The 53,674-nt window shown below is 71.1% G+C and carries 61 protein-coding genes and 6 pseudogenes (1 of these 67 cut by a window edge); 32 read left to right on the forward strand and 35 right to left on the reverse strand.

Annotation, left to right across the window (positions count from 1 at the left end):
• Positions 1-39: 39 nt before the first annotated feature.
• Positions 40-333: a hypothetical protein gene (locus ACFPIJ_RS50600; RefSeq protein WP_380126656.1), complete on the reverse strand. Its 294-nt coding sequence runs from the start codon at positions 331-333 to the stop codon at positions 40-42.
• 50 nt (positions 334-383) lie between these two features.
• Here ACFPIJ_RS50600 and ACFPIJ_RS50605 point away from each other — a divergent pair, with 50 nt between their 5' ends.
• Complete coding sequence (locus tag ACFPIJ_RS50605) at positions 384-1,088, forward strand: hypothetical protein (protein WP_380126657.1); 705 nt, start codon at positions 384-386, stop codon at positions 1,086-1,088.
• A gap of 77 nt (positions 1,089-1,165) precedes the next feature.
• Here ACFPIJ_RS50605 and ACFPIJ_RS50610 read toward each other — a convergent pair.
• A pseudogene (locus ACFPIJ_RS50610) lies at positions 1,166-1,237 on the reverse strand (DUF296 domain-containing protein); the annotation flags it as partial.
• A 32-nt stretch (positions 1,238-1,269) separates the two neighbouring features.
• Here ACFPIJ_RS50610 and ACFPIJ_RS50615 point away from each other — a divergent pair.
• The 4 genes and pseudogenes from ACFPIJ_RS50615 to ACFPIJ_RS50630 form a co-directional block, all read left to right on the forward strand.
• Positions 1,270-1,896 (forward strand): annotated as a pseudogene (locus ACFPIJ_RS50615) (helicase HerA domain-containing protein); the annotation flags it as partial.
• 439 nt (positions 1,897-2,335) lie between these two features.
• Positions 2,336-3,244, forward strand: a complete 909-nt coding sequence (locus ACFPIJ_RS50620; RefSeq protein WP_380126659.1) for a zinc metalloprotease — start codon at positions 2,336-2,338, stop codon at positions 3,242-3,244.
• Positions 3,245-3,579: 335 nt separating this feature from the next.
• Positions 3,580-5,181 (forward strand): family 20 glycosylhydrolase, encoded by a 1,602-nt coding sequence (locus ACFPIJ_RS50625; protein ID WP_380126660.1) that lies wholly within the window; start codon positions 3,580-3,582, stop codon positions 5,179-5,181.
• Positions 5,182-5,257: 76 nt separating this feature from the next.
• On the forward strand, positions 5,258-7,903 hold the full coding sequence (locus ACFPIJ_RS50630) for a glycoside hydrolase family 2 protein (protein WP_380126661.1): 2,646 nt from the start codon (positions 5,258-5,260) through the stop codon (positions 7,901-7,903).
• A 64-nt stretch (positions 7,904-7,967) separates the two neighbouring features.
• Here the strand turns inward: ACFPIJ_RS50630 and ACFPIJ_RS50635 are convergent, their stop codons facing one another.
• Positions 7,968-9,167 carry an ROK family transcriptional regulator gene (locus ACFPIJ_RS50635; protein WP_380126663.1) on the reverse strand — a complete coding sequence of 400 codons (1,200 nt, stop codon included), beginning with the start codon at positions 9,165-9,167 and terminating at the stop codon, positions 7,968-7,970.
• Between the two features lie 120 nt (positions 9,168-9,287).
• On the opposite strand from ACFPIJ_RS50635, the gene ACFPIJ_RS50640 reads away from it, so the two are divergent.
• The 5 genes from ACFPIJ_RS50640 (at position 9,288) to ACFPIJ_RS50660 (ending at position 13,776) form a co-directional block, all read left to right on the forward strand.
• Positions 9,288-10,364: a sugar ABC transporter substrate-binding protein gene (locus ACFPIJ_RS50640; RefSeq protein WP_380126664.1), complete on the forward strand. Its 1,077-nt coding sequence runs from the start codon at positions 9,288-9,290 to the stop codon at positions 10,362-10,364.
• Positions 10,364-11,083 carry an ATP-binding cassette domain-containing protein gene (locus ACFPIJ_RS50645; protein ID WP_380126665.1) on the forward strand — a complete coding sequence of 240 codons (720 nt, stop codon included), beginning with the start codon at positions 10,364-10,366 and terminating at the stop codon, positions 11,081-11,083. The genes ACFPIJ_RS50640 and ACFPIJ_RS50645 overlap by 1 nt, the downstream gene beginning before the upstream one ends.
• A complete protein-coding gene (locus ACFPIJ_RS50650; protein ID WP_380126666.1) occupies positions 11,080-12,273 on the forward strand; it encodes a sugar ABC transporter permease in 1,194 nt (397 codons plus the stop codon). Before ACFPIJ_RS50645 ends, ACFPIJ_RS50650 begins: the two co-directional genes overlap by 4 nt.
• On the forward strand, positions 12,270-13,151 hold the full coding sequence (locus ACFPIJ_RS50655; RefSeq protein ID WP_380126667.1) for an ROK family protein: 882 nt from the start codon (positions 12,270-12,272) through the stop codon (positions 13,149-13,151). Before ACFPIJ_RS50650 ends, ACFPIJ_RS50655 begins: the two co-directional genes overlap by 4 nt.
• A 259-nt stretch (positions 13,152-13,410) precedes the next feature.
• Positions 13,411-13,776, forward strand: coding sequence for a carbohydrate binding domain-containing protein (locus ACFPIJ_RS50660; protein WP_380126668.1), 366 nt, complete (start codon positions 13,411-13,413; stop codon positions 13,774-13,776).
• 326 nt (positions 13,777-14,102) lie between these two features.
• Here the strand turns inward: ACFPIJ_RS50660 and ACFPIJ_RS50665 are convergent.
• A pseudogene (locus tag ACFPIJ_RS50665) lies at positions 14,103-14,258 on the reverse strand (IS110 family transposase); the annotation flags it as partial.
• A 316-nt stretch (positions 14,259-14,574) separates the two neighbouring features.
• Here ACFPIJ_RS50665 and ACFPIJ_RS50670 point away from each other — a divergent pair.
• The 4 genes and pseudogenes from ACFPIJ_RS50670 (at position 14,575) to ACFPIJ_RS50685 (ending at position 19,001) form a co-directional block, all read left to right on the forward strand.
• Positions 14,575-16,278: an Hsp70 family protein gene (locus ACFPIJ_RS50670; RefSeq protein ID WP_380126669.1), complete on the forward strand. Its 1,704-nt coding sequence runs from the start codon at positions 14,575-14,577 to the stop codon at positions 16,276-16,278.
• Positions 16,279-16,544: 266 nt separating this feature from the next.
• A pseudogene (locus tag ACFPIJ_RS50675) lies at positions 16,545-16,880 on the forward strand (transposase); the annotation flags it as partial.
• A 331-nt stretch (positions 16,881-17,211) separates the two neighbouring features.
• Positions 17,212-17,571: a hypothetical protein gene (locus tag ACFPIJ_RS50680; protein ID WP_380126670.1), complete on the forward strand. Its 360-nt coding sequence runs from the start codon at positions 17,212-17,214 to the stop codon at positions 17,569-17,571.
• Between the two features lie 227 nt (positions 17,572-17,798).
• Complete coding sequence (locus ACFPIJ_RS50685) at positions 17,799-19,001, forward strand: alpha/beta fold hydrolase (protein ID WP_380126671.1); 1,203 nt, start codon at positions 17,799-17,801, stop codon at positions 18,999-19,001.
• 6 nt (positions 19,002-19,007) lie between these two features.
• On the opposite strand, the gene ACFPIJ_RS50690 is transcribed toward ACFPIJ_RS50685, so the two are convergent.
• The 3 genes from ACFPIJ_RS50690 to ACFPIJ_RS50700 form a co-directional block, all read right to left on the reverse strand.
• On the reverse strand, positions 19,008-19,961 hold the full coding sequence (locus ACFPIJ_RS50690; RefSeq protein ID WP_380126672.1) for an NAD(P)-dependent alcohol dehydrogenase: 954 nt from the start codon (positions 19,959-19,961) through the stop codon (positions 19,008-19,010).
• A gap of 98 nt (positions 19,962-20,059) precedes the next feature.
• A complete protein-coding gene (locus ACFPIJ_RS50695) occupies positions 20,060-20,500 on the reverse strand; it encodes a hypothetical protein (protein WP_380126673.1) in 441 nt (146 codons plus the stop codon).
• Positions 20,501-20,615: 115 nt separating this feature from the next.
• Positions 20,616-21,200 (reverse strand): GNAT family N-acetyltransferase, encoded by a 585-nt coding sequence (locus tag ACFPIJ_RS50700; RefSeq protein ID WP_380126674.1) that lies wholly within the window; start codon positions 21,198-21,200, stop codon positions 20,616-20,618.
• 110 nt (positions 21,201-21,310) lie between these two features.
• Between ACFPIJ_RS50700 and ACFPIJ_RS50705 the strand changes: the two genes are divergently transcribed.
• From ACFPIJ_RS50705 to ACFPIJ_RS50720, 4 genes are all read left to right on the forward strand, one after another.
• Positions 21,311-21,784: an RNA polymerase sigma factor gene (locus ACFPIJ_RS50705; protein ID WP_380126675.1), complete on the forward strand. Its 474-nt coding sequence runs from the start codon at positions 21,311-21,313 to the stop codon at positions 21,782-21,784.
• On the forward strand, positions 21,774-23,072 hold the full coding sequence (locus ACFPIJ_RS50710; protein ID WP_380126677.1) for a hypothetical protein: 1,299 nt from the start codon (positions 21,774-21,776) through the stop codon (positions 23,070-23,072). Before ACFPIJ_RS50705 ends, ACFPIJ_RS50710 begins: the two co-directional genes overlap by 11 nt.
• A gap of 156 nt (positions 23,073-23,228) precedes the next feature.
• Positions 23,229-23,456 carry a hypothetical protein gene (locus ACFPIJ_RS50715; protein ID WP_380126678.1) on the forward strand — a complete coding sequence of 76 codons (228 nt, stop codon included), beginning with the start codon at positions 23,229-23,231 and terminating at the stop codon, positions 23,454-23,456.
• An 11-nt stretch (positions 23,457-23,467) separates the two neighbouring features.
• Complete coding sequence (locus ACFPIJ_RS50720; RefSeq protein WP_380126679.1) at positions 23,468-24,415, forward strand: zinc-binding dehydrogenase; 948 nt, start codon at positions 23,468-23,470, stop codon at positions 24,413-24,415.
• A gap of 7 nt (positions 24,416-24,422) precedes the next feature.
• On the opposite strand, the gene ACFPIJ_RS50725 is transcribed toward ACFPIJ_RS50720, so the two are convergent.
• The 6 genes from ACFPIJ_RS50725 to ACFPIJ_RS50750 all read right to left on the reverse strand — a co-directional run bounded on the left by ACFPIJ_RS50725 (position 24,423) and on the right by ACFPIJ_RS50750 (position 29,494).
• Positions 24,423-25,697 carry an MFS transporter gene (locus ACFPIJ_RS50725; protein WP_380126680.1) on the reverse strand — a complete coding sequence of 425 codons (1,275 nt, stop codon included), beginning with the start codon at positions 25,695-25,697 and terminating at the stop codon, positions 24,423-24,425.
• Positions 25,697-27,109, reverse strand: a complete 1,413-nt coding sequence (locus ACFPIJ_RS50730) for an NAD(P)-binding domain-containing protein (protein ID WP_380126681.1) — start codon at positions 27,107-27,109, stop codon at positions 25,697-25,699. The genes ACFPIJ_RS50725 and ACFPIJ_RS50730 overlap by 1 nt, the downstream gene beginning before the upstream one ends.
• Before the next feature lie 74 nt (positions 27,110-27,183).
• Entirely contained in the window at positions 27,184-27,690 is a 507-nt protein-coding gene (locus ACFPIJ_RS50735; RefSeq protein ID WP_380126682.1) for a GNAT family N-acetyltransferase, read from the reverse strand.
• Positions 27,687-28,016 carry an ArsR/SmtB family transcription factor gene (locus ACFPIJ_RS50740; RefSeq protein ID WP_380126683.1) on the reverse strand — a complete coding sequence of 110 codons (330 nt, stop codon included), beginning with the start codon at positions 28,014-28,016 and terminating at the stop codon, positions 27,687-27,689. Before ACFPIJ_RS50740 ends, ACFPIJ_RS50735 begins: the two co-directional genes overlap by 4 nt.
• A gap of 12 nt (positions 28,017-28,028) precedes the next feature.
• Positions 28,029-29,264, reverse strand: a complete 1,236-nt coding sequence (locus ACFPIJ_RS50745; RefSeq protein WP_380126684.1) for a M28 family metallopeptidase — start codon at positions 29,262-29,264, stop codon at positions 28,029-28,031.
• Positions 29,261-29,494 carry a hypothetical protein gene (locus ACFPIJ_RS50750; protein WP_380126685.1) on the reverse strand — a complete coding sequence of 78 codons (234 nt, stop codon included), beginning with the start codon at positions 29,492-29,494 and terminating at the stop codon, positions 29,261-29,263. Before ACFPIJ_RS50750 ends, ACFPIJ_RS50745 begins: the two co-directional genes overlap by 4 nt.
• Before the next feature lie 103 nt (positions 29,495-29,597).
• Between ACFPIJ_RS50750 and ACFPIJ_RS50755 the strand changes: the two genes are divergently transcribed.
• Positions 29,598-29,972 carry an ArsR/SmtB family transcription factor gene (locus ACFPIJ_RS50755; protein WP_380126686.1) on the forward strand — a complete coding sequence of 125 codons (375 nt, stop codon included), beginning with the start codon at positions 29,598-29,600 and terminating at the stop codon, positions 29,970-29,972.
• Here the strand turns inward: ACFPIJ_RS50755 and ACFPIJ_RS50760 are convergent.
• Positions 29,923-30,420: a hypothetical protein gene (locus ACFPIJ_RS50760; RefSeq protein ID WP_380126688.1), complete on the reverse strand. Its 498-nt coding sequence runs from the start codon at positions 30,418-30,420 to the stop codon at positions 29,923-29,925. The genes ACFPIJ_RS50755 and ACFPIJ_RS50760 overlap by 50 nt on opposite strands.
• Positions 30,421-30,480: 60 nt before the next feature.
• Between ACFPIJ_RS50760 and ACFPIJ_RS50765 the strand changes: the two genes are divergently transcribed.
• Both ACFPIJ_RS50765 and ACFPIJ_RS50770 read left to right on the forward strand, forming a co-directional pair.
• Positions 30,481-30,825: a PadR family transcriptional regulator gene (locus tag ACFPIJ_RS50765; RefSeq protein ID WP_380126689.1), complete on the forward strand. Its 345-nt coding sequence runs from the start codon at positions 30,481-30,483 to the stop codon at positions 30,823-30,825.
• Positions 30,807-31,382, forward strand: coding sequence for a hypothetical protein (locus ACFPIJ_RS50770; protein WP_380126690.1), 576 nt, complete (start codon positions 30,807-30,809; stop codon positions 31,380-31,382). The genes ACFPIJ_RS50765 and ACFPIJ_RS50770 overlap by 19 nt, the downstream gene beginning before the upstream one ends.
• 73 nt (positions 31,383-31,455) lie before the next feature.
• Here ACFPIJ_RS50770 and ACFPIJ_RS50775 read toward each other — a convergent pair whose 3' ends face one another.
• The 6 genes from ACFPIJ_RS50775 to ACFPIJ_RS50800 form a co-directional block, all read right to left on the reverse strand.
• Positions 31,456-31,866: an arsenate reductase ArsC gene (locus tag ACFPIJ_RS50775; RefSeq protein ID WP_380126691.1), complete on the reverse strand. Its 411-nt coding sequence runs from the start codon at positions 31,864-31,866 to the stop codon at positions 31,456-31,458.
• 31 nt (positions 31,867-31,897) lie between these two features.
• Positions 31,898-32,668: an aquaporin gene (locus ACFPIJ_RS50780; protein ID WP_380126692.1), complete on the reverse strand. Its 771-nt coding sequence runs from the start codon at positions 32,666-32,668 to the stop codon at positions 31,898-31,900.
• Between the two features lie 84 nt (positions 32,669-32,752).
• Complete coding sequence (locus tag ACFPIJ_RS50785) at positions 32,753-33,436, reverse strand: arsenate reductase/protein-tyrosine-phosphatase family protein (protein WP_380126693.1); 684 nt, start codon at positions 33,434-33,436, stop codon at positions 32,753-32,755.
• 155 nt (positions 33,437-33,591) lie between these two features.
• Complete coding sequence (locus tag ACFPIJ_RS50790; protein ID WP_380126694.1) at positions 33,592-34,179, reverse strand: hypothetical protein; 588 nt, start codon at positions 34,177-34,179, stop codon at positions 33,592-33,594.
• Positions 34,180-34,245: 66 nt separating this feature from the next.
• Positions 34,246-35,265, reverse strand: a complete 1,020-nt coding sequence (locus tag ACFPIJ_RS50795; protein ID WP_380126695.1) for a S66 peptidase family protein — start codon at positions 35,263-35,265, stop codon at positions 34,246-34,248.
• Between the two features lie 115 nt (positions 35,266-35,380).
• Positions 35,381-35,629 (reverse strand): cupin domain-containing protein, encoded by a 249-nt coding sequence (locus ACFPIJ_RS50800; protein ID WP_380126696.1) that lies wholly within the window; start codon positions 35,627-35,629, stop codon positions 35,381-35,383.
• 19 nt (positions 35,630-35,648) lie between these two features.
• Between ACFPIJ_RS50800 and ACFPIJ_RS50805 the strand changes: the two genes are divergently transcribed.
• The 4 genes and pseudogenes from ACFPIJ_RS50805 to ACFPIJ_RS50820 form a co-directional block, all read left to right on the forward strand.
• Positions 35,649-36,530, forward strand: coding sequence for an NAD(P)/FAD-dependent oxidoreductase (locus ACFPIJ_RS50805; protein ID WP_380126697.1), 882 nt, complete (start codon positions 35,649-35,651; stop codon positions 36,528-36,530).
• A gap of 16 nt (positions 36,531-36,546) precedes the next feature.
• Positions 36,547-36,813 carry a putative antibiotic biosynthesis monooxygenase gene (locus tag ACFPIJ_RS50810; RefSeq protein ID WP_380126698.1) on the forward strand — a complete coding sequence of 89 codons (267 nt, stop codon included), beginning with the start codon at positions 36,547-36,549 and terminating at the stop codon, positions 36,811-36,813.
• A 251-nt stretch (positions 36,814-37,064) separates the two neighbouring features.
• Positions 37,065-37,781: a DUF7919 family protein gene (locus ACFPIJ_RS50815; protein ID WP_380126699.1), complete on the forward strand. Its 717-nt coding sequence runs from the start codon at positions 37,065-37,067 to the stop codon at positions 37,779-37,781.
• A 178-nt stretch (positions 37,782-37,959) separates the two neighbouring features.
• Positions 37,960-38,096, forward strand: a pseudogene (locus ACFPIJ_RS50820) (IS5-like element ISFal3A family transposase); the annotation flags it as partial.
• 13 nt (positions 38,097-38,109) lie between these two features.
• On the opposite strand, the gene ACFPIJ_RS50825 reads toward ACFPIJ_RS50820, so the two are convergent.
• The 5 genes from ACFPIJ_RS50825 to ACFPIJ_RS50845 all read right to left on the reverse strand — a co-directional run bounded on the left by ACFPIJ_RS50825 (position 38,110) and on the right by ACFPIJ_RS50845 (position 41,820).
• Positions 38,110-38,958: an alcohol dehydrogenase catalytic domain-containing protein gene (locus ACFPIJ_RS50825; RefSeq protein ID WP_380126700.1), complete on the reverse strand. Its 849-nt coding sequence runs from the start codon at positions 38,956-38,958 to the stop codon at positions 38,110-38,112.
• A gap of 68 nt (positions 38,959-39,026) precedes the next feature.
• Positions 39,027-39,620 (reverse strand): Crp/Fnr family transcriptional regulator, encoded by a 594-nt coding sequence (locus ACFPIJ_RS50830; protein WP_380126701.1) that lies wholly within the window; start codon positions 39,618-39,620, stop codon positions 39,027-39,029.
• A 24-nt stretch (positions 39,621-39,644) separates the two neighbouring features.
• Entirely contained in the window at positions 39,645-40,193 is a 549-nt protein-coding gene (locus tag ACFPIJ_RS50835) for a GNAT family N-acetyltransferase (protein ID WP_380126702.1), read from the reverse strand.
• Positions 40,194-40,384: 191 nt separating this feature from the next.
• Positions 40,385-41,230: an MBL fold metallo-hydrolase gene (locus tag ACFPIJ_RS50840; protein ID WP_380126704.1), complete on the reverse strand. Its 846-nt coding sequence runs from the start codon at positions 41,228-41,230 to the stop codon at positions 40,385-40,387.
• Positions 41,224-41,820, reverse strand: coding sequence for a dihydrofolate reductase family protein (locus ACFPIJ_RS50845; protein ID WP_380126705.1), 597 nt, complete (start codon positions 41,818-41,820; stop codon positions 41,224-41,226). The genes ACFPIJ_RS50840 and ACFPIJ_RS50845 overlap by 7 nt, the downstream gene beginning before the upstream one ends.
• Positions 41,821-41,895: 75 nt before the next feature.
• Between ACFPIJ_RS50845 and ACFPIJ_RS50850 the strand changes: the two genes are divergently transcribed.
• A complete protein-coding gene (locus ACFPIJ_RS50850; protein WP_380126706.1) occupies positions 41,896-42,363 on the forward strand; it encodes a winged helix-turn-helix transcriptional regulator in 468 nt (155 codons plus the stop codon).
• A 17-nt stretch (positions 42,364-42,380) separates the two neighbouring features.
• Here the strand turns inward: ACFPIJ_RS50850 and ACFPIJ_RS50855 are convergent.
• The 6 genes and pseudogenes from ACFPIJ_RS50855 to ACFPIJ_RS50880 form a co-directional block, all read right to left on the reverse strand.
• Positions 42,381-42,650 (reverse strand): annotated as a pseudogene (locus ACFPIJ_RS50855) (ArsR/SmtB family transcription factor); the annotation flags it as partial.
• Complete coding sequence (locus tag ACFPIJ_RS50860) at positions 42,647-43,303, reverse strand: DUF998 domain-containing protein (protein ID WP_380126707.1); 657 nt, start codon at positions 43,301-43,303, stop codon at positions 42,647-42,649. The gene ACFPIJ_RS50860 and the pseudogene ACFPIJ_RS50855, both read right to left, overlap by 4 nt.
• An 18-nt stretch (positions 43,304-43,321) precedes the next feature.
• Entirely contained in the window at positions 43,322-44,101 is a 780-nt protein-coding gene (locus tag ACFPIJ_RS50865) for an SDR family NAD(P)-dependent oxidoreductase (protein WP_380126752.1), read from the reverse strand.
• The gene (locus ACFPIJ_RS50870; RefSeq protein WP_380126708.1) at positions 44,101-44,673 is read right to left on the reverse strand and encodes a TIGR03086 family metal-binding protein; all 573 of its coding nucleotides are present in this window, start codon (positions 44,671-44,673) and stop codon (positions 44,101-44,103) included. Before ACFPIJ_RS50870 ends, ACFPIJ_RS50865 begins: the two co-directional genes overlap by 1 nt.
• Complete coding sequence (locus tag ACFPIJ_RS50875) at positions 44,660-45,142, reverse strand: SRPBCC domain-containing protein (RefSeq protein WP_380126709.1); 483 nt, start codon at positions 45,140-45,142, stop codon at positions 44,660-44,662. Before ACFPIJ_RS50875 ends, ACFPIJ_RS50870 begins: the two co-directional genes overlap by 14 nt.
• Positions 45,139-45,495 carry an ArsR/SmtB family transcription factor gene (locus tag ACFPIJ_RS50880; RefSeq protein ID WP_380126710.1) on the reverse strand — a complete coding sequence of 119 codons (357 nt, stop codon included), beginning with the start codon at positions 45,493-45,495 and terminating at the stop codon, positions 45,139-45,141. Before ACFPIJ_RS50880 ends, ACFPIJ_RS50875 begins: the two co-directional genes overlap by 4 nt.
• Positions 45,496-45,589: 94 nt before the next feature.
• Between ACFPIJ_RS50880 and ACFPIJ_RS50885 the strand changes: the two genes are divergently transcribed.
• Positions 45,590-46,348 (forward strand): NADPH-dependent F420 reductase, encoded by a 759-nt coding sequence (locus ACFPIJ_RS50885; RefSeq protein ID WP_380126711.1) that lies wholly within the window; start codon positions 45,590-45,592, stop codon positions 46,346-46,348.
• A gap of 37 nt (positions 46,349-46,385) precedes the next feature.
• Here the strand turns inward: ACFPIJ_RS50885 and ACFPIJ_RS50890 are convergent, their stop codons facing one another.
• Positions 46,386-46,814 (reverse strand): YybH family protein, encoded by a 429-nt coding sequence (locus ACFPIJ_RS50890; RefSeq protein WP_380126712.1) that lies wholly within the window; start codon positions 46,812-46,814, stop codon positions 46,386-46,388.
• An 88-nt stretch (positions 46,815-46,902) separates the two neighbouring features.
• Here ACFPIJ_RS50890 and ACFPIJ_RS50895 point away from each other — a divergent pair, with 88 nt between their 5' ends.
• The 5 genes from ACFPIJ_RS50895 to ACFPIJ_RS50915 all read left to right on the forward strand — a co-directional run bounded on the left by ACFPIJ_RS50895 (position 46,903) and on the right by ACFPIJ_RS50915 (position 52,020).
• The gene (locus ACFPIJ_RS50895) at positions 46,903-47,274 is read left to right on the forward strand and encodes a YciI family protein (protein ID WP_380126713.1); all 372 of its coding nucleotides are present in this window, start codon (positions 46,903-46,905) and stop codon (positions 47,272-47,274) included.
• Positions 47,262-48,470, forward strand: coding sequence for an RNA polymerase sigma factor (locus tag ACFPIJ_RS50900; RefSeq protein WP_380126714.1), 1,209 nt, complete (start codon positions 47,262-47,264; stop codon positions 48,468-48,470). Before ACFPIJ_RS50895 ends, ACFPIJ_RS50900 begins: the two co-directional genes overlap by 13 nt.
• Positions 48,471-48,539: 69 nt before the next feature.
• Complete coding sequence (locus ACFPIJ_RS50905) at positions 48,540-49,046, forward strand: PH domain-containing protein (RefSeq protein ID WP_380126716.1); 507 nt, start codon at positions 48,540-48,542, stop codon at positions 49,044-49,046.
• Positions 49,043-50,575, forward strand: coding sequence for a PH domain-containing protein (locus ACFPIJ_RS50910; protein WP_380126717.1), 1,533 nt, complete (start codon positions 49,043-49,045; stop codon positions 50,573-50,575). The genes ACFPIJ_RS50905 and ACFPIJ_RS50910 overlap by 4 nt, the downstream gene beginning before the upstream one ends.
• Before the next feature lie 41 nt (positions 50,576-50,616).
• Entirely contained in the window at positions 50,617-52,020 is a 1,404-nt protein-coding gene (locus ACFPIJ_RS50915) for a Fic family protein (RefSeq protein WP_380126718.1), read from the forward strand.
• Between the two features lie 61 nt (positions 52,021-52,081).
• Here ACFPIJ_RS50915 and ACFPIJ_RS50920 read toward each other — a convergent pair whose 3' ends face one another.
• The 3 genes from ACFPIJ_RS50920 to ACFPIJ_RS50930 all read right to left on the reverse strand — a co-directional run.
• Positions 52,082-52,480: a hypothetical protein gene (locus ACFPIJ_RS50920; protein WP_380126719.1), complete on the reverse strand. Its 399-nt coding sequence runs from the start codon at positions 52,478-52,480 to the stop codon at positions 52,082-52,084.
• Between the two features lie 66 nt (positions 52,481-52,546).
• The gene (locus tag ACFPIJ_RS50925; protein WP_380126720.1) at positions 52,547-53,326 is read right to left on the reverse strand and encodes a sulfite exporter TauE/SafE family protein; all 780 of its coding nucleotides are present in this window, start codon (positions 53,324-53,326) and stop codon (positions 52,547-52,549) included.
• Positions 53,327-53,646: 320 nt separating this feature from the next.
• A protein-coding gene (locus ACFPIJ_RS50930) for a GPP34 family phosphoprotein (protein WP_380126722.1) crosses the window boundary here: on the reverse strand, positions 53,647-53,674 show its 3' end. 689 nt of this gene lie beyond the right edge of the window; the window shows 28 of its 717 coding nt (coding positions 690-717); its start codon lies beyond the right edge, outside the window; it ends in the stop codon at positions 53,647-53,649.

Genomic DNA, 53,674 nt, shown 5'->3' on the forward strand with positions numbered 1-53,674 from the left:
TCTGCGTCGGGGAGTGCCGCACACCGGTCACTCGTTCGATCACGTCGGCGACCCGGGCCAGGTCCACATGTCGGTGGCGAAGCCGTGGGTCTTCGGCCCGGCCAGCAACGCCGCCTCCACCTGTTCGATCTGCTCATCGGACAGCCGAGCCCTGCGTCCCAGCCGCGCCGCGCCGACCAACGCCTCCCGGCCGCCGGACCGCCACTGGTGGTACCACCGCGACGCGGCCTGCGCCGTGACACCCAACGCATTGACCACATCGACCTGCCGGCAGCCGGCCTCGAACACGTCCACAGCCCTGCGGGTGCCGACAATGTCGTCCGCCCTGGTCACGTCTACTCCGACCACCAGTCCAGAATCTTGCGCTGGTCGATATTCTCGGTATGCGTCCGATCGCCGACGATGACTGGGTGATGATGCCTGCCTGTGCTGCTTCGACTGGCGTACCTCGGCGTGACCAACGCGCTCGCGCTGCTTTGGCTACTCTCCATGAGCGACCAGGCCAAAGTGCGGAAATCCTGGCCCGCCGGCACCATATCGCGGTCCTCGAACGGCAACTGCACAGCGAGAAGATCCTGCATGGAGTAGTCAATCAGGAGGCATCCATGGTGCATTTTTTCGACTACTTCCGCGCTCTTGATGAGGAAGCTGTTGCGGAGCTGATGGCCGCCGCGGGCGGCGGTCCGCTATTGCGAAAGGGGCATCCGCCCGTGGCGGACGTCGTCGAGACCAACTGGATCGACCCCCCTGTAGTCCTCGGAAAGGTGCTGCGGTTTGCCCTCGACGCAGCCTGGGACGTCGACCCCGTCGGGGAACGACACGTCTGGCCCGATGGTGCCGATCAGGACGAAGAGTACGAAGGTCCGTGGGTCAGCACACTCAGTGAGCGCGCTCGGGACACGCTTGCCGAGATACCGGATGACCGGTTGCCGAGCCTGGCCCATCGATGGTCGCGCATTGAGGAGTGGTCCCACTTCAGCGAGTACCCGGAGCCGGAGTACATGCTGTCGGTGCTCGAGAAACTTGTTCGACTGGCACGGAGGGCCCGGATGAACGGGGAGAGGCTCTATTGCTGGAGTTGCCTGTGACAGCGGGGGCGAGGCCCCTGCAGGGGTCAGTATGGATGCGGGCGACCTGCGATTTCGGATCAGTTCGGGTCGCAACGAGCCGCAAGGAGGTGGCTCATGTGTGCGGTTGCTGAGTGCTCTTTCAATCCGACTGGGACGTGGACGTGCGGTTCGCAAACACCGCTGCCGTGCTGCTCTCCGGTGGGAGGTCGCGATCCGCTACGGCGTCGCCCGCACCAGCCGCGCTGGCGGTGCTGGCAGTACTGGCAGTACTGGTGGGTCTGGCGGTGACGTGGGCGGGATGCGGGCGCGGCTGGTCAATGTCGCCGACGGGGTCGTGGCCGCGTTCGGCGTCTACACCGGCCGGAACCGGCTGCGCAGGGTGCCGATGCGGCAGCCGGCCGCGGTCCTGGCCGCGCGGGTGCTGCGACGCGGGTTCCTGCTGTGCACCGCGGAGCTCACGGCGATCGCCGCGATGCCGCACGACATTGCCGTGCCCGGCCTGGACCGGGCCCGCGCCACACCCCGGCCCGCGCCGGTGAGCGTGCCGCCCGGTGGCCGCGGCACGAAGGTCCTCGGCAAGGCCGACGTCGGCGGGCACGCGGTCGCGGTCAACGTCGCTGACAGCCGGCAACACCTGCACGTGCTCGGTTCGACCGGGTCCGGGAAGAGCACCCTGCTGCTCAACATGATCCTGGACGACATCCACGCCCGCCGCGGCACGATCGTCATCGACCCCAAAGGTGACCTCGTCATCGACCTGCTCGACCGGATCCCGGCCAGGTTCGCTGACCGGCTCGTCATCATCGACCCGGATCCAGCCCGACCGGAGCAAAGTGACGTCCACAATGGACGATGGACGAGAAGTACGCAGACAACCGGGTCGTCTCTCAGAATCGGGTTCGACATAGCAGCGCCAATTCCGGCGACAGTCCGACTGGTGCAACCCGCGCCACCAGTCGCTCGGGAAGTCCCCGACGGCGGAAACCGGTCGGCCCAGCCTTGCCGCCCTGCTGTGGCACGCAACCTCATCGTCAACGCAACCCACCTGCCGGAGCCGGAACGGCAGCGGGCCGCCGCCGAGCTCTGAGCCGTGGTCGGCCGTCAACCCTATAACGGCCCCTGGTTGCCGCGCTCAAGTCTTCTCGTCACCACCGCAGTGTGTTCTCATGCCGGGAGGGCGGCGATCCCGCCTGCTTACATCGGAATGTGGAAGGTGAACGATGCGCAGAAGATCAACGCTACGGCTGGCGGTCACGACCGCTGCCGTGGCGACTTTCGTGGCGGCGGGTGGCGGTTCCAGCGTGGCCGGCACGGCCGGTACCGTGCATGCCTCCGCGGGCGCCGCGGCGTGCAACCCGGGTGCCAGCGGGGCGCGGGTGAGCGAGGGCGCCACCGCTCAGGAGCCGGAGCTGTACCCGAAGAACGAAGCGAATGCCTACGGTGTGATCAAGGATTCGCCGCGTCTGGCCAACGGCAGCGTCACCGTGCCCACGGTCTTTCACATGATCTCCGACCACCCGCTCAGCGCGGCCGAGAAGGACCGGTGGAACACGCTGATCGCGGCACAGATGGCGGTGCTCAACGACTCGTACGCGGGTCGCACGGCTGCGGACGCGTCCGACACGCCGTTCCGGTTCTCGCTCACCAGCACGACCTGGACGGTGAACAGTGACTGGTACACCGTCGTGCCGGGCAAGAACGAGCGGGACATGAAGCAGGCGTTGTACGCCGGCGACGCCCGCACTCTCAACGTGTACGCGGGCAACATCGGCGGCGGGCTGCTCGGCTGGGCGTACTTCCCGAAGGGGTACAACAACGGCCGCGACTACATCGACGGCGTGGTCATGCTCGACGAATCGATGCCCGGCGGGACGGCCGGCAAGTATGCCGAGGGCGACACCCTGACGCACGAGGTCGGGCACTGGCTGATGCTGGAGCACACCTTCGCGCACGGGTGCGCCGCGTCCGGCGACTACGTGGCCGACACCCCGCGCGAGGCCATCCCGCAGTTCAACTGCCCGGTCGGCGCGGACACGTGCGGCGCTCCCGGGCTGGACCCGATCCACAACTTCATGGACTACTCGCAGGACTCGTGCATGAACATGTTCACCGCCGGGCAGGCGGAGCGGATGAGTGACGCCTGGGTGGCATTCCGCGCCGGTGGCGGGAAGTAGCCAGGGATTGAAGCCGACGGCCCGCAGCGCACGACCCGGTGCGCTGCGGGCCGCGTCGTGTCCGCAGGGCGGCGGAGAAGCCTTTCACGCGGGGGGACCGGCACCGTGCCGCCCAACACATGCGAGGGCGGCATCGGCGCCGGGGCAAACGGCGCTGAGCATCCCGGTTCCACTGCCGCCGCTGCGGCAGGCATGACCCGGGCGCCATTCGTAAAGCACCTTGCCTTTTGCTCGGCCCCATGCCATCCTGGCTGGACTGGGGATCGTCAAATGCAAATACCTGCTGGTGGGTGCGAGCCCGCCCGCAGGCTGGTGCGTTCTGCGAGAGGACCGTCATGGCCACCTCCTCCCTGCCACGACGACTCGGCGGGGCCCTCACCGGCCTCGGCATTGTCGCCGCCCTCCTGTCCGCCACCACCGCTCCCGCCGCTGCCGCGACCGCTGTCGCGTTCAGCTCGGTCGTCCCGGCCCCAGTCACGGCTACCGCCACGCCCGGGGTCAGCCACGGCATCACCGCGTCCACCACCATCTACGCCGCGCCCGGTTCCGCACCGGCGGCGGCCATCGCCAACCAGCTCGCAGCCCGGCTGCGGGTCTCGACCGGGCTGCCGCTGCCGGTCGTCACCACCGTCGCCGGCCCGGCCGACGGGATCGCCCTGCTGCTCACCGGTGCGCCGCCCAGCGTCGGCGCCGAGGGCTACCAACTCGACGTCACCGCGAGCGCGATCACCATCCGGGCGAACCAGCCCGCCGGGCTGTTCCGCGGCGTGCAGACGCTGCGGCAGCTGCTGCCCGTGACCGCCGACGCGGCGACACTCCAGTCCGGACCGTGGCCGGTGCCGGGCGGGCAGATCGTCGACCACCCGCGGTTCGCGCACCGCGGTGCGATGCTCGACGTGGCGCGGCACTTCTTCACCGTGGCCCAGGTCCAGCGGTACCTCGACCAGCTCGCGTTGTACAAGATCAACGTGCTGCACCTGCACCTGTCCGACGACCAGGGCTGGCGCATCGCCATCAACTCCTGGCCGAATCTGGCGACCTACGGCGGCGGCACGCAGGTCGGCGGCGGGCCGGGCGGCTACTACACCCAGGCGGACTACACGGCGATCGTGAACTACGCGGCCGACCGGTACATCACGGTCATTCCCGAGATCGACATGCCCGGGCACACCAATGCCGCGCTCGCCTCGTACGCGCAGCTCAACTGCGACGGCGTGGCGCCGGCCCGGTACACGGGCACGCAGGTCGGGTTCAGTTCGCTGTGCGTGCCGCTGGAGCTGACGTACACGTTCATCGACCAGGTGATCGGGGAGATCGCCGCGCTGACCCCGGGCCCGTACGTGCACATCGGCGGCGACGAGGCCAGCTCCACCACCGCGGCCGACTACTCGTACTTCATCAACCGGGTACAGCAGATCGTCGCCGCGCACGGCAAGACCGTCGTCGGATGGCACGACGTGGCCAACGCGACCCCGCTGCCCTCGACGGTGGCCCAGTTCTGGGGCACCACCACCAGCAATGCGCCGCTGGCTGCGGCGGTGGCGAACGGTACCAAGGTGGTCATGTCCCCGGCCAACAAGACCTACCTGGACATGAAGTACCGCAACAACACGAGGCTCGGTCAGAAGTGGGCCGGTCTCATCGACGTGAACACGGCGTACGAATGGAACCCGGGCGCCTACCTCACCGGTGCCGGCGAGACCGCCGTGCTCGGCGTCGAGGCACCGCTGTGGTCAGAAACGCTCGTGACCACGGCCGACATCGAGTACATGGCCTTCCCGCGGCTGCCCGCGATCGCCGAACTGGGCTGGTCGCCATGGAGCACGCACAACCTCACCGCGTTCAAGCAGCGCCTCGGTGCGCAGGGACCACGCTGGAACGTCATGGGCATCAACTACTACCACTCGACCCAGGTCACCTGGCCGAGCGGCTCGTAACCGCCGGCGGGGCCGCAACGCCACCGGGCTTGCGGCTCCGCATACCCGTCGGAGGTGCAAATTGTCACGAAATCAGATGATGTATCGGCGTGCGCTGGCCACGCTCCTGCTCACCGTGACCTCGGTCCTGACCATCGGTGCGCTCGGCCCCGGCGGCGCCTCGGCCGCCACCGTGGGCTCCACCGAGCTGACCTCGGGCTGGGCCCTGCGCTCCGCCACCGGCCTGGCCGACACCGGCGCCACGATCTCCCAGGTCGGCTACCCGACCGCCGGCTGGAGCCCGGTCACCCTGCCCTCGACCGTGCTGGCCGGGCTGGTGGCGAACAACGTCTACACCAACATCTACGCCGGCACGAACCTGCAGTCCGTGCCGGACCTGACCGGCCAGGACTGGTGGTACCGCGGCCAGTTCACCGCCGCGGCCGCGAGCCCCGGGCAGGCCTACTGGCTGCGGCTGCAGGGCCTGAGCTATCGCGCCCAGGTCTGGCTCAACGGCACGCAGCTCGACGCGAACGCCGTCGGCACGTTCGTCTCGCACGAATACAACGTCACCGGCGCCATCGTGCCCGGCGCGTTGAACGCCATCGCGATCCGGGTGACCCCGCCGCGGCACGCCTGCGCCGACCTGTCGGTGTGCACCGTCGACTGGAACCCTGAGGCGCCCGACATGAACGCCGGTATCTGGGGCCGCACGCTCGTCGACACGACGGGTCCGGTCGCCGTCCGTGACCCGTACGTCAAAACCGTCCTGCCACTGCCCGCCACCAATGCGGCCGACCTCACCGTCTACGCCGACGCGATCAACGCGACGGCGGCGCCGGTCACCACGACCGTCACCGCCACCATCAGCAAGCCGGGCCAGCCGACGATCACGGCGAGCCAGACCGTGACACTGGCGGCGGGAGAGCGCCGCGAGCTCGTCTTCGATCCCGCCGGCTACCCGCAGCTGCACGTCGTCAACCCCGTGCTGTGGTGGCCGTACCAGTTCGGCAGCCCCGAGCTGTACCAGGTCACGACGGCGGCAAGCGTCTCCGGGGCGGCGTCCGACAGCAAGACGGTCAACTTCGGCGTCCGGCAGTTCACCGACTACCGCACGACGGTGCAGGGCACCTCCTTCGTCGGGTACAAGGTCAACGGCCAGCCGATCCTGTTCCGCGGCGGCGGGTACGTCTGGGACCTGCTGCAACGGTGGGACACCAGGACGAACAAGGCGCACGTCGACTACGTGAAGGGCATGGGCCTCAACACGATCCGCCTCGAAGGGACGCTCGGCAACCAGGAGCTCTATGACCTCGCCGACGCGGCCGGCATCATGATCATGCCGGGATTCGTCTGCTGCAGCGCCTGGGAGAACGACAGCGGTTGGACGGCGGAGCAGACCACCGTCGCCCAGGCATCGCTCAACACCCAGATGCGGGCCCTGCGCGCGCACGCCAGCACGTTCATGTGGAACTACGGCAGCGACCAGCCGCCGACGGCGGCGCATCTGACCGCGTACAAGAACATCGCCGCCGGCCTGCACTGGCAGAACCCGACCGTGGACAACGTCGCGACCTGGTCCAACGCGAACGCGGGCATGAAGATGGACGGCCCCTACAAATGGGAGCCGCCGGTGCTGTGGTGGGACCTCACCCGCCAGGGCTCGGCGTTCGGGACCACCGGTGAGGAGGGCACCGAGGCGCCGCCGCCGCTGGAGAGCCTCTCGCGGTTCCTCACCCCGGCACAGACCTGGCCGGTCGGCAACGCGGCCTGGAACTACCACGCAGGCCGGGGCGGCAGCGTCTTCGACAACACCGACGTCTACACCACTGCCCTCAACCAGCGGTACGGCACCACGACCAGCGCCGCAGACTACTCGAAGAAGTCCGAGGTGATGAACTACGAGAACACCCGCTCGTTCTTCGAGGCGTGGAGCGCCCGGCAGCACACCCAGTCGTTCGGCAGCATCTGGTGGATGCAGAACAACGCCTGGCCGGCGCTGCACTGGAACCTGTACGACTACTACTTCAAGCCGGGCGGATCGTTCTACGGCACCAAGAAGGCCACCGAGCCGGTCCACATCGCCTACGACTACTTCAGCCGCAACGCATATGTCGTGAACTCCACCCTCACCGGCCGGACCGGGCTGACCGCCACCGCCACGGTGTACAACGTCCCGGACCTGACCCAGAAGTACACCACCAGCGTCGCGGTCAGCGCGCCCGCGAACGCCTCCGCGCCGATCTTGACGCTGCCGGCGATCACCGGACTGACGTCGACCTACTTCGTCCGCCTCCAGCTGAAGGACTCCAGCGGCACGACCGTCAGCAACAACCTCTATTGGTACTCCACCACAGCCGACGCGCTGGGCAACAAGAAGAACTGGTACTCCACCAGCGTCAAGACCTACGCCAACCTCACCGGGCTGAACAGCCTCGCCGCCAACACCGGCGTCACCACGGGCGTATCCCGATCGGTCGCCGGCGGGCAGGAGACGGTCACGATCACGTTGACCAACACGAGCCCGACCAACATCGCGTTCTTCGTACGCCCGGAGGTGACCGCCGGCAACGGCGGCAACGAGGTCGTGCCGGTCTCCTACACCGACAACTACGTCTCGCTCTTCCCGGGCGAGTCGACCCAGGTCACGGCGACCTACGCCACCGCCGACCTGGGCGGGCAGCCCGCGTACCTGCGGGTGCGCGGCTACAACGTCCCGACCGTCTCGGTGCCGGTGCCCTGAGGTGGAACCGGGGGCGGCAGGTCAGCGGCCCGCCGCCCCCGGGCCGGGCCGGTGGCCGTCGACGTCAGCGGGCCGGCGCCGTGCGCTCGAGGACCAGGTCGCGCGCGTCGGCCAGGCCGACGGCGAGCGCGCCGAGCAGGACGGCGTCCGTGCCGAGGGTGGAGACCTCGATGCGCGGCGGGCGCAGCGCGACGAGATCGCGCAGCCGCTCGGCGACCGGACCGGTGAGCAGATCGCCGGGCTGGCTGCCGACGCCGCCGCCGAGGACGACCAGTTCCGGGTCGAGCACCGCCGTGATCCCGGCGAGCGCGTGGCTGACGTGGTCGACGATGCGCGACACGGCCGCCCGTGCGGTCTCGTCGCCGGCGCGGGCGCAGTCGAAGACGTCCTTCGCCGTCGCCGCGGTGTGCAGGCCCAGCCGCTGCGCCAGCGCGACCACGCCGTCGGCCGAGGCCACCGATTCGAACATGCCGCGGCGTCGCGCGGCGGGCTGCTCCAGCAGGGGGTCCCCCTCGCCGACCGGCAGGTAGCCGATCTCGCCGGCCGCGCCACGGAACCCGTGGTACAGCTTGCCGTCGATGATGATGCCCATCCCGGTGCCGGTGCCGATGGACACGTACACGAAATGCCGGACGCCGCGGCCGAGTCCGTAGGTCGCCTCCCCGACGGCCGCGAGGTCGACGTCGTTCTCCACCACGTACGTCGAGCCGGCGATGCCCGCCAGCCGTTCGACGCTCCCGCGCCGGTCCCAGCCGGGCAGGTTCGGTGCCAGGTGCAGGGCGCCGGTCGCCTTGTTGTGGATGCCGGGGGTGCCGAACACGGCGAGCGTGATGTCGTCGCGCGTGATGCCGGCCGTGGCGGCCAGTTCCTCGGCGAGGCGGGTGAGCTGCGCGACGAGGTCGCGGGCGCGGGTCCCGCGCGAGGGCTCGTCCTTGCGCGCGACGATCGTGCCGACCAGGTCGGCAAGCCCGACGCGGACGTACGAGCGGCCGACGTCGACGGCGAAGACCCAGCCCGCCTCGGGGCGCACCTCGTACAGCACCGCGGACCGTCCGGCGGCGCCCGCGCGCGTCCCGACCTGGCGCAGGAGCCCGGCGCGTTCGAGGTTGGTGAGCGCGACGGCAACGGTGGGCTTCGACAGCCCGGTCTGCTGGGCCAGTTCAGGGCGCGACACCGTCCCCAGCCGGAAGGTCTCGGCGAAGACGGCGCGCTCGTTCATCACCCGCAGCACGCTGGTCGTGCTGGCGGTACCGGTGGTCTGCACGGGACCAGCGTGCCATACGCATTAAGAAAGGTCATTTATCAATTTTGTAAAGGACCTTGCCACGGGACCGTCGGGTGGCCCAACATGCTCGCAGAACCCTCCGAGGAAAGGTGTCCCTCCGTGAGAGCCAGATGGTTCGTCGTAGTCGTGGCCGTCGCGGCCACAGTCGTCAGCGGGTGTGTCGGCAACACCGGGGACAAGCAGGCCGGCGGGGACGCCCCGACGATCGCGTTGTTCCTGCCGGAGTCCAAGACGACCCGCTACGAGGCGTTCGACCGGCCGCTGTTCGAGGCCAAGGTGAAGGCGCTGTGTGCCGACTGCAAGCTGCTCTACGCCAACGCCGACCAGGACGCCGCCAAGCAACAGCAGCAGGTGGAGTCCGCCCTCGCCCAGGGCGCCGACGTGCTGGTCCTCGACGCCGTCGACGCCAGCGCGGTCGCGTCGCTGGTGAACCAGGCCAAGCAGAAGAAGGTCCCGGTCATCGCGTACGACCGGCTCATCTCCGAGATCACCTACGAGTACTACGTCTCCTTCAACAACGTCCGGGTCGGCGAGATGCAGGGCCAGGCCCTGCTGGACGCGCTCACCAAGGCGGGGACGGTCGACAAGGGCAAGATTGTCATGATCAACGGCGCTCCGACCGACCCCAGTTCGGCCGACTACAAGACCGGCGCGCACAAGGTCCTCGACGGCAAGGTCCAGATCGGCCGCGAGTTCGACACGCCCGACTGGAGCCCGGACAAGGCCCAGCAGGAGATGGAGCAGGCCATCACCGCGCTCGGCCGGGACACCATCGTCGGCGTGCTGTCCGCCAACGACGGCATGGCCAGCGGTGCGATCGCGGCGATGAAGCGCGCCGGCTACCCGACCCTGCCGCCCATCACCGGGCAGGACGCGGAGCTCGCGGCGGTACAACGGATCCTCACCGGAGAGCAGTACATGACCATCTACCTCGACATCCGCCAGGAGGCGGAGAAGTCGGCGGAACTGGCCGTCGCGCTCGCCAAGGGCGAGAAGCCGGCCGCGCCGGCGAAGGTCGCCAACGGCACCGGGGACATCCCCGCGTTCCTGCTCGACCCGATCGCGGTCACCGCGGACCGGATCAAGGACACCATCGTCAAGGACGGCTTCTACAAAGCGTCGGACATCTGCACCGGCCCGGTCGTCCCGGCGTGCACCAAGGCGGGAATCCAGTAGTGCTCGCCGCCTCGAACATCAGCAAACGCTACGGTGCGGTCCAGGCTCTCGACGGGGTGAGCCTGGACCTGCCGGACGGCGAGGTGGTCGCCCTGGTTGGCGACAACGGCGCCGGCAAGTCGACCCTCGTCAAAGTCCTGTCTGGCGTCGTCACCGCGGACGACGGGCTCATCGAGCAGGACGGCCACCCGGTCCGGATCGCGAGCCCGCACGAGGCGCAGCAGCTCGGCGTGTCGACCGTCCACCAGGACCTCGCGCTCTGCGAGAACCTCGACGTCGTCGGCAACCTGTTCCTCGGCGCCGAACGCCGTCGCTGGACGGTGCTCAACCACATCCGGATGGAACGCTCGGCACGGGACCTGCTGTCCTCGCTGGACGTCCGGATCCGTGACATCCGGGTGCCCGTCGCGATGCTGTCCGGCGGCCAACGGCAGTCCGTCGCCATCGCCCGGGCGCTCATCGGCGAGCCGCGGGTCGTGATCCTCGACGAGCCGACCGCTGCGCTCGGCGTCGAACAGACCGCGCAGGTGCTCGACCTGATCCGCCGCCTGCGCGACCGGGGACTGGCGGTGCTCGTCATCTCCCACAACCTGGCCGACGTCCGAGCGGTGAGCGACCGGATCGTGGTGCTCCGGCTGGGCCGCAACGCCGGCGAGTTCGGCACCGCGGCGTCCACCCCGGAGGCCGTCGTCGCCGCCATCACCGGAGGCACCGTATGACCGCCGTGAACGAGCGCCTCACCGGCCTGCTGCACAAGCCCCTCGAACCGCTCCGCGCGGCCGGCCGCACCGACGTCGGCGCGTGGCCGGTCATCGGCGGCCTGATCCTGATCGCAGTGGTATTCGGATCCCTCAACGAGCACTTCCTGTCGGCGGAGAACCTCACCAACCTGGCCCTGCAGATGGCGGCCACCGGCACCATCTCACTCGGCATCATCATGGTGATCCTGCTCGGCGAGATCGACCTGTCGGCCGGCTCGGTCAGCGGCCTGTGCGCGGTCGTCATGACGATCCTGTCCGTGCGCCACGGCTGGAACCCGCTGGTCGCGGTCGCCGCGGCGCTCGGCTGCGCCGTGCTGGTCGGCCTGCTGCACGGCTGGATGTTCACCAAGCTGCGGATGCCCTCGTTCGTCGTCACGCTCGCCGGGCTGATCGGCTGGCAGGGCCTGATGCTGTACCTGCTGGGCCGCGGCGGGACGATCAACCTGCCGTTCGACGGGTTTCTCGCGCGGTTGAGCGACACCTGGCTGCCGCCGTGGGCCGGCTGGCTGGTGGCCGCGCTCATCGTCGCCGGCTGGAGCGCCGGCGCACTGGTCAACCGGCGGCTGCGCCGCGAGGCCGACCTGCCGGTCACCTCCGGCCGGTGGCTGACCCTGCGGCTGGCCGGCCTGGCCGCCGTCCTCGCGGTGGTGGTGCTGGTGTTGTCGGCCGACCGCGGGGTGCCGCTGCTGCTCGTCATCTTCGGCACCCTGGTCGTGTGCCTGGACCTGATGCTGCGGCACACCGTCTTCGGCCGTCACATGTACGCGGTCGGCGGCAACGCCGAGGCGGCGCGCCGGGCCGGTATCGACATCACCCGGATCCGTGTCCTAGCGTTCATCGCCGGGTCCACCCTGGCCGCGTTCGGCGGGATTCTCGCGGCCAGCCGGCTCGCCGCGGTCAACCAGAGCTCCGGCGGCAGCGACACCCTGCTCATGGCGATCGCCGCGGCGGTCATCGGCGGCACGTCGCTGTTCGGCGGCCGGGGCCGGGCCTACGCCGCGCTGCTGGGGATCCTGGTGATCCAGTCGATCACCAACGGCATGCTGCTGCTCAGCGTCGACTCCTCGGTGCGGTACATGGTCACCGCCGCGGTACTCGCCATAGCCGTGGCGATCGACTCGCTCGCCCGGCGGGGGCAGCCCAGGTGACGCGGCACGTACTGGCGATCGACTTCGGTGGCACCAAGGTCGCGCTGGGGACGGCGGCCGTCGACGCGCCCGACGGCCGCCCGCACACCATGATGCGCCTGCCCACCCAGGGCGCCGCGGGGGCGCTGCAGGTCGTCGAGCGCACCCTGACGGCCGCGCGGGAACTGCTCAGCACCCCGGCAGCGGTGGGGGTCTCGACCTTCGGCGTGGTCCGCGACGACGTGATCCGCCTGGCCCCGAACGTGCCCGGATGGGACGGCATGGCACTGCCCCGGCTCCTGCGTACCGAGTTCGGTGACACCCCCGTCGCGATCGACAACGACGTCAACGCCGGCGCCGCCGCCGAGCTGCGCTGGGGAGCCCTCCGCGGCGTCGACGTCGGCCTCTACGTCAACCTGGGCACCGGTCTGGCCGCCGCACTGGTGGCCGGCGGCCGGGTCCTGCCCGGTGCCCACGGCGCCGCGGGCGAGATCGGCTACCTGCGCGACTCCGCCTCCGCCCCGGCCTTCGCCGACGGCCACGCCCCGCTGGAGGAGGCGGTCTCCGGCAGCGCCCTGGCCCGCCGTGGCTCAGCGCTGCTCGGCCGGGAGGTGACCGCCGCCGAACTGTTCGACCTGCACGCCGAACCCGGCGTCGGCGAACTGCTGGACGAGGCACTGGACACCCTGTCCCGGACGATCGCCAACCTCTGCGTCACCCTCGACCCGCAACGCGTCGTCATCGGCGGCGGCTTGATGGGTGCCGCCCCGCACATCCTCCCGCGGGTGGCGACAGCCCTCACCCGCTCGGTGCCCTTCCCGCCACATCTGACGACCGCCACCTTCGTCGACGACGCCCCGCTCGTCGGTGCCCTAGCCCTGGCCCTGGCCCTGGCGTGATCCGATCGGGGTAGGTCCCAAGTGGTCCCAAGCTGAGCGCGGTCCAGATCACGATGGCCGGTCTTCAGAAGCCAGCAAGAAGGCCGTTGACCTGGGACTACACCCCGTGTCAACGGCCTTCGAACACTGTCGGGACGGCGGGATTCACGGCGGTCAAGAGGTACGCGGGCAAAGGCGGGCACCACCGTGCGGTTACGGTCGAGCGACCGTCGACGCTGGAAGGGACCGCCGGCTCATGCAGACACCCCCGGGTCCGCCCGTGCGGACACGGTCGCTCGTCGCGGCCGGGGCGCTCGTCGCGGTGCCGGTCGCCGTCGTCCTGCTGGCACTCACCGCATTCTCCAGCTCACCGAACGGTCACGTGCGGCTGACCGCGCCGCAGACCGGGGCCGTCCCGGCGAACGCGCTCGTCAACACGGGGTTCGAGGACGGCACCCAGGGCTGGAAGGCGCAGGGCGGCGGGCAGGTCCGCCCGTCGACCACGGCGGCACACGGCGGGCAGCACAGCATGCTCGTCACCGGCAAGGACGGCAAACGGCCCGGTGCGTCGCTGGACCTCGCCGGGGCGAAGGCGGTCTCGGTGCGCAGGCGGGTGATGTTCTGGCCCGCGGTGATAAGCATCTGAGCGGCATGGACCGGGCCGACGCCTAGCAACGCCAGGGTTTTCGGGGCTGCGCGTTTGACCAATGTGGACAGTTGCGCATCGAGTGTTGCGATCTCCTCACCGAGGGCATGGATGCGTCGAGCGATGCTGCGCAGCGCTGTGCGTGCCGCCTGTGCGGGTTCGGCCAGACGAGCCTGATCGGGGCGCCATCTGACGCACTGGCCGGCTTTACCCGGCAACGTTTTGGCGGTCAGCGTTTGACGCACGTCGGCGGGCGCGGTGACGATGAGGTCGTCGAGTTGGTTGAGCGCGGCGGTGCGAGCCTGCACGGCGCTGGCGCGGGCCAGGTGCAGCTGGCGGATCGCCTCCACGATGCCGGTCGTGTCCTTCGGGACCGCGGTGCATTCCCCGGCGAGGACTTTCCGAGCGGCGGCCTCGGCGTCAATGGCATCGTTCTTGCCCCGTCGGACGCGAGTGTGGGGGTGTGGGCGGTTGAGCTCCACGACTTTGATGCCCGCGGCGCGTAGGTGGCGGGTCAGGCCGGCGCCGTAGGGACGACGAGAGACTCACGCCCAACACGTCCTCACCGCCGCCGGCACCAACATCATCCGACTCGCCCAACACCGGCCGGACCCGCGTCGACGACCACGGAGCCGTCTTCAACAACTCTTCCGCGCCATGACCGACGACTGAATCCAAGATCACCAACAGCATCCCGTCTCTGTGCCAGAGCCGTTCGTTCCAGCCCCTCAACGGCCGCAGCGACCGGTAGCCGACGGCCACGATTGAGGATCTTGCAAGGGTTGATAGCTTCGTGTTGTGACGGGCTGGGCGTTGGCGGTCGATTTCGGTACGTCGAACACGGTGGCGGTGTTGCGTCATGGCAACAAGCCGGGTGAGGCGGTGTTGTTCGACGGGTCGCCGTTGCTGCCTTCTGCGGTGTTCGCGCAGCCGGGCGGTGGCCTGTTGACTGGGCGCGATGCGATCCACTCCGCGCGGTTGGCGCCGGAACGGTTCGAGCCCAACCCGAAACTTCGGGTCGACGACGGCACTATCCTGCTGGGTGATGAGGTCTCGGTAGTTGAGGTGTTCGCTGCGGTGCTCGGTCGGGTGGCCGACGAGGCGCAGCGGATCGCTGGCGGTCCGGTTGGGCGGGTGGTGGTCACGCACCCCGCGGGCTGGGGGCCACGCCGGCTCAGCGTCCTGCGGCAGGCTGCGGTGCGGGCCAGGATCGGCGAGATCGGACTGGTCGCCGAACCGGTGGCGGCGGCTCGGTACTTCACGCAGCGCCACAGCTCGCAGCCCGCCGGCCGCCCTGTCAACGGGCCGGGCGCGGCGATGCCAGTCGTGGTCTACGACTTCGGCGGCGGCACGTTCGATGTCTCGGTGGTCGCCGGCACGAGCGTCCTGGCCAGTGAAGGGCTGCCCGACGCCGGGGGGTTGGACATCGACGCCGCGCTGATCTCCTACCTGGAGGCCACCTACCGCCAACGCGATCCGGCCGCGTGGGACCAACTACGCCACCCCGACACACCCGATACCCGGCGCGCCTGGCGGCAACTGACCGACGATGTCCGCACCGCCAAGGAGATGCTCTCGCGCACCGCACAGACCTTCGTCCACATCCCGCTGCTCAGCGTGGACGCGCCGATTAGCCGGGAACAGGTCGAGGCCATCGGTGTCCCGCTGATCACGCGCACCATTACCGCCACCAAGGCCGCCATCACCACCGCTGGGTTGTCCCTGCCGCCAAGGGGGCCCGTCTTTCTGGCCGGTGGTGCCTCCCGCATGCCGCTCGTAGCCACCCTGCTGCACCGGCAATTCGGGACCGCCCCCATCGCCACCGGGCAGCCCGAACTGGTCGTCGCTCGTGGCGCTCTGCTCATCCAGCCCGATGCCGATCCTGTCGCCCAGCCGGCGGCCGCAGCCAGTACGCACACCGGTTCCGACGTGTCGGCTCCTACGGCTCCGGCAGCCGCCTCCCAGCCATCGGTATCAACCACACAGCTCACACGAGAGGCGACGGTCATCGCTGCGGGCGGACGTCGGCCGTCCCGGCAGATGATCAGCTCACCGAAACTCCCCGCACGGGTACGTATCACGGCCGTGTTGCTCACACTGTTCACGTTCGACGGCGCGGCAGCGCTGGACCTGGTGCGGCCCTCGACGCTGTTCGAGATCGAGCCCTTGTACATTGCGGCGACCGTGGTGATGGTCGGCAATCTGGTGTGGTGGGCCGTCCTGCTGGGTGCACTGTTGTCACGGCCGCCGCAGCCGTGGGTGCGGATCGCTGTCACGGTCACGGCTCTGCTGTGGGTACCGTGGTTCGTGTTCGTGGTGTGGATGTCGAGGGACTATCTGGTGACGCCCTTCAGCCAAGGCGTTGAGGAGGACCGATGGACATTTGATCTGTCTCTGGTGCTGCTGACGGTGATCGCGATCCCGCTCGCAGCGCTAACGCCCCTGATGCTCATCAGCCGAGACGTGACCGCCTACCTACGTCAACGCCCCACCGCCGGTTGACCCGCCGCTACGAACGCAAAGCCGGGCATTTCCAAGCTTTCGCTGACCTCGCAGCCATCCTCATCTGCCACCGCCGACTCACCAAAATCACCAAGTGAGACACCCTCTAACCTTGTCTTTTAACCCTGGTCGATGCTTCGCGCGCTGGATCTGTTGCTGCTACGGCGTGTCGGGGTGACGAAGACGGTCGTTGTCTGCACTCTTCGTGCTTGTCGAGAACGCGAAGAGGAAACAACGACCGCTGAGGGGGAAGTGTGCCAGGTCCGCTGGTGGCTGGCGAGCTTGCGCGTGTTCGGGAGTGTCTGGCGGAGTTCCGCCAGGAGTTCTACGGCTGCCTGACATTGCGGGCGGACGCGTTGTTCGAGCTCACCGATGCGATCCTGTGCGCGCCGGGGCCGGTGACGTCGTTGCCGGAGTTGTCCCTGGCCTTCGTGCACCGCCGCGGGCACGGCGCGCTCTATGACGGCCTCGCCGGAGGTGCCGTCGAAGTGGACCGGTTGCGCACGGCGTTAACCGGGCTGAACCTGCCCCGCGACCGGGACGGCCGGTTGTGGCTGGCGGTGGACGTGACGCCATGGCCGCGCCCGGACGCCGAATGCTCACTGCCCCTGCGTGAACGCAGCTACATGTGCACCGGCTGCGGCGTGGTCCTGGACCGCGACGTCAACGCCGCACACAACCTCGCCGCCCTCGCCGCGAACCCCGCGAACACAGCGGGCACAGCGGACATGGGCGCGGTCGGGGTGGTCTCCGCCGGGAGTGGCCCGGTGGCAGGACGGGGAGCCAGCCGTCAGTCCCACTCCGGTGGGCAGGAGGCGAAGAACCGTCAACCCGGCACCGCACCAGCGGATCAGACCGGGACCGTCCCGTCGCAAGACAGGGCTACCGCATGAGCGCCAATGAACACTCATCGGTAACGGCAGTCCCGTGCTGGTGCGCCTTCCTGACGGGCGCATCGTCTACAACGCGGCCGGCAGCGGCAGCGTCTGGGTGAACGCCAGCGGCAGCAGCACCGGCGCGTGGCTGCAGTACCAGATCCCGGTCGCGTCCGGATACAGCCGGAACCTGCAGTACGTGTCCGGCACCGGCCGGGTCGTGATCGTGCGCGCGCCCTGGGGCACCGGTCCGGTCAGCTTCGCCGAGGTCGACCTCGGCAACTCCGCCGGCGCCTACTACTCCCTCGTCAACCGCAAGACCGGGCAGGTGCTCAGCACCGACGCGAACAAGACCCAGGACGCAAACCGGCTCCGTTGCGTTGAGCGTTGGCAAGATCGAGGCAGACTTGAGCGGTGAAGTCATCGATCCGCCCGAGCTTGTGGCTGCCGCCGAAGTCGGCGTTCGCTGGCTTCCGGTTCCCGGCCGAGGTGATCGTCGTGGCGGTGCGCTGGTATCTCGGTCAGAGCAGTCCGGCAGATCGAGGGAACGTGACGCGCATGGGCCCGGAGGTCACGTACACCCGGGCCCAGCTCTCACGGGCCGAGCCACCGGCGGGTTTCCCTGTGAAGCCATACGATGCCGGGATGCTGCTGACCGACCACCTGATCACCGTGCCGCTCGACCACGACCACGCGGACGGGCCGACCATCGAGGTGTACGCGCGGGAGATCGCCGCCGCGGACGGACGCGACCGGCCGTACCTCGTCTACCTGCAGGGCGGCCCGGGCTTCGAGGCGCCGCGACCGTCGGCCCTGCCGTCGTCGCCCAGCTGGCTCGAGCGGGCGCTGCGGGACTTCCGGGTCATCATGCTCGACCAGCGGGGCACCGGCCGTTCCACCCCGTACGGTGATCCGGGCCCGGACGCCGCAGCGGACGCACAACGACTGGTCCATTTCCGCGCGGACGCCATCGTGCGGGACGCGGAATGCCTGCGGGAGCACCTGGGCGCCCGCCAATGGAGCGTGCTCGGCCAGTCGTTCGGCGGCTTCACCGCCCTGCACTACCTGTCCGTCGCGCCGGACAGTCTCCGTGAGGTGCTGTTCACCGGCGGGCTGCCACCGGTCGGCCGGCCGGTCGACGAGGTCTACTCCGCCACCTTCGACGCGATGCGCGTGCTGAACCGGCGCTACCACCGCACGTACCCTCAGGACGCGGCCCGGCTCCGGGAACTGCTCGACCGCTGCGACGCGGGTGACATCCGGACCCCCGGCGGCGAACCGATCTCCCGCCGGCTGATGCGCACCATCGGCCACCAGCTCGGCGGGCACGGCGGTGCGGAGAGCGTCCACCACGTCCTCGAACTGGACTTCAGCTCCCCGGCGTTCCGGCACGACGTCACCGCGCTGCTGCCGTTCGACGCCCGCAACCCGCTGTATTCGGTCCTGCACGAGTCGAGCTACGCCGACGGCGGGGCCACCCTTTGGTCGTCCGAACGCGTCCAGCCCGACGACTTCACCGGCGACTCCGCGCTGCTCACCGCCGAGCACCTGTTCCCCTGGCATTTCCAGGACACGCCGGGCCTGCAGCGGTACCAGGACGTCGCCGCCGTCCTCGCCGAGCACCCGTGGCCACGCCTCTACGACGCCGAGGTGCTGGCCCGGGTCGACGTGCCCTGCGCCGCCGTGATCTACGCCGACGACCCGTTCGTCATCCGGCAGTTCTCGGAGGAGACGGCCGACCTGCTGCCCGGCATGCGCCGGTGGCTCACCGACGAATACCTCCACAACGGCCTGCGCGCCGACGGCAACCGGGTCCTCGACCGTCTGCTGACCCTGGTCCGCGGCTGACCCGCGTCAGCTCACCACGACGACGACCTTGCCCAGTGCGTGTCCCTCGCCCACCCGGGCCAGCGCCTCGGGCACCTCGTCCAGGGTGAAGGTGCGGTCGACGTGAATCTTGAGGTCACCCGCCACGCACCGTTCGGCCACCGGCGCGAAATGCGCCGGTCCCTCCTTGACGGCGAGCACCCCGAGCCGTCGACGCGTGAGCAGACCGGCCAGCGAGCCGACGGTCAGCACGCGAAGCAGCGTCGGCACCGATCCACCGACGCACCGGTAACGGCCGCCGGGCGCCAGTGCCCGGCGGTAGGCGAACACCGACCGGTGCGCCACCAGGTCGAGGACGAGGTCGTACGGGCCGCGCCGGGTGAAGTCCTCGCTGCGGTAGTCGATCACCTCGTCCGCCCCGACCGATCGCATGAAGTCCAGCTTGCCGGCGTTGTCGACACCGGTCACGTGCGCACCGAGCCGCTTGGCGATCTGGATCGCGAACGCACCGGAACCTCCACCGGCCCCGTTGACCAGGACCCGCTGCCCGGCTCCGGCACCGCCGGTCCCCTGCCAGGCGATCACCCCGGCCTGCGGAATGGTCGACGCCTCCACGAAGGACAGCGCCGCGGGCTTCGTCGCGAGCACCGACTCGGGAGCGATCGCGTGCTCGGCGAACCCGCCCTTGAGCCAGAGATTGTCGCCGTACACCTCGTCACCGGGCCGGAACCGCGTCACATCCGGGCCGACCGCCTCGACCCAACCGGCGATGTCCGAGCCGAGTGTCGGGCGGGCCGGCGCACGCAGCCCACCGATGCGCGAATACAGCGGCGTGCCGCGCAGTGTCTCCCAGTCGCTGAGATTGACCGACGTCGCCGCGATCCGGACGAGCACCTGCCCGGCCGCGGGTGCCGGCGTGGGAAGGTTTTCGATCCGCAATACGTCCGGGGGCCCGTAACGGTCGTAGACGACTGCTCTCATCGGCGTCACTCCAGCTCTCCGCTCGACAGCGGCAGGTCCGGTGTCCACCCCATCTGTAGCACGCCGCGCCAAGCCGCCCTCCGAGGGGCCGTGACGTGTCAGAGCGCGATCGGGCGGTGGCGCAGGATCGCGTCGGCGATGGCGGCCGGGGAGGCGTCGGCGAGGTCCGGCGGCGGATGGAGGACGAGGTCGGCCGCGCCCGGGTGGGTGACGTTGGTCTGCAGCAGCAGGATGTTGTACGGCTGGTCGGCCAGGTCGCCCTCGATGATGCGACGGACCAGCTCGGTCACCTCCGCGTGGGTGATGTCCTGGACCCGCGGCCACGCCGGGCGGGCCGCCTCGAGGGCGAACTCCTCCAGGTCGCGCCACTCCCAGAAACAGACGAAGTCCGCCACGGTGTAGGCGTGGCCGGTGTCGGCGTTGAAGGCGCCGATCGCGGCATCGGTCGGCGCATCGGAGATGCGTTCGATGGCGGCGGCCAGCGACGCGAGGCGCTGCGGCGGGACCACCGGCGGCGTGAGCTCCGGGCGCAACATCACGCGCGGGCCCCGTCCTGCTGGCCGGCCTGCACCGTGCCCGTCCCGATCACACCCATCGCATGATCCTACGGCCGCGGGGTCGCCGTGACCGAGGAGCCTGACGCCTGCCACCCTCTCAGCGGTCGGTGCTGAGCCGCGCGTGGACGTGCATGTCGTGCCAGCCGTCGGCGTGCAGCATGTGCCCGCGCAGCGTCCCCTCGGCCGGGAACCCACCTTCGAGCGCGACGCGGCAGGACGCCGGGTTGGCGGTTGAATGCAGCAGGAACACGCGGTGCAGTCGTAACGTCTGGAAGGCCCAGTCGGTCAGGGCACGGGTGGCGCGGGCCGCCACGCGAGCGCCGCGAGCGGCAGGCACGACCCAGTACGAGACCTGCGCTTGAGCGGCGAACAGCGCGAGCGTGCGCAGGCTCGCCTGACCGATCGCCTGGTCATCGCCGGTGCGCACGATTGCCCAGCCGGCGTCGGTCTCGGCCTGCCATGCGGTGGCCCAGTCATCGATCCACTGCTGGACTTCGTCGTCGCCGTCGATGCTGCGCATGTGCCAGCGCTGAATGTCGGGCGTGGTGAATGCCGTGCGGACCGGATCGGCGTCACCGGCGCGCCACGGGCGCAGCCTCAGCTCGTCGTCGACGGCTATCTCCGGCTGAGCGAGGGCGCGCAGAGCCCCGGCTGGAAGCGCGGGATCGACCAGGCGCGGCACATCGACCACCGTAGCGGGCGAGCCATCCGTCCGGTAGCACACCGATCCGACACCGATGAATCCTCGAAATGGAACCGATCGCGGCTGCTGTGCGCCTGTAAGAGGTGACAGTGTTCTCCGAATCGGTCGTTCGGGACGACTTCGACGCGCTCTACGCGGCGCAGTTCGCCCCGATGGTGCGGCTGGCCTGCGTGACGACCGGCAGCGTGCCGGCGGCGGAGGACGTCGTGCAGGAGGTGTTCCTGGCCTTGCTGCACCGTCCGGACGTCCGCGAACCGACCGCGTGGCTGCGGCGCGCCGTCGTGTCCAGGTGCACGTCCTGGCTGCGTCGTCGACGGCTGGAGCACCGCCACGCCGGGCAGCCTGAGCCTGAGCCGCTCGTGCCGCTCGGGCCCGACGCGATCGCCGTCCGCGCCGGCCTTGCCCGGCTGCGTCCGCGGCACCGGGCGGCCATCTTCCTGCGCTACTACCTCGACCTGTCCGAGGCCGAGATCGCCGCCGCCCTCAACTGCCGACCGGGCACTGTCAAGTCCCTGCTGCACCGGGCCCACTCCGCACTGCGGGAGCACTTCGATGACCATTGATCCGCGCCTCCGTGCCGCCGTCCACGAACTCGTCGAGGCGATCCCCGTGCCCGCGCTGGCACCACTCGTCATCCGGCCGGCGCCTCGCCGGTCGTGGCGGCCCGTGCTCGTGTCTGCCGCCGTCGTGGTGCTGCTGCTGGCGGTCGGACTGGTGCGCTTGCCGACGTCGCCGGGCGTGCCTGCCGCCGGTCCCGCCACGCTGCCACGCGTCTTCGCCGACCATTCCTACTTCACGGCCACCGTCTCCGCGGCACCTGCGGGGCCCGCTGTCGCCATCTATGCGTACGGGCAAGGCGACCTGCCCTTCCAGACCCCGCAGCTCATCGCCGTCGGGGTGGACGGGCGCAGCTACCGCGAGATCGACCTCGCCAGCCAGCGCGGCAGGCCGGTCGACGCCCCGCTGCTGAAGTCACCGGCGGCGCCCGTGCTGCTGTCCCCCGACGGCGTCAGGGTCGCCGTCGCCGACGCCCGTGGTCCGGTCCACGACGTGGCGATCGTGGACCTGAACACCGGCCGCACCCGCAGCTACCCGGTGCCGGCCGGCTCAGCGGTGCAGCTGCTCGCGTGGTCCCCGGACTCGAAGCGGCTCGCGTACGCCGTCGCGCCGTACCGGGCGGACAGCCACGGCGACCCGCGGGTCGCGCTCGCCGCCGACGGTGAACTGGCGGTGCTCGACCTGGCCACCGGCGTCACGTCCACGGTCGCCGGGCAGCGCGGGGTGCTCGACGCGGCGTACTCCCCCGATGGAGGAACCCTAGCTGTCCAGGTCGGCACCGAGCTGCGCGCGCTCGACGCCGGTGGTGGCAGCACCGTCGTCCCGCTGCCGGACGGGCACCGGCTCGGCGGGCCGGCCGCCTGGTCGCCCGACGGCCGCCGGATCGCGCTCTACCGGGTGGCCGCGGGCAGCCCGGCCTGGGCGACGGGGTACTGGTCGCCGGACGGGTTGGCGGTCCTTGACCTGCCCACCAGGGTGTCGACGCCGCTCGACACGAACGCGACCGCGATCCTCGGTTGGCAGCACGCCGAGCTGTTGGCCAGCAACGGCACCGCGATTGTGGCGGTGCCGCCGGCCGGACCGGCCCGGATCCTGGCCCGCCTCCAGCCCGGCAACGACCACTGGATCGACACGGTGCAGTTGGCGACCGCCCGCACCGGCGACCTGCAGGTGCGCGACACCGGCGTCGATCGGGGCCCGTGGCCGTGGCCGTTACGGGTGCTGACCCTCGGGCTGCTCGTCCTGGCGGGCGGGGTCGTGCTCGTGGTGCTGCGCCGCCGACGGGCCGGGTGACGCCGTGCCGGTCAGGGGTCGCCCCGGATTTGACCGCGGCGCCCCCGTCCTGCAGTGCGACGATCCGCTGCCGATGCAGTGCCACCTTGGTACCCCCCACCGTCTCTCTATCAGTGCTAAAATCGCCCTATCACTGATAGAGAGACGGAGTTGACAATGACGACCAAGCGCTCGTTCCGCGCCCTGCTGCACCGGGCGATCCACCGCCTGCCCGGCGTCCCCGCGCATACCGAACAGCCGGGCGGGCACCAGGGCACGTCGGTCCACAGCCACGCCGGCGCCCCGCAGCCTGGCCACGGGCGGAACCACTCGCCGGCCCGCCCGCCCCGGTTCATGCCGGCCTGGCAGCGCCGGGTCGCGGGCTTCTTCGGCCGGGAGGTGTGATGAAGGCGGCGGTGTTGCACGAGATCGGCGGCATCCCCCGCTACGAGGACTTCCCCGATCCCGTGGCCGGCGCCGACGAGGTGATCATCGAGGTGAAGGCGGTCGCGGTCGAGACCGTCGACAAGCGCATCGCGGCCGGCACCCACTACGCGAGCCGGCAGTACACCGCCCAGTTGCCGGCGATTCCCGCCTTCGACGGCATCGGCGCACTGCCAGACGGCACCCTCGTCGGCTTCGGCAACCCGCGCCGGCCCTACGGCGCGCTTGCCGAGAAGACCGTGGTGCCCAAGGGCGCCTACATGCCGATCGCGGAGGGTATCGATCCGGCGATCGCGACCGTGCTGGGCACGGCGATCACCGGCATGTCCATCAAGACCGCCGCCGGCTTCGTGCCGGGCGAGACCGTGCTCGTGCAGGGCGCGACCGGGGTCGCCGGGCGGCTCGCGGTGAAGGTGGCCCGGCTGCTCGGCGCCGGGCGGATCATCGCGACCGGCCGCGACGACGACCAGTTGCGTGAGGTGCGGGCCCTGGGCGCCGACGAAGTGATCAACACCGCCGTTGCGGACGAGGCACTGGCGCAGGCCTACCTCGACGCCAAGGGCGACGGCTACGACGTCGTGCTGGACTACCTCTGGGGCCGGCCGACCGAGGTCCTGCTGCGATCGCTGATCCCGCAGACGTTCGCGTTCCCGAGACCGACCCGGCTGGTCCAGATCGGCGAGTCAGCCGGCGCCGGGCTCGTGCTCGCCGCGGAGAGCCTGCGCACCTCCGGGGTCGAGATCTGCGGGGCGGCCAAAGGACTTGGCCCGCAGACGATGCAGGAGGTGTACGGCCAGGTCGTGGCATGGGCGCAGTCCGGCGAGCTGACCTTCGACGTGGTGAAGGTCCCGCTGAGCGACATCGAGACCGCCTGGCAACGCACCGATCTGCGGGGCAGCCGGCTCGTCGTGGTGCCGTGACGGACCTTCAGATGTACGCGCCGTCCGTGCCCGTGGCGTTGACCGTGGCGCAAGCGACGGTGGCGTGCGGCGGTGCCGACGTGGCGCGGGCGAGGATGCCGGTCACGGCGATGAGGCTGCATACGCCGATGGCGCACAGCACGGGCGTATAGCCGCCGGTGCTGGTGTACAGGGCGGCGGCGGCAAGTGGTGCACCGGCCTTGGCGAGGGTGACGGGCGCGGCGAGGGTGCCGGCGATGCTGGCATAGGCGGTGGTGCCGTAGCGGTCCGCGAGGAGTGCCGGGGTGGCGAGGCTGGCGACGCCGAACCCGATGCCGAACCCGGTGACGGCAACGATCGCGCCCGTCCGGGTGCCGCCGGCGAAGGGCAGGCTGAGCGCGGCGGCCGCCTGCACGGTGAAGACGACCGCGACGACGCGGTGCAGCCGGATGCGACGCTGGGCGCCGGTCAGGATGAGCCGCCCGGTCACGGACAGCACCCCGAGGAGCCCGGCGACGGTGGCGGCGAACGTGGCCGGATGCCCCGCCTGGACGAGGAACCCGACGAGGTGGACGGTCATGGCGCTCATCGCGGCGCCGTGCGCGACGAACGCGACGGCGAGGCACCAGAACCTGCGGTCGCGCATCGCCGCGCCGACCAGAGCGCGGCGGTCGGCGACGCGGGACCGCCTGGTGGCCGGGGTGGGTGGGCGGCGTACGACGAGGGCGTGCAGGGGCACGGCGACGGTGGCGTACACGGCTGCGAGGATGAGCAGGGTGGTACGCCAGCCGTGCCGGTGTTCGAGCAGACCGGTGAGCGGCATGAAGATCGTGCTGGCGAACCCGGCCACGACGATCATCGTCAGCAGTGCCTTCGACCGGCGGGCCGGGTCGAACCACGACACGATGACTGCGGTGGCCGGCTCGTACAGTGCCGCGCCCATCGCCAGTCCGAGCCCGACGAACACGGCGTACAGCTGCCAAATGGTGCGGACCTGGGAGCAGGCGGCGAGCAGCGCGGCGCCGGACGCCGATCCCGCCGTCATGAGCGCACGTCCGCCATGCCGGTCCAACCACCGTCCGACCGGCACCGCGACCGCCGCCGAGGCGAGCAGGGCGGTGGTGATGGCGCCGGTGACCGCGGTCGTCGTGGTGTGCAGGTCGGCGGCGATGGGGTGGAGCAGGACGGCGAACGTGTAGTAGAGGCAGCCGTAGCCGGCGGTCTGCGTGACCGCGAAGACGGCGACGATCCGCCAGCCGTGGAAGACCGGCCGGCGGGTCGTCGATGTCAAGGTTGCCGCCATCAGCTGCAGCAACCGCCGCTCTGCTCACCCGCGGCGGACGGCGTCGCCGACACGAGCGTCAGCGGCGTGGACAGCAGCCCACCGGCGATCCCGGTGGCGAGCCCACGCCCGGCCGGGGCGACCGTTTCCGCCGATGTACCGCAGCAGGCGCTGCCGCCCGTGCCGGCCGTCTCCTCCTCGGCAACCGGGTTGCTGTTGCAGACGCCGGTCTCCGGCAGGTCCAGCTGGACGTCGCGGGCCGCGGTCCAGTCCCCGGCGAGGGCAGCGACGACGGAACGGGCCTGCTCGTAGCCGGTGGCCAGGAGGAACGTCGGGGCGCGGCCGTAGCTCTTCATGCCGATGGCGTAGTACCCGGTCTCCGGGTGGGTGAGCTCGTCGACGCCGTGCGGCGGGACGGTGCCGCAGGAGTGCTGGTTGGGGTCGATGAGCGGGGCGAGCGCCCGGGTCGAGCCCAGGATCGGGTCGAGGTCCAGGCGCAGCTCGGACACGAAGCCGTGGTCAGGCCGGAACCCGGTCGCCGACACGATCCGGTCGACCACCACGGCGCGCACGCCGTCGGAAACCTCGACCCCACCCTCGGGCAGGACGGTGAGCGTCTGCGCGGAGAACCCGGTGATGAGCTGGATCCGGCCGGCGTCGACGTGCTCGCGCAGCCGGGTGCCGATCGCGCCGCGGGCCGGCAGCGCGTCGGCGGTCTCACCACCGTAGGTCCGGGCCGGGGTCGCCGCCCGGATCGCCCAGGTGACCTCGGTGCCGGGGACCTGCGTGGCGAGGTCGGCCAGGACGAGCAGCGTGTTCGCGGCGGAGTGCCCGGCGCCGACGACCAGGGTGCGCTTGCCCGCGAACCGGTCCCGGTCGGCGCCGAGGACGTCGGGCAGGGCGTGCTCGACGAACGCGGCGGCCTCGGCCTCACCGTGGGCGGGAATGCCGGACGCGCCGAGCACGTTCGGCGCGGACCAGGTGCCCGAGGCGTCGATGACGGCCTGCGCGAGGACGTCGGTGCCGTCGGCCAGCCGGACCAGGAACGGCACCTGGTCCCGGCCGGCGGTCCGCAGCCGGTCGAGGCCGAGCCGGGTCACGGCCACGACCGGCGACCCGTAGCGCACGTGCGGCTTCAGCGCGGGCAGGTCGGCCAGGGGCTGCAGGTAGTCGGCGGCGAGCTCACCGCCGGTCGGCAGGCGCTCCGGGGAAGGCTCGACCCAGCCGGCGTCCACGAGCAGGCGACGGGATGCGGCGTCGATGGTGTACCGCCACGGCGAGAACAATCGCACGTGCGCCCACTGCCGGACTGCGGCGGCCGGTCCGTCACCGGCCTCCAGGACGACGAACGGCAGACCGCGCTCGTGCAGGTGGGCGGCGGCGGCCAGGCCGACCGGGCCGGCACCGATGACGACGACAGGCAGATTGCTCATCAGATGGTTCCCTTGTCTCGACAGAATTCGAAATATGTGGGCGGACTGCGGTCAGTCGGTACTTCGGGTTTTGCTCAGGAGACGTGCGGGCTGCGGCGTTCGACGAAGACGACGTCACGCCAGCGGTTGCCCTGGCCGGCGTGGCGGCCGATGCGTTCTCGGATGCCGACCTCGCGGAAGCCGGCGGCGCGGTGCAGGGCGCGGCTGGCGGCGTTCTCCGGGAAGACGCCGGACTGGATGGTCCAGATCCCGGCCGTCTCGGTCGAGGTGATCAGCGCGTCGAGCAGCGCCCGGCCGGCCCCGCGACCTTGCGCGGCCGGGTCGACGTAAACGGAGTGTTCGACGACTCCGGCGTACACCTGCCGGGCCGAGACCGCAGAGACGGCGACCCAGCCGAGGACGATGCCGCCGGGGTCCACGGCGACGTGCCGGTGCTCCGGCAGTCTGCCCGCGTCGAACACCGCCCAGGTGGGGGCGGTCACCTCGAAGCTGGCGTTGCCGGCGTCCAGGCCCGCCTGGTAGATCGCCAGGACCGCGATGCCGTCGTCAGCGGTCATCGGGCGGATCGTGATGTCGCTCATGCGCAGCCGCCGATCGGGGTCGGTGCGGGCTTGCCCATCACGACGTCGGCGGCCGACGGGAAGCACGCGATGCAGTTGGTGTTGATCCGGTAGTGCCGGGCGTTGCCGACCGCCTCCACGAGCACGAACCGCACCTCGGTCAGGATCTTCAGGTGCTGCGACACGGTCGACTGGGCGAGGCCGACCGCCGACACGATAGCCCCCACGCTCAGCGGCTTCCCCTGCCGGGCGAGGTACTCCACGATCTGCACCCGGGACGGGTCGGCCAGGGCGCGGAACCAGGAGGCGTACTCCTCCGCGACCGCCCGGTCCAGCAACTCGTCCACCGATCACCAACTTCATCGCTTATCGCCGATCAACGATTGAAGTGTAGCCGGATCCGCCGCCGCCAGCCAGGCCGTCGCGACGACGAGCCGCGCAACCGCCGTCAGCGTCTCCCGTTCGACGCGGTCCGCGGTGTCGGCAGGGCTGTGGTAGCCGGCCATCCCGGCGCCGATCCCGACCGCCGCCAGACCCGCGGCCGCGTAGCGACGGTTGTCCGAGGCGACCGGCCCGGCGACGAGCGGCAGCGCGGTGTGCCGGCCCGCCTGGTCCAGCGCCGCCAGCAGCGCGTGGGCGGGCCCGCCCGCCTCGACCGCCGCGGCCCGGTGCAGGTGACCGGCACCATCGACGTTGATCACCAGCGACGCCGCGCCGGCCTGGCGCAGCTGGGCGGCGTGGTGGGCGGAGCCGAGCGCGCCCGCCTCCTCCGCGTCCAGCAGCGCGACCGACAGCCGCACCGATCCGGCGAGGACGCGAGCCGCTTCCAGGACGACGGCGACGCCGCTGCCGTTGTCCGCCGCCGCCGGTTGCCGAAGACCAGGGTGGTCGCCGACACCGTCGTAGTGCGCGGTCAGCAACACCTCCGCACCCCCGTCGGCGCGCCACCCGCCGTGCAGGTTCGTGGCGGGCACGTCGAGGCGACGGATCGGCGTGTTGCCGGCCAGCCATCCCGCGCCGGCGCCGGCCGCGGTGTGCAGTGCGGCGTGGGTGGTGGTGTCGAGGGTGAGGATCGGCAGCGGGCCGGGGTTCGGCCCGGCGAGCATCGTGTAGTGCCAGCCGTCGGCGTCCACTCCCCGGCCGAACAGCAGCCCGGCCGCGCCGTGCGCGTGGCCGTACGCGTCGAACAGCGTCATCCCCGCGGGAACCACGAGCCACCGGCCGGTGGGATCACCCACCCCGGCGACCGCGAGTGCCCCACGCTGGATCAGCGGCTGGTCGGCCGAGGCGAGGTGAACGGCGACGTCCCGACCGAAGGTCAGCCGGCGGGTCGTGGTGCCGCCGTGCCACTCGACCGTCGGGGCCGTGTAGACCTCGGGGACGAACCGGACGGGGAAGGGCGCCAGGGTCACGGTCGCGCCGAGGTCGGCGAGGTGCTGGGCGAGCCAGGCGCGGGCGGCGGCGCCGCCGGCCGAACCGACCCGCCGCCCGGCGAACGGCGTACTGGCGAGGGTGCTGACCGTGGCCGCCATCCGCTCACCGGAGACCGCGTCGAGCAGCCCGGCGAGCGCGGGCGCCTGGCCGGCGGCGCTCATCCGCAGCAGCCCGCGCCGGAGGCGACGGCCTCGGCCTTCGCCGACGTGCCGCAGCAGGAACCCGCCTCGGTCGCCTCCGCGGCGGTGCCGCAGCAGGGCCCGGAGCTCGCGGGCTCCGGCAGGGTGAGGGTCGCCTGAGCCGGGTTGCCGCAGCAACCGCTCGTGCCGGCGACGTCGAGCGCGGCGGCCGGGTCGCCGGTGAAGCCGCCCTGGGCCTGGATGTTGGTCACGGTGTGCTCCTTTGGTTGGTTGGGACAGCCAGCAGAGGCGCTGTCTTGACGTCTGTCGAATCAAACAGTTGCACGCTGATTTGAGATCTGTCAACCTAGACGTATGTCAAAGCAAGCGGTGGCGCTCACACTCACCGACCTCAACGCGGACACCCCGTGCTGCCCGCCGATCGCGCAGCGACGCATCCCCGCGGAAAGCGCCGCCGTGCTCGCCCCGGCGTTCAAGGCCCTCGGCGACCCCGTGCGGCTGCAACTGATGTCGATGATCGCCTCGGCCCCCGACGGCGAGATCTGCGTCTGCGATCTGACGCCGGCGTTCGAGCTGTCCGGGCCGACGATCTCGCATCACCTGAAGACCCTGCGCGAGGCGGGCCTGGTCGACTCCGACCGGCGCGGCACCTGGGTCTACTACCGGGCCCGGCCCGGCATCATGCGCCAGCTCGCCGCCCTGCTGACGGTGGAGGCATCGGCCGGCTGAACCGCATCGCGCCGTTGCGCCGCAGAGCCCACCACGTGACAGGGGCTCCCACAGCGGCCGGCAGCAGCCAGTACAGCACCGGCGGCAGGCGATCCCAGAGCGGCAACTGCGGACCGTTGTCGACGTAGAAGCCGATCAGCAGGGCCACGTACGAGCCGGCCATGGCCGAGCCGTGCCACACCATCCGCCGGCGCGCCCATCGGCCGAGCAGTGCCAGCGCGAACGCGCCCACCGCGATCAGGAACAGGTGCCAGTCGTGCCGCCACCGCAGGACTGCCATGGCGGTCGCCGTCGCGAACACGCCACCGATCGCGTACAGGTACACCGCGCCGGCCCGTGGATGGCGGCCGGGCCGCTTACGGGAGGCGGCCGCCAGACCGCCCGAGACGACTCCGGTCAGACCCGCGGCCACATGCACCGCGAGCACGGTCAGGAACACCGGCGACATTTCGCCTCCGACCCGATGCGTAGTAAACCTACCTACTGCCGTAGGGTAGCATAACTACCTATGAAGGCAGAGGCGCAGGCGCTCAAGGGGCACCTCGACGTGCTGCTGCTGGCCGCCCTCGAACCCGGCCCGCGGCACGGCTACGCGGTCAAGGAGGCCCTCCGCGAGGGCAGCGGCGGCCGGTTCGACCTGCCCACCGGCACGGTCTACCCCGCACTGCACCGCCTGGAGGCCGCCGGCCTGATCAACGGCACCTGGTCACACACCGACGGACGCCGCCGGCGCACGTACGAGCTCACCGAAGCCGGCAAGCGGAAACTCGCCGGCGACCGGGTCAACTGGCACGAGTTCGCCGCCGCCGTCACCACCCTGCTGGACAGGCAACCGTGGCCGGCCACCAGCTGATCGACGCCGCCGTCACCGACCTCGCGCGGCACCTGCCCGCCGACGTGGTCGACGAGCTCGCCGACGGCCTCACCGAGACCTACCTGCGGCACCTCTCCACAGGCCTGGACCCCGACGCCGCAGCCGGCGCCGCCATCGCCGAGTTCGGCGAGCCGCACGTGGTCATCGCGGCATTCGTGCGCCAGTCACCCGGCCGGCGCGCCGCGCAGGCACTGGTCGCCTCGGGACCCGCCGTCGGCGGCTGCTGGGCCGTCGCGATGATCACCGGCCACGCCTGGAACTGGCCCGTGCCGGCACCCGTCCGGCTGGCGCTCGGCCTCGGCTTCCTGACCGTCGTCACCGCACTGGCGCTCGCAGCCACCGCGCGCCACAGCTACCGCCGCACCAGAATCGCCGGTGCCGCCGGTCTCGGGCTCATGACCCTCGACGCCACCGTCCTCGTGGGGGCCGCCGTGCTGGCGCTGACGTTCACCTGGCCGCTCGCTATCGCCACCGCCGCCAGCCTCACCCGCCTGGTCCTGACGGCCCGGGCCGTGCCCCGGCTCCTCACCGGTTGACGTCGTCACGCCGGACAAGATGTGGCGCTCGTCGTCACCGGCGAAGCGGCGGCGGGGCTTCGGGTGTGCGGTGTCAGCCGGTCGCGACGGGCAGTTCGGTGAGCAGCTGCTCGACCCGCACCTTGATGGCGTCACGGATCAGACGGACGGCGTCGATGCCCTGCCCGGCGGGGTCGTCGAGTTTCCAGTCCAGGTACCGCTTGCCGGGGAACACGGGGCACACGTCGCCGCAGCCCATCGTGATCAGCACGTCGGAGGACTCGGCGGTCTCGTAGTCGAGCTTGCGCGGGATGTTGGCGGTGATGTCGATGCCGACCTCGCGCATCGCTTCCACTGCGACGGGGTTGATCTGCAAGGCAGGTTCGCTGCCGGCCGAGCGGACCTCGACGGTGTCGCCCGCCAGGTGGCGCAGCCAGCCGGCGGCCATCTGGGAACGGCCGGCGTTGTGGACGCAGACGAACAGGACGCTGGGCTTGTCGCTCATGATGATTCGGTTCCTCCGGGCGTGTCGGCTGTCAGGACGTGCGTGCGGTCTGATCGGGGTGGCCGACGATCACCTCGTCGGCGGCGCGGCCGGCGTCCGGGTACAGCACAAGGAGCAGCCCGGCCCCGACCAGGAGCCCGGCAAGCTGGGCAACGACGAAACCCGGCACCGATGCGGGTGCGATGCCGGCGAACGTGTCGGTGAACGCCCGGCCGACGGTGACGGCCGGGTTGGCGAAGCTGGTGGAGGACGTGAACCAGTACGCCGCGCCGATGTACGCACCGACGGCCGCCGGCGCGACCGGCGCCCGGCCGGAACGGGCGAGGGCGAAGATGAGCAGGATCAGCCCGGCGGTGGCGACGACCTCACCCAGCCACAGGTGACCAGCCGAGCGGTCCTTGCCGGAGAAGTCCACGGCTGCCAGGTCGAACATCAGGTTCGCCAGAACGGACCCGGCGATCGCGCCCACGGTCTGCGCCGCGACGTACCCGCCGAGGTCCCGCGCGCTCAGCCCACTGCCGGTCCGGCGGCCGAGGAACCAGTCCGCGGCGGACACCACCGGGTTGAAGTGCGCGCCGGAGACCGGGCCGAAGGTCAGGATCAGCGCGCCGAGCGCGAACGCCGTCGCCACCGAGTTCTCCAGCAGTTGCAGCCCGACGTCACCCGGCGAGAGCGTCGTGGCCATGATGCCGGAGCCGACGACGGCGGTGACGAGCAGCGCGGTGCCGACGAACTCGGCGAGGAACCGTCGCCACGGTGCTGGGTGGTTCATCGAGTACGTGCTCCTGCTCTTCTCAGTCACGCGGCGGGGATGTTGAGCTGGTCGATCAGGCGGCGCACGCGGCGTTCGATCTCGTCGCGCAGCGGAAGCTCGTGGACGGTGGCGTCAGTCATGACGTGCTCCGGATTCGAGGGCTGGTGCGAGGCGGTCGATCCGGGCGGCGAGGTCGGCGAACGTCGCCTCGAACGCGGCATCGGTGTCCGCAGGCGCCGGGACCGACCAGTGCAGGCGCGGACGTACACCCTGGGTGAGGTCCTCGTGGGCGTTGTCGCAGACGGCGACGACCAGGTCGGTGTCGTGGACGACGTCGGCGACGTGCGCGGTGCCGGTGGCGTTGATGACCAGTCCGTGCCGGCGGGCCACGGCGACAGCGCGGGGATTGACCCGCGCCGCCGGGTGGGTGCCGGCCGACGCGCCTGGGATCACGGTCCTGTGCGTCCAGAGCGCCGCGGCGAGCTGGGAGCGGGCGGAGTTGTGCGTACACACGAAGACCACCCGCGACACATCGGCCAGGACGGGCGACACGAGGGAGGCGAGCGCCCCGGGCTCGAGGCGGAGGTACGTGCGGCGCCGGTCGCCCTCGGAGCGGGACCGGACCAGCAGCCCGGCCTCGTCGAGGACCTTCACGTGGTGGGCGACGAGGTTCGTGGGCAGGTCGAGCGCGCGGGCGATCTCGCCCGGTGACGCGTCGCCGAGCGTGAGCGTGTCGACGATGGCCAGGCGTGCCGGGTCACCGAGGGCGGCGTGAATCCGGGCGCGCCGCTCCGTCGAAGAAAGCTCAGCGTTCATTGACTCAATAATGAGTGAGCATTCTCGCGCACGTCAAGTGAGACCAGACCTGCGGGGCTCAACCCCCTCGACTTCGAGATGAGGACCCGCTGGCGGGCCGTCGCACAGACCACAGCATGAGCGGCGTGCCTGCCGACCTCACCGCCGAACGCGCGTCACGGGCGCAAGCGGGCGCGGTTGCTCGTGCCGGTGCGGACCGCGTGGTCGATCGCCCGCAGCGGGGGTTTGAAACGCTTGCAGTTCACGACGAGCGGCGTGCCGTAGTCGCGCTGCGACACTTCGAGGGCCTCACGGAAGGGGCCGGACCTGGCTGCGATGATCTGCTCGGGGTCGCGCAGTTCGAAGCAGAGCATCGGGTTGCCGAGCTTGCTGACCCGCATCTGACAGCCGATTACCTCGTCCCATCCGATGTGCATGTCGTACCCGGTGTCGGACATCACCCGGTAGTCGACGCCGAGCGGGCCGAGACGGGCCGCCGGTGCCTCCCGCGCGACGATGGGGCCGATCACCACCCGTCGCGCGAGCAGCACCACGGCGATCAGGATCAGGGGTAACCCGGCCAGGTTGATCAGGCCGAGCAGCAGGTCGGAGTCGTCGGACACCTGGTCGGCGACCAGCCACGGCCCTGCCAACGCGGCGACGGCGAGGACCAGGACCACCAGGCCCGGCCAGGTCCGCAGTCTGCGTCGTCCGATGACCACCTCGCCGGCGGCTACCGCATCGGGCGGTCGAGCGTTCGCCATGGTCCCCCCATGTCTCCAGGCACTCACAACCCTTCGGCCGTCCGAATGTAGCTGAGATCGCCAATGTCAATCCGTCTCCGTCATCGCGTGCGACCGCACTGCCGGTTCGAGCAGCGACAATGTCCCCTGCTGCGCATCGAGGCCGACCCGGATGCCGACCGGCATCGGCAGATTCGGCCCGGCATGGCCGAACTCGACGTTGCCCAGCACCGGGATGTCACGGTCGCCGATGACGTCAAGGACGATCTCGGACAGCGTCGGGGACGCCTCGGGCGAGTCGAGTCCGGCGATCTCCCGCGGAACGCCCACGACCATGCCGGAGATCCGATCGAGGATGCCGCAGTGCCGCAACACCTGCAGATAGCTCCACACATAGGAAGCTTGGCCGCCCATCTCCTCCCAGAACAACACGGCACCGTCGAACCATTCGAGCGGCACCGCGAAACGCGTCGCCTGCACCAGCGCGATGCGATTGATCACCCCGCCGATCAGCCGGCCCTCGGCACGCCCGGCCCGCCAGCACTCCCACGACAGGCTCGCAGGTAACGCACCGATCGCCTCGGTGCCGGTCAGCAACCTTGCGTACAGGTTCTCGAGTTCCGCCTGGCGCGTCGCCGGCACAGCCTGCCAGTGCCCGCCGAAGCCAGGCACGGCCATGTCGGCATGAAACCCGACCAGGCCCGTGCGTGCATAGAGCACCAGATGCAGCAAGGAGATGTCGCTGTAGCCGAGGATCGGCTTCGGGTCGGCCCTGATCGCCTCGACATCGATCAGGTCAAGGTAGCCGAACGCCGTCTGGCCGCCGTCACTCGCGATGATCGCACGCACCTCAGGATCACGAAGCAGACCGTTGAGCTCCGCAGCGATCTCCGCCGGTGTCGCCGCGCTCCACCACCGGTGCCGCCCTACCTGCAGCAGCGGTGCCCGGCGCACGCGGAATCCCATCCGCTCGAGCACGACCACCGCCTGATCAACGTTGCGTTCGTACGCCGCGGGCAGCGACCCGGACAGCGAAGCGATGACGACGAGGTCGCCAGGCCTCAGCGCACGAGGTCGAAGCAGCTGAGGTGATGCAGAACCGGCCACCGCCGCAGTATCCGGACACCCGCCACACCACGGCTACGCATTTCCACCGGACCAGCCAGCAGCACGATCCGCGGGCACCTGCTCCTGCGTGAGGCGCGCCGATTCCGAGGCGGAACTACTCCTGTGGTGAAGTCGTTCGCACGCTCATCTTTTCGCCGGGTCGTCCGAAGATGCTCAGGATCTCAGCGGGCTCCTGGCCGGTGCTGCCGAACCAATGGGGCACCTGGGTGTCGAACTCGGCTACTTCGCCGGCTTCCAGCACCCAGTCCTGGTCGGCCAGGACGAGACGCATACGGCCGGACAGCACGTAGATCCACTCGTGGCCGTCGTGGGCGCGGGGCTCTGGCGTCACCTTGGCAATCATCGGCGGAGGCGCTGCCGGATTGTCCGCCGCCCTGGTCCTTTCCCGGGCCCGCCGCAGTGTCCTGGTCGTGGACGCCGGCGCCCCGCGCAACGGGCCCGCTGCCCACATGCACGGCTACCTGTCCCGCGACGGCATGGCGCCGGCCGAACTGCTGAAGGTGGGCCGCGCGGAGGTCCGGCACTACGGCGGTGACATCCTCGACGCCACCGTCGACGGCCTGACGGAGGACCGCACCGGCTTCGAGGTGACACTCACCGGCGGGCTGCGCAGGACGGCACGACGGGTGCTGGTCACCACCGGGTTGCGCGACGAACTCCCCGACATTACGGGTCTGCGGCAGCGGTGGGCCCGCGACGTCCTGCACTGCCCCTACTGCCACGGCCACGAGGTCCGCGACCGGCAGCTCGGCGTGCTCGGCGGCAGCCCCGGCGCCGTCCGGTACGCCCAGATCGTCCGCCAGTGGACCCACGACCTCGTCTACTTCACCCCTCCCGGCACCCTCACCGCCGCCGAGCGCACCCAGCTCACCGCCCGCGCCATCGGCGTCGTCGAAGGTGCCGTCGAGCAACTCCTCGTCAACGACGACCGGCTGCGCGGCGTGCGGCTGGCCGGCGGACGGGTCGTGCCCCGCGACGCGCTGTTCGTGCCGCCGACCTTCGTCCCCAACAACCACCTGCTCACCGGCCTCGGCTGTGCCGTCGACGACGACGGCTGGGTCACCACGGACCCGACCGGCCGCACCAGCGTCCCCGGCGTCTGGGCCGCCGGAAACGTCGTGGACCCCCGCGCCCAGGTCATCACCGCCGCCGGCGCCGCATCCGCAGCCGCCATCGCCCTCAACGCCGACCTCGTCGGCGAAGACGTCCGCTCCGCCGTCGACGCCTACCAGCACACCTCATAACCCGAACGGAGACACCATGACCACGCCAAACCCGGAAACCCACCCTCGACCGGCCGTGGCCGGACCCCCCACCAGGCACCAGCTCGCCGTCATGATCTGGCTCGCCGTCTTCCCCACCCTGACGGTCCTCAACGTGGCGCTCGGCGACTGGCTCGGCGCCCTCACACCCGTCCTGCGCACGCTCGTGCTGTCCACGATCGCCGTGCCCATCGTCATGTACGGGCTCATGCCCCAGCTGCACCGGCTCCGCAGCCGCCTGCTGGCCCGCACCGCCAGCCGCTGAACCACCACACATCCTCGTCCCCCACGTCAGAACGGAGCAACGTCATGAATCCGAGGAGATATGGCTCGATCGATCGAGCCCGAACGCTCAGCTCCATCCGGCCACCACGTTCTGAAGCGCTCAGAGCGTGTTTGAGATGTGGGTCTGTTTGTCGTCGGGCGTAACCGGCGGCGTCGATGCCGCCAAGGTAGCCGGACGTCCCGGCTGCGGTGTTGCTCATCGGGCCTGACCGACGTGCAGGTCTCGACCGCATGACCGACCTCATCGGCCGCTTATCGCACCCAACGCCGTATCTTGCCTCGGTGACCTACTTCGCGGACCTGACGCCCTACGCGTACTCGCGCGACGATCACGACTTCGTTAGATACGAATGGGGCACGCTGAACTACCGACCGCGGTACGAGCGGCTCAACGTCGGCTGGCTGGACGCCTCGCAGCCGTTCGACACAGGCCCGGTCCCGGACGGGTTCGCCAGCGCGTTGCTCGATGTCATCGGCAACCCATGCGTCAACGAGACGCGAGGCCTCCACCCCTGTGAGTTCTGCCCTTCGGACGCGAATATCGTCGCCGATCCGCGGCCAGACGGGCGGCCCTGGCTTGCGTTCCGCCAGATCAGGGTGCCGGCCCGGCCGGGCGTGATGTTCGCGGCACCGGCGCTGATCTGGCACTACGTCACCGCGCACGACTACCGGCCGCCCGCGGAGTTCGTCGAAGCGGTGCAGCGTTACGACGCCGGCTGGGCTACCGAGCCGAGCCCGTGGATCCCGCTCGACGCGGAGCGCTACGTGCTGAGCCGCGACCCCAGGACCGTCAGGATCCTCTGTGGGAGCTGCCGTCGGGCGTTCGAGTTGTACTACACCCCGGTCGGGGCTGAACGCAGCGCACCTTCGCTGGCCAGCCAGCAGCTCAGCCAGCAGTGTCCCGACCACGACGGCAAGGAGTGGGAATTCTGGGACAAGCTCCGATGAGGGTGCATCGGCGTGCCTACGCGACCGCCGATGCCGATGCCGCCGACGTGGCCGGATGCTCCGGCCGTGGCGGTACCCCTCAGACCTGACCGACGACTGGTACTTCAAGCAGTGGGAAGAGGCCAAGGTCACCGAGGCGATGCTCACCACGCTGCGGGAGCGAGCGCGGATACAGCAGGGCCGCAACCCGCAACCCAGCGCGGGCATCATCGACTCCCAAAGCGTCAAGGACGCCGACACCGTCGGGCGCGGCAGCCGAGGCTACGACGCGCGGGCAAGAAGATCAACGGCCGGAAACGGTTCACAGACCCACTCCTCAAGCACACGCTCAGGGCACGAGGACGATCTTGCCGGTGACCTTCGGCGCCCCTTCGGACCTCCCGACGATCCGGTGCGCCTGCGCCGCGTCCGTGAGCGGCAGGACCAAGCCGACCTTGGCGGTGAGCGTACCGGCGGCGAGGTGCTCGACCAGCTCCACCAGGCCGTTCCGGTCGTGACGTACCGACACAACCTGCGGTGTGATTCCGCGATCGGCGGCGAACGGGCCACCTGGGACCCAGAACTCCGGGACGACGGTGGCGTACCGGCCGTGGTCACGCACCCGGTCAAACGCTGCCCGCGCCACAGCGCCACCCACGACGTCGACAGCCGCGTCGACCGGACCGGGGTCGTCGGCCGGCACGACCGTCGTGCCGCGGGCGGTGGCCAGTTGCACGATCAGGCTGCCGACCGCGCCGCGCGGACCGTTGACCAGCAGCGTGTCCACCTCATCGATCGCGTCGAGTGCCTGCAACGCGGTCATCCCGGCCAGCGGCAGCGGCGCCGCGTCGACCGCCGCCACCCCGTCGGGCAGCGGCACGACCAGGTCGGCGGGGAGGGTGACGAACTCGGCGTACCCGCCACGCTGCGTCGACTTGTGCGCGGTGAACGCGACCACCGGCTGGCCGGTGGCTTCATCGGTCCCGGCCACGTCATAGCCGGGCACCAGCGGAAACCGGACCTCGTCGTTCCAGCGGTACCGGCCGGCGACCATCCCCAGATCGGCCGGGTTGACCGCGGCGGCCGCGACCCGGACCAGCACCTCGCCGGGTCCCGCCGCGGTCACCGGCAGCCGCAGCGTGCGCAGCGGCCCTCCGAACGTCTCGACGCCGACCGCGATCATCTCTCGTTCGTTCATGCCCCGACGCTACGAAGCCGGGCCCCTCGTCGGCGTTGACCTACATCAACACCGGCGGGAGACCTGGGTCACCGAGCCGCCAGCGCGGTGCGGATCCGGCTCAACGCCTCAGCGGACACACCGACGTAGGCGGCGATCTGGCGCTGCGTGAGCCGCGCGGCCAGGGCCGGCTGCCCGGTGACGAACGCGCGGTACCGGGTCGTGGCATCTTCGGTCAACAGCTGCCGATGGCGGCGCTCCTCGTCCAGGAACAGCCGCTCGGTCATCGCGCCGAGCACCGCCGCCCAAGCCGGGTGACCTGCGCAAAGCTGAGCAAACGCCGGCCTGGACGCGGTCAGCAGCTCGGCCGGCTCCAGCGCCTCGATGAACTGCTGGGACTGTGTACCGCTGAGCGCGGCGGCGTAGGAGCAGACGAGCTCGCCCTCCGCCCGGAACCCCTTCGTGCGCTCAACCCCGCCCTCGCCCACGTAGAACATGCGGGTCAACCCGCGCACGATGAACGACACGTGCTCCACCGGCGCGCCGGCGCGTTGCAGCAGGGTCCGGGCCGGCACCCGCTGCGGGTGGAAGATCGCGTGCGCCATCGCAAGCTCGGCGTCCGGAACCGGCCCCCACCGTCGGAAGCCCTCGTCCAACGCCGCGTACGCGTCGACCACCACCATGGAGCCAGCCTACCGACGCGGCCGTCATGGTCGCGGCGATTGCGAGCCCGGCAGGATCATGGCCATGTACAGCTCGTCGCGGAACGTGCCGTCGATCAGCAGGCAGCCCACGCGGCGGCCTTCGTGGACGAAGCCCATGCGCTCGTACAGGGCGATCGCCCGGTAATTGTGGGCCATCACGTTGAGCTCGATCCGGTGCAGGCCGCGGGCGGCCGCCCAGCGCTGTGCCTCCGCCAGCAAGCTGGTGCCGACGCCCTTGCCGCTCGCTTCGGCCAGGACGCCGATGATGACGTGGGTCGTGGACCGGTTCCGCCGGAACTTCCCCCCGGCCAGCTCCACATATCCGGCCAGCTCGCCGGGCTGGCCGGCCACGATCACCACTGAGTTCTCCGACCGGCGCACGTCCTCCAGATGACGAGCCAGCGTCTGGGTCGAGGTGTCCCGTTCGTCCGGCTCCAGGAGCATGAACGAGGTCTCGTCGTCCAGGCGCTGCTTCAGCTGCATCAGCGCCACCGCGTCGTCCGGCCCGGCGATGCGCAGGACCGGCCGGCCGGTGTCTTCGTCGTCGCTCACGGAGCCATCTTGCCCGGATCCTGGCGAGGTCGGCCCGGCGCGCCAGCGGCCTCGCGCGAACTGGTGGAGCCACGGTCCGACCACGATCACCGCCATGGCCGCGATCAGGTTCGTGACCCTGACCAAGGTGCGCCGGCGCGGCCGCGGTACCGACAAAATGTCATCGAAGTAGCGGGTCAGATCAACCGGTGTCAGCGCGTCACGGTGCCCTTGCCGCCGCGGTTGATGCGTTCGGCGAGGCGGTGGGCCTGCCCGTCGTGCACGTCGCCGACCCACGTCCAGTCGGGCTTGGCGGACGGGCCGATCCGCGGGTCTTCGGGGGCACGGCCGTCGCGCAGGGCGAGCACGTACGCCCGGTCCAGGTCGATCCGGGCCTGCGCCTGACCGGCTCCGCCGACCGACCCGTGGCCGGGGACGACGGCGTCGGCGCCGCCCGCCACGCCTTCCAGCAGCCGCAGCGCGGCGAGGTAGCCCTCGACCGGGTCGGCGGTGCCGTGCAGGTCGAGCATCGGGATCAGGACGTCGGAGAGCATGTCGCCGGCGACGAGGACCCGGCGTTCCTCGATGAACAGCGCCGCATGGCCCGGGGCGTGCGCCTGATGTTCGAGGATCCGGACCTGAGGGCCGTCCCATGGGATGAGCGCCGTCCCGGTGGGCAGGGCGGTGATGAGGCCATACAGGTCCAGCGGGACCTTGTCGGCGATGCCGGTCTCGGCCAGGTGCTCGATGATGTTGGCCTTCGCGTCCGGGTCGGACAGCTCGTCGCGGACGGCCGCCTCACAGCGGGCCGTGCCGTATCGCGGGGCGTCGCCGAACTCGGCGTGCCAGAGCATGTGGTCCCAGTGCGGATGGGTCGAGAAGCCCGCGACGACGGGCTGGCCCAGCTCGCGGAGGTCGTTCGCGAGGCAGGTCAGTTCGTGGTCCTGCACCCCGGGGTCGATGAGCAGCACGCCGGCGCGGCCCTGCACGACGATGGCGTTGCTCTGGACGAACTCGCTCTCGTGGACCAGTACACCGTCCGCGATCTGCGTCAGCACTGGTTCGTCTCCCTTGCGTCCTGGATGGCGTAACGGTGCATCGTGACGCCCTGCTTGAACGATCGTTGCTCGAGCAGTTCGAGGTCGATCGGCATCTCGTAGTCGTCGAACAGGGGCCGGCCGTAGCCGAGGAACGCCGGGTGGGTCCACAGCATCAGTTCGTCGAGCAGCCCGGCCCGCAGCAGCTGGGTGGCGAGCGCCGCGCCGCCGACACTGACGCTGCCGTCGGTCCCGGCCCGCAGGGCGGCGAGCTGCTCGATCGCGTCGTCGCCGCCGATGGTCCGGGTGTTGTGCTCGGTGGTGTGGCGGGTGCGGGAGACGAGCACCTTGGGCTTGGCGGTCCAGAGTTCGCCGTACTCATGCATGTAGTCCGGCAGCGACGGGTCCTCGTGCGTCCGTGGCCAGAACTCCTCCATGACCTCGTAGAAGACCCGGCCGTGGACCATCAGCGTGAGGTCGCGGGTCAGCGCGTTGGCCGCGCGGTGCAGTTCCTCGTCGATGCGCAGCCACTCGCCGGCGCCGTTGTCGCCGGGGACCTGTTCGATCCGCAGGTCGAGGGACACGTTCATCGAGTAAATGAACCGGCCCATCCGCTCCCCCCGTCCCCTAGTGATTGCGTTCTGCAATCACTATATTGGGGGCGAGGTGCCTGTCAAGGAGGAACGGTGGAACCACGGTCCGGGTGTCCGATCAACGCCGCTGTCGAGGTGCTCGGCGATCGCTGGTCGCTCCTGGTGCTCCGCGACGTCATCTTCGGCGACCGCCGCTACTTCCGGGCGCTGCTCACCGGGTCGGCCGAGGGCATCGCCTCGAACATCCTCGCCGACCGCCTCGTGCGGCTCGTCGAGGCGGGGATCCTCACCCGCGGCACCGCCGCCCGCGGCCAGCGCGCCCGCTACAGCCTCACCGAGGCCGGCATCCAGACGCTGCCGATCATCCACGCCCTCGGCAACTGGGGCCTCGACTGGCGCCCCGGCAGCGACGAGCTCCGCAGCCGGCAGCAGTTCATGCGCGACGAGGGCCCGGCGTTCCTCGAGGAGCTCATGGACGACCTGCGCGTGCGCCACCTCGGCGCCCCGCCGGAGCCGCACGACGGTCCAGGCCCGTTCGCGCGCCTCGACGCCACAACGTGAACGTCATGCCTTGCTCAGTGGCGGCGGTGCTGCTCGAGCCAGCCGATCGCCGCCTCCAGCGGGTGGGCCTCGAGCCGGCACGGCCGCCGTTGCGCTGAGCGGCCACGGGAGATGAGCCCGGCCCGCTCCAGCACCTTCAGGTGTTTCGAGATCGCGGGCTGGCTCATGGCGAACGGCGCGGCCAGCTCCGTCATCGTGGCCTCGCCCGCCGCCAGCCGGGTGAGCATCGCCCGCCGCGTCGGGTCGGCGAGGGCGGCGAACGTCGCGTCCAGTGGCTCGGCGCTCATGCCTGCGCGCGGAGGTGCACCGCCATTGCCGTGAGCCATGCGGAGGTGGCGACCGCCACGCCCAGCAGCGGTATGCCGCCGTTGCCGGTGGCCGACAGTGCCATCCCCGCGACGAGCAGGACGGGCGTGCCGAGTCCGGTGGCGACGCAGTACCGTGCCCAGGCCCGCAGGTTGCGTGCGCGGAACTGCCGGGCGTACCCGAAGCACGCCACGATCACCGCGAGGACCAGCCCGAAGAACGCCAGGGAGTGCAGGCCGGCGTGCCCGCTCATGGTGGCCGCGGCGCCGTCGGGGGTGCCGGGTGGGAAGCCGTCCGCCGGGTCGGGCCTGCAGCAGCCGGCGGCGATGAGCAGCACCCCGTACGCACCGATGAGCACCGGCGCCCACGTCCCGTGCCGCAGCCGCCACACCCCGACGGCGAAGGCGACGGCCAGCAGGCCGGTCACCACGAAGTTGGCGAACTGGATCCAGCCGGCGTCGCCGAGGAGCAGCAGGCTGATGGCGTGCCGGGTCAGTGAGAACCCGCTGCGGGTGAGCGCCTGGATCAGCGACGCGCCGATGAACAGCGGGCCGGCGACGACGCCGCACGCGATGAGGCGCCTGGCGACGGTGTCGCCGCCGGTGACCTGGGGACTGATCGAGGTGGTGTCCATACCGGGCTCCTCGCCGCTTCAGCTGGGGAACATCTGCGTGACGTTGGTGAATGTGCCGGTCATGCCGGCGGACCGGTCGGAGGCCAGGAACACGGCCACCTCCGCGACCTCGGCCAGGGACGGCGACCGTCGCGTGATCCGCAGCCCGTCGAGATGGCCGAGGATGCCCTGCAGGGCCGCGTCGTCCAGCTGCATGGTGCTGTTGACCGAGGCGACGCGCTCCCTGGTCAGCGTTTCGGGGATCCCGGCCGCCCAGATGCCCAGGACCCGCACCCCGGCGGGGCCGACCTCGACGGCCAGGTTGCGGATGTAGGTGTCGATCGCCGCGTCGGCGGGGCCGGTGCTGCCCAGCATGGGGCTTCCCTGGGCGGAGCCGCTGTTCAGCGCGAGGATCACGCCGGATCCTTGGCCGGTCATGTGGCGGGCGGCCGCGCGCGTGGTGATGAAGGTCGTCGTGACCCCGGTCGTGATGGCGCGGGTGAAGTCCGCCGTCGTCATGTCGACCAGCGGGATTCCTTGGACGTCGCCGCGGTTGGCGAGGTTGAGGGAGACGTGGATGCCGCCCCGGGCGGCCACGGTCGCGGCGTGTTCCTCCACTGCGGTCTCGTCGAGCGCATCGACCACCGCCACCTCGGCTGCGCCGCCGGCCTCGGCGATCTCCTTCGCCAGCCTGTCGAGGGTGTCCTGGGTGCGTCCGGTCAGGAAGACCGTGGCACCTTCCCTCGCGAAGGCCTTGGCGATGCCCGAGCCGACCGCTCCGCCGGCACCGTAGACGATGGCGTTCTTGTTCGCGAGCATCACGAGTCTCTCCCCCAGGCCGGATCGCGGCCGATGAACCCCAGCAACTTCGTCTGCGCATCCGCGTCGGGCCGGACCGGGACCCGGGGACCGTACTGTCCCGACGAGCGGATGACCTCCTCCATCGACTCCATCCCGGCGAACAGGTTGGCGCACTCCTGCGGATCCAGCCGGTCGTCCTGGCCGGTGGCGCGGGCGAGGTCCCAGGTGTGCATGAAGACGTCCGTCGCGTAGAACTGGTCGATCGCGCGGTCCAGCGGGAGTTCGCCGATGTACGGATGGCTGAAGACCCGGACGGGGCCCGGCTCGTCGAGCACCGCCTGCACGGCGTCGACATGGTGCTGCCACGCGGCGACCGGGTCGTCGTCCACCGACGGTCCGGGTGGCAGCTTGATGCCGGTGCCCTCGGCGAGGAAGTAGGGGAACCATTCGATGAGGTGCCGCACGACATCGCGGGCGGTCCAGCCGTCGACCGGCGACGGCGCGTCCCACTGCCGGGTGCCACGGACCCGTTGCGTGAACACCCGGCAGATCTGCCGGTGCCGCTCGGCGGGACGGTCAGACAGTGCCATCGGCCAGCATCCGGTCGAGTTTGGCGTGGCCGGCGTCGAGGCCGGTCCGCATGCCGCTGAGCAGTATGGCGTTGCGGCGCTCGAACGTGTCCACGAGGGACTGTGCGTGCAGGCGGGTGCGACCGGGGCCGAGGGCCTCGAACCGCAGCGTCTCCAGCGCCACGACGTCGGGGTTGCGCTCGAACGCGGACGTCTGCACGATGCGATCCGGGCCGACCTGGTGGAAGCAGCCGCGGAACGCGTACACCTCGCCGTCCCCTTCGGACACGTATCGCCAGCTGCCGCCGTTGCGCGCGTCCCAGTGCTCGATGCGGGCCCGCGTGCCGTCCGGCCCGATCCACTGCGCGAACAGCGTCGGGTCGGTGTGCGCGCGGAGCAGCTGCTCGGGCGTGGCGGCGAAGTCGCGGGTGATCCGGATGACCGGCACCGTCGGGTCGGCCTCGATCGTGGTCTCGGCAATGGTGTTCATGCCGTGCTTCCGTCCTGTTCGTCGGTGGTCGCTTCGTTCATCTGCGCCAGGACCGCGTCGAGGCGGCGGTAGCGCTCCTCGGCCTGGCGGCGGTAGCGCTCGATCCACTCGTCCATCAGGTCGAACACCTCCGTCTCCAGGCGCACCGGCCGCGGCTGCGGCGCCGAGGGCCGGCTCACCAGCCCCGCGTCCTCGAGCACGCGCAGGTGCTTGTACACGGCCTGCAGCGACATCTCGTAGGGCTCGGCGAGCTGGTTCACGGTCGCGTCGCCCCCGGCGAGCCGGGCCACCATGTCCCGCCGGGTCGGATCCGCGAGCGCGGCAAAGACCCGGGACAGCGTGTCCGCAACCATCGGCACCTCGTTTCAACTCATCGGTTGAAAGGAAACGTAGCCTGCCGACACCAGGCCGTCAACCACTAGGTTGAAAGTCCAGCTCATGGCATAGATGCCGGACTTTCGGTGTGGTGCCCGTCACGATGTGCCGCCGGCCGGGAATCGGTCCAGGATCACCGGGGTTCGCGCTGACATGACGACGATCGGACTCATCGGCAGCGGCAACATCGGCAGCACAGTGGCACGGCTCGCGGTCGCCGCCGGCCACGACGTGGTGCTGAGCAACTCGCGTGGCCCACAGACCCTCCAGGACCTGGTGTCCGAGCTGGGGCCGAAGGCACGCGCCGCGACCCCTGCCGAGGCCGCCGCGGCCGGCGACATCGTGGTGGTGACCGTGCCGCTGCGCGCGTACCAGGACGTCCCGGTGCAGCCCCTCGCGGGCAAGGTGGTCATCGACACCAACAACTACTACCCGGACCGCGACGGCGTCATCGACGCACTGGAGGACGGCTCCACCACCACCGGCGAGCTGCTGCAGCAGCACCTCCCGCAGGCCCACGTGGTGAAGGGGTTCAACAACATCTGGTTCGAGCACCTGCGCTCCCTCGCCCGCCCGGCCGGCAGCGCGGACCGGTCGGCGCTGCCGATCGCCGGTGATGACGCCGCCGCCAAGCAGGCGGTCACCGAGCTGCTCGACAGCCTCGGCTTCGACGCCGTTGACGCCGGCCCGCTCGCCGAGAACCGGCGCACGCAGCGGGACACCCCGGTCTACGTGCGCCCGTATGGCACCCACGGCGTGGTTGCGGGCACGCCGGCGGGCGCCCAGGTGATCCGCGAGCTGCTCGCCGCGGCGGACGCCACCGCCGCCTGACGTCGCACTGAGGCCCGGCGCCGCGCGGCGGCGGGCCTCAGCCGGTGGGGGTCAGCCCGGTCGAGGCGCGGAACGAGCCGTCCATCTCGAACGGCACCGACTCGTGCTCGTGCGTCACCAGCCAGCGCCCGTCGATGCGGCGCAGCCCCAGCGTCACCCGGAACCACAGGGTGAAGCCCTCGGTGGAGCCGCGCGGCACCGCGGTCAGGCAGTCGAGGCTGGTCGCGAACGCCACGTCGCCGTCCGTGGTGATCTCCAGCTGGGTGACCTCGCGGCGCGGCGGCGCCTCGAAGGTGGCGATCCAGGCGTCCAGCGTGCCCGGGTTCTGCCCGTCGGCGGGCTGGCGCAGCGGCGGGGCGAGGCTGAACTCGACGTAGCCGGGCGCGTAGTGCGACAGGATGGCCTTGGCGTCACCTTCCTGCAGCAGCGCGGCCTTGCCCTCGATGACTTCCCGGATCTCGTCCATGACGGGTCCTCCCTTTTCTCTTTGCCTGGGATGTCGAAGCCGGGCCGGCCGGTTTCGACATCCCGGCAAGAGAGAATGGAGAGCAGTCATGAAGTACCTGATCCTGATCCAGTCGAACCCGCAGTCCCTCGCCGTCTGGGAGACGCTGACCGACCAGCAACGCACCGACTTCGGTGTCGGTCACCTGCGACTGTCCGACGAGATGCGGGAGGCCGGCGTGCTCGTGGTCAGCGAAGGTCTCGGCGACCCGGCGCTGGCCACCCAGGTGTCGGTGCGCGACGGTAGGACGATCACCTCCGACGGCCCGTACGCCGAGGTCAAGGAACACCTGGCCGGCTTCTACCTGATCGACGTCGCGGATCTCGACGAGGCGGTCGCCTGGGCTGCGAAGGCGCCGGACGCCGCGTACACCCGGGTCGAGGTGCGCCCGATTCTCGACATGAGCACGTGGGAGGCGTGACCGGGCTGCCGGACCTGCTGCGCGAGTGCGCGCCGCGGGTCCTGGCCGCCGTCGTGCGCCGCTACGGCGACTTCGAGGCCTGCGAGGACGCGGTCCAGGAGGCGTTGATCACGGCCGCCCGGCAGTGGCCGGAGACCGGCGTTCCGGAGCACCCGCGGAACTGGCTGATCACCGTGGCGGGCCGTCGGCGGGTGGAGCTGCTGCGCAACGAGACGGCCCGCCGCCGCCGCGAGGAGGCGGTCCAGCACGAACCCGCGCCGGAGGTCCGCGGCGACGACGAGCTGGCGTTGCTGCTGCTGTGCTGCCACGCCGCGCTGAGCGTGCCGGCGCAGATCACGCTCACCCTGCGGGCGGTCGGCGGGCTCAGCACCGCGGAGATCGCCCGGGCGCTGCTGCTGCCGGAGGCCACCGTCGGCCAGCGGATCAGCCGGGCCAAACAGCGGATCCGTGACACCGGCACCCGGTTCGAGCTGCCCGCACCGGGCGAGCTCGGCGAGCGCCTCACCGCGGTCCGGCACGTGCTGTACCTCATCTTCAACGAGGGCTACACGGCCAGCTCCGGCGACGCGCTGAACCGGGTGGAGCTGACCCGGGAGGCGATCCGGCTGACCCGGCAGCTGCACCGGCGCCTGCCGGACGACGGCGAGGTGGCCGGGCTGCTCGCGTTGATGCTGCTCACCGACGCGCGCCGGCCCTCACGCACCGGGCCGGACGGCACCCTGGTCCCGCTCGCCGAGCAGGACCGCAGCCGCTGGGACGCGGCCGCGATCGCCGAAGGCGTCGCGATCATCACCCACACGCTGGCGCACGCCCCGATCGGCCCGTTCCAGCTGCAGGCCGCGATCGCGGCGGTGCACGACGAGGCAGCGCGCGCCGAGGACACCGACTGGCCGCAGATCCTCGCCCTGTACGGGATGCTGCACGTGCTCGCCCCGAGCCCCATGGTCACGCTGAACGGGATCGTGGCCGGTGCCATGGTCGACGGCCCGGAGGCCGGGCTCGCCGCGCTGGACCGGACCGCCGGGGACCCGGTGCTGGCCCGGCACCACCGGACCGCGGCGGTGCGGGCCCACCTGCTGGAGCTGGCCGGCGACAAGGCCGGGGCGCGGGAGCAGTACCGGCTGGCCGCCCGGCGCACGCTCAGCCGACCGGAGCAGCATTACCTGGAGTCTCAGGCCGCGCGGCTCCACCTATGACATTTGTACTGCCGATCCCACGACCAACGGGCCGATGATGAAGGGGGTCCGGATGCGAAGGTGAAAGGCATGACAATGACGGCAGATGTGGTGCGGCTACGGCCTCCCCTGCACCGGGCCAGCCCCCGTGCCCTGTGGTACTGGGCGGCGAGGGCCGCGGTGCTGTGGGTCGTGCTGCTCGCGCCGCAGGCGGCATGGTGGTTCATCGACAGCGACGGCTCGCGCCTGCCCCACCTCGTCGTCGGCGCGGCATGGCTGGTGCTGGCCGCCGCGCACCTGTCGGTGATGCCGCAGTGGCGGTACCGGGTGCACCGCTGGGAAGCCACCGACACCGCGGTGTACACCCAGACCGGCTGGCTCAGCCAGGAGCGGCGGATCGCGCCGATCTCCCGGGTGCAGACCGTGGACAGCGAACGCGGGCCGATCGAGCAGCTGTTCAAGCTGGCGAACGTGACCGTGACCACCGCGTCGGCGGCCGGCCCCCTCAAGATCGAAGGCCTGGCCGCGAAGGACGCCGACCAGCTGGTCGCCGACCTGACCACCCGGGTCGGCCAGAGCACCGGGGACGCGACGTGACCACCGCGATCGACTCCGCCGCTTCGCCGGTCACCGACACCGAACAGCGCTGGCGCCGGCTGAGCCCGCGGATGCTGGCGGTGCACCCGGTGATGGAGCTGCGGCGGCTGATCTTCCCGCTGATCGCGGTGCTCGTCGGGCTCCGCAACGGCGCCGGCGGCGAAGGCGGCTGGTGGGCGCTGGGCATCGGCGGCATCGGCATCGTGATCGGCTTCCTGCGCTACTTCACCACCTCGTTCCGGATCACCCCGGACTCCGTGCAGGTGCGCCGGGGCATGCTCCGCCGGCGGACACTGACCGTGCCGCGGGACAGGATCCGCACCGTGGACGTCACGTCGCACGTGCTGCACCGGATCTTCGGCCTGGCCCGGGTCACCGTCGGCACCGGCAAGACCGACAAGAAGAACGACGGCGTGAAGCTCGACGGGCTCAGCGCCGCCGCCGCCGAGAACCTGCACCGTGAACTGCTGCACCGCCCGATCTCAGGCGCCGTTTCGGCGCCGTCCCAGCCGGCCGAAGCCTCGTCCGAGACGCTGCTGGCGGCCATGCGCCCGGCCTGGATCAGGTACGGCCCGTTCACACTCTCCGGCCTGCTCACGATCGGTGTGCTGTTCGGCATCGGGTCCCGCCTGGTCAACGAGGGCCACGTCGACCTCACGAAGATCGGCGTCGTGCACGACTCGATCGAGTACCTGCGCGACCGGCCGCTGCCGGTGGCGATCCTCCTGGTGACGGCTGCGGTGGTCGTGTTCACCGCGATCGCGTCCACCGTCGGCTACGTGCTCGCGTTCTGGAACTTCCGGCTGAGCCGGCACAGCAGCGGCACCCTGCACGTGCGGCGTGGCCTGCTCACCACCCGCAACACCACCATCGAGGAACGCCGGCTGCGTGGCGTGGAGCTCAGCGAACCGCTGCTGCTGCGGGCCGTGCGCGGCGCCCGGGTCCTGGCCGTCGCCACCGGCCTGCGGGTCGGCCGGGGCGCCGAGCGCGGCGGTTCGATCCTGCTGCCACCCGCACCCCGGGCCGTCGCGGTGGATGTGGCCGGCACGGTCATCGGCGACGCGGACCCGCTGACCGTGCCGCTGACCCGGCACGGCCCCCGAGCCCGCCTGCGCAGGTTCACCCGCGCCGGCACCGGCAGCACGATCCTGATGCTGATCGCCCTGGCGTTCGTGCTCTTCGCCGGTGCCCCCTGGTGGGCGTTCTGGACGACGGCGGCGCTGCTGCCACTCGGCGCGCTCCTCGCCTGGGACCGGGCCGGGTCCCTCGGTCACGCCCTCACCGCCGGCTGGCTGGTCAGCCGGCACGGCAGCCTGGTCCGCCGCCGCTACATCCTGCGCACCGACGCGGTCATCGGCTGGAACCTGACCACGTCGGTGTTCCAGCGCCGGGCCGGCCTGACCACACTGGTGGCCACCACGGCCGGCGGCCGACAGGGGTACTCCATCCTCGACGTCCCCGACGCCGAGGCGATCCGGGTGGCCCGCACCGCCGTTCCCAACCTGCTGGAGCAGTTCCTCGCCGACTGATTTCCCATGCGAGGGGGACGCCGTGGCACGATGGCAGGACGATGACGGTCGACCCACGTCTCCAGAGCTGGGCCTTGGACTGGGCAGACGTCGACCCGGCCGCCCACCCGTTCGACCCGGCGAGCGTCCCCGCCGTCGTTCGCGCGGCGGCTCCGGCCGGCCTGCCCGGGCCCGACGACACGACGGCATCCGCCCCGGACCCGCGCCGCACGTGGGTTGACGCCGTGACGCTCGGGCTCGTCGACCGGTACGGCCGGTGGGCCGCCGACTGGCAGGAGCCGGCCACCGGGCACACCGCCGACGGTGGGCTGACGCTACGGTGGTGCTGCGCCCGGCACTCGATCACGACCCGGGAGCAGACCCTCGCCACCATCGCCGGCGCGCTGCTGGACTGGCGGTCCTACCTCGAGGAAGTCGCCGAATGCTTCGCCCGGCACCTGCCGCTGCCGGACGAACCGCAGGCGGCGTTCGCCGCCTGGGAGACCGCGGTCGGAGACCTCGTCGCGACGGCCGCGGCCCGCACGGCCTCCGCCGAGCACTGGTACGGCGACAGCGGGCGCGTCCTCACCTGGTTCCTCGCCGCCGCCGGCGTGCCGGACCACCTGTGCCGCGCCATGGTCGACGACGCGATCGGCGGACGGTTCCGGAGCTGGACCACGCCGACAGGCGCGGAGGTCGCCGACGCCGCGGAGGCCCTCGCCGCGGCGGTCACCGGCGTCGACCCGTTGCCTGAGGACTGGCCCGACACCTGGCCGTGGGACTGGCCCAGCCGGCGCAGCAGCGAACTGCCCGCCGCCTCGCGGGCGCCCCGGCCCGACCGTTCGGCACCGACGATCGATGCGCTCACCGTTTGGCGGCGGGTACGGCTGGCGGCGCGCTGGGCAGACGTCGCCGAGCACGTCCGCGGCCCGGTAGGCACCGGGCGCGATGGCGTGGCGGCGCACTTCGCGGCGCGGGAGGACGGCGCCGACCGGTTGCTCGCCGCGCTGGACCTGGCCCGCGCCGACGCCGCCGCGGGCGGCCCGCTCACGTTCGCCCGGCTCGAGCGCTGGCAGCGTGTCGTGCTCGGGACCGCCGAGGCGCCGTTCCGCACGACGTCCGCCTGGGCGAAGCACGGCCGGGAGTGGTACGCGTACCGACCGGACCTGCCCGACGCCTTCGACGCCTGCCTCGCCGAGGCCACGGACCCGCGGCTGCCGCTGCCGTCGCGGGCCGCCCGGGTGTACCTGGACGTGGCGTTCTTCCACCCGTTCACCGACGGCAACGCACGCTCGGCCGCGCTCGCGCTGGACTTCGTCCTCGCCCTCGAGGGCGTGGTCCTGGACCGGGCGGCGCCCTTGCTGATGACCGTGCGACCCGCCGGCGACACACGCGCCGCCGAGGCGATGGCCAGGCACGTCGCGGCCCTCACCGAACACACCCGCCGCCACGCCGGGCCGGGGTGACGCCGGCCCGCCCCTGCCTGCGGCGCATCGCCGTGCCCTACGGCGGCTGGGCCGCGTGCGATCACGCGCAGCCGCTCGGGGGCACGGTCGCGGCGGCGTCAAGCTGGTCAGCGCGGCGAACTGACGCGGTGCGTGCGGAGATGGCGACGCACGCCACCGGCAGCGGCCCATCGCTGGACGGGGACGGTCGCATCGTCAGGACCTGGACGCCGGCGTCCGCGATCTCGATCCCGGCCTCCAGTTCGATCAGCGGGTGACCGGCCCCCGCCAGCAGCGGGCGCACGTCCTCGATCGTCAGTGGATAGGCCGGCATCAGGTGCTGGTCCGCCAGGTCCGACGTGGGGCTGCGGCGGAACGCCCGATGTGGTCCGAGGAGCGCTTGCAGCTCGGCACGCGGGGTCCCGAACCGCAGCGGGTCGACTCCGGAACCGGGCTCGACTTCCCATGATCGCTCCGACACGCCTGCATCGTACGCAGTCGCGCTCGCTGCGGAAGGTCGCCGTTGAGCTGCCGCCGCTGTTCGCAGTCAGAGGAGCATGCGGGCGATCGCCGCGACGCCGACCACGACAATCAGCGCGCGCATCGCCGCCGGGGGCAGCCGCCGGCCGAAGTGGGCGCCGGCCACGCCACCGAGGGTCGCTCCGGTGGCGATCAGCGCGACCACCTTCCAGTCGACGGACCCGGCAGAGATCAGCAGGAAGATGACCGCGGCCACCACGTTCACGGCTGTGGTCAGCAGGTTCTTCAGGCCGGTGACGGACTGGATGTCGTCGGAGGTCAGCACGCTCATCAGACCGACGAGCAGGACGCCCTGGGCGGCGCCGAAATAGCCGCCGTAGATGCCGAGCACGTACACGCCGGCGACGACGCCCGCGAGCCGGGGGCCGGTCAGCGTCGCAAGGTGCCCGTGGCCGTCGCTGGTGTCGCGTCCGCGGGTGATGCGCCGCTGCAGCGCCGGGCCCCACACGACCATGACCAGACCGAGCGCGATCAGCCCGGGGACGATCATCTGGAACGCGGCAGCGGGCAGGACCAGCAGCAGGATCGCGCCGGTGATGCCGCCGAGCAGCGACGCGGGCAGCAGGCGGCGCAGCACGCCGCCGCGCCCGCGCAGCTCACGCCGGTAGCCGAAGGTGCCGGTGAGCCCGCCGCCGACCAGGCCGATGTTGTTGGAGACGTTTGCGACCAGCGGCGGATAGCCGAACAGCAGCAACGTCGGGAAGGTCACCAGGGTGCCGGAGCCGACCACCACGTTGATCATTCCGGCCCAGAACCCGGCCGCCAGCACCGCTATCGCTTCTGCCATGGCTTCGATGATCACCCCTCTTATCGGGGCCATGTCGGAGCGCTGTGCCGTTCGGGCAACAGCGTTTCCAACCAAGCCAAGATCGCAGCGTCATCAGTCTTCCGCACCGCGACAGACCACGATGGACCGGGGCACCGTTTCCGCACCGGAGCCGTTTGTTACAAACCCTGGCGGCCATTATCTGGTGAGCCGACGACAAATATAATCGTCTGCCGAGGACGCGGGGAATCGGAGGACCCCGGTGCGCGTGCGCATCGGGGTTTCATGATCCCTGCCTCGTCACGGTGGATTGCCGCGGTGTCGTGGGCGCAGATGTCCGCCTAACGCCGGGAAGGCCGACGGCCCTGC

The organism is Dactylosporangium cerinum (assembly GCF_042653625.1).
Taxonomy (GTDB): domain Bacteria; phylum Actinomycetota; class Actinomycetes; order Mycobacteriales; family Micromonosporaceae; genus Dactylosporangium; species Dactylosporangium cerinum.

Excerpts from the sequence above, each read along its gene's own strand:
- ACFPIJ_RS50885 (WP_380126711.1), top strand. The coding sequence starts at position 45,590 with ATGCCGGACTTTCGGTGTGGTGCCCGTCACGATGTGCCGCCGGCCGGG.
- ACFPIJ_RS50830 (WP_380126701.1), bottom strand. The coding sequence starts at position 39,620 with ATGGTGGTGGTCGACGCGTACGCGGCGTTGGACGAGGGCTTCCGACGG.
- ACFPIJ_RS50735 (WP_380126682.1), bottom strand. The coding sequence starts at position 27,690 with ATGAGCGACATCACGATCCGCCCGATGACCGCTGACGACGGCATCGCG.
- ACFPIJ_RS50690 (WP_380126672.1), bottom strand. The coding sequence starts at position 19,961 with ATGAGAGCAGTCGTCTACGACCGTTACGGGCCCCCGGACGTATTGCGG.
- ACFPIJ_RS50650 (WP_380126666.1), top strand. The coding sequence starts at position 11,080 with ATGACCGCCGTGAACGAGCGCCTCACCGGCCTGCTGCACAAGCCCCTC.
- ACFPIJ_RS50630 (WP_380126661.1), top strand. The coding sequence starts at position 5,258 with ATGATGTATCGGCGTGCGCTGGCCACGCTCCTGCTCACCGTGACCTCG.
- ACFPIJ_RS50755 (WP_380126686.1), top strand. The coding sequence starts at position 29,598 with ATGTCAAAGCAAGCGGTGGCGCTCACACTCACCGACCTCAACGCGGAC.
- ACFPIJ_RS50925 (WP_380126720.1), bottom strand. The coding sequence starts at position 53,326 with ATGGCAGAAGCGATAGCGGTGCTGGCGGCCGGGTTCTGGGCCGGAATG.
- ACFPIJ_RS50785 (WP_380126693.1), bottom strand. The coding sequence starts at position 33,436 with ATGAACGCTGAGCTTTCTTCGACGGAGCGGCGCGCCCGGATTCACGCC.
- ACFPIJ_RS50825 (WP_380126700.1), bottom strand. The coding sequence starts at position 38,958 with ATGAACGAACGAGAGATGATCGCGGTCGGCGTCGAGACGTTCGGAGGG.
- ACFPIJ_RS50845 (WP_380126705.1), bottom strand. The coding sequence starts at position 41,820 with ATGGGCCGGTTCATTTACTCGATGAACGTGTCCCTCGACCTGCGGATC.
- ACFPIJ_RS50905 (WP_380126716.1), top strand. The coding sequence starts at position 48,540 with ATGACAATGACGGCAGATGTGGTGCGGCTACGGCCTCCCCTGCACCGG.
- ACFPIJ_RS50745 (WP_380126684.1), bottom strand. The coding sequence starts at position 29,264 with ATGAGCGCCGCCGGCCAGGCGCCCGCGCTCGCCGGGCTGCTCGACGCG.
- ACFPIJ_RS50605 (WP_380126657.1), top strand. The coding sequence starts at position 384 with ATGCGTCCGATCGCCGACGATGACTGGGTGATGATGCCTGCCTGTGCT.
- ACFPIJ_RS50730 (WP_380126681.1), bottom strand. The coding sequence starts at position 27,109 with ATGAGCAATCTGCCTGTCGTCGTCATCGGTGCCGGCCCGGTCGGCCTG.
- ACFPIJ_RS50815 (WP_380126699.1), top strand. The coding sequence starts at position 37,065 with ATGACCGACCTCATCGGCCGCTTATCGCACCCAACGCCGTATCTTGCC.
- ACFPIJ_RS50765 (WP_380126689.1), top strand. The coding sequence starts at position 30,481 with ATGAAGGCAGAGGCGCAGGCGCTCAAGGGGCACCTCGACGTGCTGCTG.
- ACFPIJ_RS50915 (WP_380126718.1), top strand. The coding sequence starts at position 50,617 with ATGACGGTCGACCCACGTCTCCAGAGCTGGGCCTTGGACTGGGCAGAC.
- ACFPIJ_RS50685 (WP_380126671.1), top strand. The coding sequence starts at position 17,799 with ATGCTGCTGACCGACCACCTGATCACCGTGCCGCTCGACCACGACCAC.
- ACFPIJ_RS50775 (WP_380126691.1), bottom strand. The coding sequence starts at position 31,866 with ATGAGCGACAAGCCCAGCGTCCTGTTCGTCTGCGTCCACAACGCCGGC.
- ACFPIJ_RS50790 (WP_380126694.1), bottom strand. The coding sequence starts at position 34,179 with ATGGCGAACGCTCGACCGCCCGATGCGGTAGCCGCCGGCGAGGTGGTC.
- ACFPIJ_RS50760 (WP_380126688.1), bottom strand. The coding sequence starts at position 30,420 with ATGTCGCCGGTGTTCCTGACCGTGCTCGCGGTGCATGTGGCCGCGGGT.
- ACFPIJ_RS50715 (WP_380126678.1), top strand. The coding sequence starts at position 23,229 with ATGACGACCAAGCGCTCGTTCCGCGCCCTGCTGCACCGGGCGATCCAC.
- ACFPIJ_RS50890 (WP_380126712.1), bottom strand. The coding sequence starts at position 46,814 with ATGGACGAGATCCGGGAAGTCATCGAGGGCAAGGCCGCGCTGCTGCAG.
- ACFPIJ_RS50810 (WP_380126698.1), top strand. The coding sequence starts at position 36,547 with ATGACCACGCCAAACCCGGAAACCCACCCTCGACCGGCCGTGGCCGGA.
- ACFPIJ_RS50880 (WP_380126710.1), bottom strand. The coding sequence starts at position 45,495 with ATGGTTGCGGACACGCTGTCCCGGGTCTTTGCCGCGCTCGCGGATCCG.
- ACFPIJ_RS50865 (WP_380126752.1), bottom strand. The coding sequence starts at position 44,101 with ATGCTCGCGAACAAGAACGCCATCGTCTACGGTGCCGGCGGAGCGGTC.
- ACFPIJ_RS50625 (WP_380126660.1), top strand. The coding sequence starts at position 3,580 with ATGGCCACCTCCTCCCTGCCACGACGACTCGGCGGGGCCCTCACCGGC.
- ACFPIJ_RS50870 (WP_380126708.1), bottom strand. The coding sequence starts at position 44,673 with ATGGCACTGTCTGACCGTCCCGCCGAGCGGCACCGGCAGATCTGCCGG.
- ACFPIJ_RS50800 (WP_380126696.1), bottom strand. The coding sequence starts at position 35,629 with ATGATTGCCAAGGTGACGCCAGAGCCCCGCGCCCACGACGGCCACGAG.
- ACFPIJ_RS50860 (WP_380126707.1), bottom strand. The coding sequence starts at position 43,303 with ATGGACACCACCTCGATCAGTCCCCAGGTCACCGGCGGCGACACCGTC.
- ACFPIJ_RS50875 (WP_380126709.1), bottom strand. The coding sequence starts at position 45,142 with ATGAACACCATTGCCGAGACCACGATCGAGGCCGACCCGACGGTGCCG.
- ACFPIJ_RS50725 (WP_380126680.1), bottom strand. The coding sequence starts at position 25,697 with ATGGCGGCAACCTTGACATCGACGACCCGCCGGCCGGTCTTCCACGGC.
- ACFPIJ_RS50710 (WP_380126677.1), top strand. The coding sequence starts at position 21,774 with ATGACCATTGATCCGCGCCTCCGTGCCGCCGTCCACGAACTCGTCGAG.
- ACFPIJ_RS50895 (WP_380126713.1), top strand. The coding sequence starts at position 46,903 with ATGAAGTACCTGATCCTGATCCAGTCGAACCCGCAGTCCCTCGCCGTC.